The following is a 56894-nucleotide window of genomic DNA, read 5'->3' as shown; positions in this document are numbered from 1 at the left end:
TACCGGTGCGGCAGGGAAGTGCTCGACGGTCTGCGTGACACGTTGGCGAACGAGCCGGTGTCGATGATGCTGACCGACGCCGACGGTCTCGTACTGGATCGGGTGAGCGCCGACCGCGAACTCCTCGCCGCACTCGATCGCGTCCATCTGGCACCCGGGTTCTCGTATGCCGAGGACCAGACGGGGACCAACGGACTCGCGCTGGCGCTCGCGGATCGGGTGCCCGCGGTGGTCAGAGCCGACGAGCACTATTCACTGTCCCTGGCCGGGTACACCTGCGCGGCCGCGCCGGTCCTCGATCCACTGACCGGCCGGGTCGAGGGGTGCGTCAATCTCACGACGTGGTCGCAGTCGTCGTCGGATCTGCTTCTGGCCCTTGCTCAATCGGCGGCCGGGAACACCTCGGCGATGATGCTTGCGCGATCGCAGGGCCAGCAGCCTCGGCCGGCCCCGCGCGGTGAGGTGTTCCGGGTCGAGACTGCGCACAGCGGTGCGGGATCCGGCATCGTCGACGACCTTTCGCCGGCGTGGCGCACCGCGTTCGGCACCGCGAGATCGGCTCTGGCCGATCATGGTTCGGTATTGATGGTCGGCGAGGCAGGATCGGGTCGAGCCACCGTCCTGGCCCGAGCGCTGCGGGCATCGCGGCCCCGTGGCCGGATCCTCAGTGCCGGTGCACCGGCTGCCCGTGACGCCGAATCTTGGCTCGACCTGTGGACGCCCGAATTGCCGAAACCCGATACCGCAGTGGTCATTCGTGACGTCGACAGGCTGCCCGCCCGCGCTGCGGACACGTTGGCCGAGCTTCTGCGCCGGGCGGGAGCAGGCGTGCCGGTGACCGTGACGGCATCCAACTACGACGACGTTCCGCATGCACTCGCGGGATTGCTGCGCACGGTCGTCGAATTGCCCGCACTTCGGCATCGACCCGACGACATCGCGCCGCTCGCGCTGCACCTGGCAGGACGAGTACGTGGCCGGGCCGTCACGCTGACCGGCGCGGCCGAGCGAGCACTGCGTGAATACGCCTGGCCGGGCAACGTGGCGGAAGTAGCGACGGTGATGCACCACGCCGCTGTTCGCGCCGACGTCATCGGCGTCGAACACTTACCGCCGGAGGTGCTCTCACACACCACCCACCGGCTCACCCGCATCGAGACGTTCGAGCGCGACGAGATGATCCGCGTACTCACTCGCCCCGGCATCACGATGAGCGAGGCGGCGGAGGAGCTGGGCATGAGCCGCGCGACCATCTACCGCAAAAGAGACCGTTACGGCATCACGCTGCGTTCTTGATCGCTTACCCTCGACCTCATGGCCAGTAGCTCTCCGTCGATCGAGTTACCGGTCGGTGACCGCGTCGTCCGCATCTCCAATCCCGATCGGGTGTATTTCCCCGAGAGCGGTGCCACCAAGCTGGATTTGGTGAACTACTACCTGAGCGTGGGCGACGGCATCGTTCGCGCGTTGCGGGAGCGCCCGTGCATGATGCACCGTTTCCCCAAGGGCCTCGCCGGCGACAAGGTGCACCAGAAGCGCGTGCCCAACGGAGCGCCGCCGTGGCTCGAGACCGTGCAGGTGACGTTTCCCCGCTACAACCGCACCGCGGACGAGCTGTGCGTGACGGAGTTGGCGCACGTGGCCTGGGCTGTGCAGATGTCCACCGTCGAATTTCATCCGTGGAACAGCCGCCGCGCCGACGTGGAGATGCCCGACGAGTGGCGCATCGACCTCGATCCGATGCCCGACTGTTCCTTCGACCGAGTCCGACGCGTGGCCGGAGTGGTGCAAGAAGTGCTGGGAGATCTCGGCGCCGTCGGCTGGCCCAAGACCTCCGGCGGGCACGGGCTGCACATCTACGTTCGGATCGACCCGGCCTACGGATTCAAGGACTTACGAAGGGCTGCACTGGCTTTCGCGCGTGAAGTGGAGCGTCGAGCACCGGAGGACGTGACGACGACGTGGTGGCGCAAGGATCGTGATCCGTCGAAACTGTTCGTCGACTACAACCAGAATGCCCGTGATCACACCATCGCCAGCGCGTATTCGGTGCGGGGAAATCAACAGGCGACGGTGTCGACGCCGATCTCGTGGGACGAAGTAGCGAGCGTGGATCCGCGCGAATTCACGATCTACACAGTGCCTGCCAGATTCGCCGATCTGGGTGACCTGCACGCGGGCATCGACGACGCGGTATTCGCCATCGACGAGCTTCTCGAGTGGGCGGAGCGCGACGAGCATGAAGGGCTCACCGAGCCCGAAGACTGACCGCCGAACTCGAAGTTGTGGACGGAAATCGGCGGAAATCCGTCCATAACTTCGAGTTCGGCGATCAGCTCTAGTCAGTGCCGGACTCGATGGCGGCGTGGTCCAGAGCCGAGGAGTCCACCGCACTGCCGGGGCTGCTTGCGGCGATGGCGTCGGCTCCGCCTGCGGGCAGTTCGCCGATCAGGTCGCCCCAGGCCGTGAGCTGATTCTGCGCGGCGTACTGCTCGAGTTTGCTGCGGGAATCGGCGATGTCGAGGTTGCGCATCGTCAACTGACCGATGCGGTCGCCGGGGAAGAAGGCCTGGCCCTGGCTACGTTCCATCGACAGCTTCTCGGGGTGGTAGCTGAAGTTGGTGCCCTGGGTGTCGACGATGGTGAAGTCCTGGCCGCGGCGCAGACGTACCGTCACGCTGCCGCTGACGACGTTGCCGACCCAGCGCTGCAGACCTTCGCGCAGCATCAGTGCCTGCGGGTCGAACCAGCGTCCCTCGTACAGCAAGCGTCCGAGTCGTCGGCCCTCGTTGTGGTAAGACGCAACAGTGTCCTCGTTGTGGACGGCGTTGACGAGTCGCTCGTAGGTGATGTGCAGCAGCGCCATGCCCGGGGCCTCGTAGATGCCGCGGCTCTTGGCTTCGATGATGCGGTTCTCGATCTGGTCGCTCATACCGAGGCCATGGCGCCCGCCGATGGCGTTGGCTTCCATGACGAGGTCGACGGCGCTGTCGAAGGTCTTGCCGTTGATGCGGACCGGGCGGCCGCGCTCGAACTCGACGGTGACCTCCTCGGCGGCGATCTCCACCTCGGGGTCCCAGAAGCGGACTCCCATGATGGGGTTGACGATCTCGAGGGACGTGTCGAGGTATTCGAGGCTCTTGGCCTCGTGGGTGGCACCCCAGATGTTGGCGTCGGTGGAGTACGCCTTCTCGGCGGAATCGCGGTAGGGGAGCGTGCGCTGGGTGAGCCACTGCGACATCTCGTGCCTGCCGCCGAGCTCGGCCACGAACGCCTCGTCGAGCCAGGGCTTGTAGATCCGAAGCTGCGGATTGGCGAGCAGGCCGTAGCGGTAGAACCGCTCGATGTCATTGCCCTTGTAGGTCGAGCCGTCGCCCCAGATCGAGACGCCGTCTTCCTGCATCGCTTTGACCAACATCGTGCCGGTCACTGCGCGGCCCAGCGGAGTGGTGTTGAAGTACGTCTGCAGCGACGAGCGGATGTGGAACGCGCCGCAGGTCAGCGCAGCCAGTCCCTCCTCGACGAGTGGCTCACGGCAGTCGACGAGCCGCGCCTGCTCGGCCCCGTAGGCCAGGCCGCGCTCGGGCACATCGGACAGATCCGGCTCGTCGTACTGGCCGATGTCTGCGGTGTAGGCATACGGAATCGCGCCGTGCTCGCGCATCCATGCCACGGCCACCGATGTGTCGAGACCGCCGGAGAATGCAATGCCGATTCGTTCGCCGACCGGGAGGGAGTTCAATACCTTCGTCACGGGGGGCAGCCTATCGGGGGTCGTTCCGCAGGCTCCACTCCCAGCCTAGTAGTACTACTGATCCGGCCGATCGGCGAGCGACTCCACTGCACTGCGGACGGCATCGAGGTGCGCAGTCATGGCATGCGCAGCGTCGTCGTACCGGCCTGATCGGATGCCGTCGACGATGGCATCGTGCTCCACATTGGATTGCTGCTGGCGGTGGGCGACGAGATTGAGGGTCTCCGATTGCCGCGTCAACGCATCCCGGATGTCGACGATGATCGCCTCGAACACGCGGTTCTTGCTCGCCCTTGCGATGGCGGTATGGAACTGTGCGTCCAGCAATACCCAGGCCTCGTGGTCGTCCTCGGAGCGCATCTCGTCGGCCAGCCCGGCGAGCACCGTCAGCTCCTCCTCGGTGCGACGCTCCGCGGCCCAACCGGCCGCGGGGATCTCCACGTGGGGGCGGGCCTCCATCAATTCGCGGGCGGCGTAATTGCCGATGTCGAGGTCGCTGCCGACCCGATCGCGCACGACGAAAGTGCCCAGGCCCGTTTTGGTTTCGGTCAAGCCGAGGGCATGGCACGAGCGCAGAGCCTCACGGATGACGGAACGGCTGACGCTGTGTCGGGTGGCCAGCGCGGCCTCGGACGGCAGCTTTTGCCCGACGGGAAGATCTCCCGACGCGATCGCTGCGCGCAGGTCTGCGAACACCGCCTCGGCTGCGCTCATGCGGGCATTGGTGGGCGCACTGACTGCCCAGCTGTCCGACAGGTTCATAACGTGATCCTAGCCTGGGGTTGACCAACGAGGTGTTCTGCGCCACACTCTACCTGTCAGACAGCCGGACAGCTGGACACCCCCACTTAGGAGCGCACTGTGGCCGATACCCGTATCGAGAAGGATCTTCTCGGGGAACGTGACATCCCGACGAGCGTGTATTGGGGAATCCACACTCTGCGAGCCCTGGAGAACTTCCCCATCACCGGGCGTCCGATCTCGACCAACGCGCACCTCGTTCGCGGACTCGCGGCGGTGAAGTGGGCGGCCGCGTCGGCCAATCAGGATCTCGGGATTCTCGACGCGACCCGCGGGGAAGCGATCCGCACGGCGTGCCAGGAGATCCTCGACGGCCAGTGGCACGAGCAGTTCGTCGTCGACGTCATTCAGGGCGGCGCGGGCACCTCGACCAACATGAACGCCAACGAGGTCATCGCCAATCGCGCCCTGGAGATCCTCGGGCATCCGCACGGCGACTACAGCATGCTGCACCCCAACGAGCACGTGAACGCCTCGCAGTCCACCAACGACGTGTACCCGACGTCGGTCAACATCGCGACCATCTTCGCCGTGCACGAGCTCATCGCCTCGATGAAGGTGTTGCGAGACTCGTTCTCCCGCAAGGCAAGCGAATTCGCCACCGTCGTCAAGATGGGTCGCACCCAGCTGCAGGATGCGGTGCCGATGACCCTCGGGCAGGAGTTCGGTACCTACGCGATCATGATCGACGAGGACTGCTCACGGTTGGAAGAAGCCGCATTGCTGGTACACGAGATCAACCTCGGGGCCACCGCAATCGGCACGGGCCTCAATGCTCCCGCCGGCTACACCGAATCGGCCGTCGCGCATCTGCGCACCATCACCGGCCTGCCGCTCGTCACCGCGACGGACCTCATCGAGGCCACGCAGGACGTCGGACAGTTCGTGCACCTGTCCGGTGTGCTCAAGCGCGTCGCGGTGAAGCTGTCGAAGATCTGCAACGACCTGCGCCTGTTGTCCTCCGGTCCGCGTGCCGGCTTCAACGAGATCAATCTGCCTCCGATGCAGGCGGGTTCGTCGATCATGCCCGGCAAGGTGAACCCCGTCATTCCCGAGGTTCTCAATCAGGTTGCCTACGAGGTGATCGGCCACGACGTCACCATCACGATGGCTGCCGAGGCAGGGCAGCTGCAGCTCAACGCATTCGAGCCGATCATCGTCAAATCCCTGTCCGACGGTATGGAGCACCTGAGTGCGGCGTGCCGCACCGTGGCGCATCGATGTGTCGACGGAATCACCGCCAACGTGGATCTGCTGCGTGAGCGCGTGGAGAACTCCATCGGTCTGGTCACCGCGCTCAGCCCGTACCTCGGGTACGTGGAATCGACTGCCATTGCGCAGGAAGCACTGGTCAGTGGACGCAACGTCGTGGATCTCGTACTCGAAAAGGGTCTGCTGGCGCGCGAGGAGCTGGATCGACTGCTGAGCCCCGAGCATCTCGCGAACCTGCGGGTGGCTCCCACCGAGCATGCTGTTGCTCCCGAGACGTCGACGAGGTGACGCGATGAGCACCGAGAACCCGACAACCAAGCAGGCCTTCAGCGAAGAGGACCTGGGATATCGAAAAGAGCTGGCCCCGCGCCAGATTCAGATGATCGCCATCGGCGGCGCGATCGGCACGGGCCTCTTCATGGGTGCAGGCGGCCGACTGCACGACGCTGGGCCGGCCCTGGTGCTGGTGTACGCGCTCTGCGGCTTCTTCGCGTTCCTGATCCTGCGCGCACTGGGCGAGCTGGTGATGCACCGCCCGTCGTCGGGATCGTTCGTCTCGTACTCCCGCGAGTTCTTCGGGGAGAAGGTCGCGTTCGCGGCCGGATGGCTCTACTGGATGAACTGGGCGATGACGGCCGTCGTGGATGTCACGGCTGTCGCGCTGTACATGAACTTCTTCAAGAAGTACTGGGCTCCGCTCGGTAACGTCGACCAATGGGTGTTCGCGCTCGCCGGCCTGGTGCTCGTTCTCGGGCTGAACCTGGTGTCGGTCAAAGTGTTCGGCGAGCTGGAGTTCTGGTTCGCGCTCATCAAGGTCGTTGCGCTGGTGACCTTCTTGGCAATCGGTACCTACTACGTCATCTTCGGCACGCCCATCGACGGGCAGGAACCGGGTCTGAGTGTCCTCACCGACAACGGTGGACTCATCCCCAACGGCCTGCTGCCTGCGATCGTGGTGATCCAGGGCGTCGTGTTCGCCTACGCCTCGATCGAGCTCGTCGGCACCGCAGCCGGGGAGACGCAGAACCCGGAGAAGGTCATCCCCAAGGCGATCAACACCGTCATCGTTCGCATCGTCGTGTTCTACGTCGGCTCGGTTCTGCTGCTGTCACTGCTGTTGCCGTACACCGCTTATCAGGCCGGTGAGAGTCCGTTCGTGACGTTCTTCGGAGCCATCGACGTCGAAGGTGCCGATGCGATCATGAATCTCGTGGTCCTCACCGCGGCGCTGTCCTCGCTCAACGCCGGTCTGTACTCCACCGGACGCATCCTGCACTCGATGGCCGTCGCCGGCTCGGCACCGAAATTCGCTGCACGGATGAACAAGTCGGGTGTGCCGTACGGAGGCATCGCACTGACCTCGGTGGTGACGTTGCTCGGCGTCGTGCTCAACGCCGTCGTGCCCGCGCAGGCATTCGAGATCGTGCTGAATCTCGCTGCGCTCGGCATCATCAGCGCCTGGGCCGTCATCGTGGCGTGTCAGCTGAAGTTCTGGTCGCTGTCCAAGACCGGTGCGGTCACCCGACCTGCATTCCGACTGTTCGGTGCGCCGTACACCGGATACGCAACGCTAGGCTTCCTGGCGTGTGTACTCGTGCTGATGGCCTTCGACAAACCGGTGGGAACCTGGACGGTGGCGTCCATCCTGCTCATCGCGCCGATGTTGATAGGGGGATGGTACCTGTGCCGCAACAGAATTCGAGAGGTGGCGGCGCGCAGTGAGTGAGCATGTCGCCTTGCTCACCACCGGTGGCACGATTGCCAGCAGTCGAGACGAGCACGGGGTTTCTCGTCCGGTTGCCGGTGCAGGGATCGAACTCGACGGTGTGCGGGTGCGCGAGGTGATGTCGAAGGACAGCTCCGCGCTGGACTTCACGGATCTCGACACCATTCGCACGGCAACGGCAGACGCTCTGGCCGAGCACGGCTGCGTCGGAGTGGTGGTGCTGCACGGCACCGACACGATGGAGGAGTCGGCGCTGTATGTCGATCTGTTCCACGACGACGAGCGTCCGGTGGTGTTCACCGGTGCGCAACGCACCTCGGATCACCCCGATCCGGACGGTCCGAGCAACATCGCCGCGGCGGTGGCGGCAGCGCAGTCCGAGCGGGGTGTCCTGATCGCGTTCGGCGGACGGTTGCTGCCGGCTCGCGGCGTCATCAAGAAGCACACCACCGAGCTCGATGCCTTTCGGTCGGCGGCGCTCCCTCGGCCGAAACCCTTGCAGTGGAAGCCTGTTGCCGGGATTCGGGTAGATATCGTCGCCCTGTATCCGGGTGCCGACGGTGTCCAGATCGACGCCAGCCGTGAGGCCGGGGCGTCGGGCATCGTGCTGGAGGCACTGGGCTCGGGCAACACCAATGCCGGTGTCGTCCACGCAGTGAAGGAGGCGGTGGCGGCCGGGGTGCACGTGGTCGTCACGACGCGGGTGCCGTTCGGTGAGACCTCGCCGACGTACGGCGGCGGCGGGGGTGGGCACGATCTCCTCGATGCAGGTGCGGTGTTCTCACGGGAGCTGCGAGCGGGGCAGGCACGTATTCAGTTGGCGGCGCTCATTGCATCGGGCACTACTGACGTGGCGGTCCACAATTCGTTCTCGTAGACGGAAAACCGTGTGCGGACGCGAATAGTGGGCGATCACGTCGGTAGCCTCGAGTCATGGTCGCCACGATCGAGATCGAGTTCGCTCCGCATTGGGTGAACGCGTCGCTGGTGCGCACGTTGGCGCGCCCGTTCGTGACGATCGACGGCGTCGAGCATCGGCAGTCGTGGACCGAGCCGTCGACCTATTCGCTCGAGCCGGGCAGTCACGAGCTCACCGCCTTCATTCGGTACCGCGGCACGAACGCTGCGCTGGGCACCGGCCGGCGAACGGTGACTGTGCAAGCAGGACAACAGGTTTCGCTGCGCGCTCGCAACGGCTGGGCCAACCACATGCCGTTCGAGCTAGAGCTCCGACTCGCCCCAGGTCTCGACGTGTAGTTCGTCACCGATCGACACGGTGCCGTTCTGCAGCACCGAGAACTTCGCTCCGAAGGCCACGCCCTTCTGCCGCGCGCGGCGGTAGGTGGCCAGGGTGCGCAGGGGTTCGGGGCCGCCCCGCTCACCGGTGGTCTGCTCGACAGTGGTCACGGCACACCGGATGGCCAGTTTGGTGTACGCGAGGCGAGCAGACCCGATTCCGACTTCGCGAACCTCGTCTTCCCGATGTGGTTCTTCCCAGCCGTCGACGACGATGTTGGGACGAAATCGATCCATCGGCAGTGCGACGTCGAGTCGGGAGTTGAGACCGGCGAGCGTGGCGGTCGAGAGGATGTGGACGGCGGCGCTGTCGGCGAATTGTGCTGATCCGGGCGAGATTCCATCGGTGACTCGGCCGTGGTCGCGTGGGGCGGCGACCAGCCTCGACGGTTCTCCGATCACCTCGGTGAGCCAGGCGGCAACCTCGTCGCCCTGGTCGATCCCTCGCATCGGTGCACGAAACATCGTGATGTCGCGCGGCGCGGAGTCCCGATCGACGGGCACGGTCATGGATCCTGTCGATGCGTGTTCGAGAGTCAACGCCCCGTCCGTCACCGCGCACCGAACGACCGCGAGAACGGGGTCGCTGCGTTGACTGCGAAAGGCGCCGTCTTCATCGACGATCATGAATGCGCGATCGTGTTCGAGGCCGGTGGCACTCACCTGGGCCGAATTCAGTGCCGCACCTGCGCATCCTTTGACGGGGTAGGTGACGAGAGACGATATGCGCACGCGTCGAGGATACTGGGCTCCATGACACGTGCTCTGTTGGTAGTGGATGTGCAGAACGATTTCACCGAGGGCGGCGCGCTCGCGGTGACCGGTGGTGCGGAGGTGGCGCGCAAGGTCAGCGCGTACCTGGCGCGCCACGGCGATGAGTACGACCTCGTGGTGTCCTCGCGCGATTGGCACGATGCGGAGGGCGACAACGGCGGACACTTCGCCACCGATACGGCCCCGGACTTCGTCACCACCTGGCCGGTGCACTGCGTCGCGGGCACGGTCGGAGCCGAGTATCACCCGGACTACGCGACCGGTTCGGTCGACGTGCACGTCTACAAGGGCCAGGGGAAGCCGTCGTATTCCGCGTTCGAGGGCGTCACCGAGGACGGGACATCTCTGGCCGAGATCCTGTCCGCCAACGAGGTCACTGCCGTCGACGTCGTCGGACTTGCGACCGACTATTGCGTGCTGGCGTCGGCGAAAGACGCTGTGACCGAGAAGCTCGACGTCCGCGTTCTGACCGACCTCGTTGCGGGAGTTGCGCCCGAGACCTCCGCCGCGGCGCTGGACGAGCTGCGGGCGTCCGGCGCGGTGGTGGTCTAACTGTCGATCGTCGTGGTGATGGAGGTGACCGACGGTGCGGCGGGGGTGCTGCCGAAGCCGAAGGTCACCGGGGGAGTGACCGGGGTGAGTGTCCCGAGGTCCTCGCCCTGCCATGATGCCGAGACCTCGGTGACCCGATGCTGCCCGCGCGCACCGTAGTACTCGCGTCGGCCGCCGCCGGCGCTGCCGCGGGTGCGTACTCCCCGCAGTATCACTCGGGCGATGGGGTCGCTGATCGCGCAGAACCACGGTGCCGTGGACACCGCGTCGGGGACGAGACTCAACGCGCGACCGAGGACGGTGGGCCCGGCGACTCGGATTCTCACCGACAGATCACCGGCCTGCACCGATCGCCAGTTGTCGGGTTCGGCGGCGAATGTCACCGGCACGAGTTCGGTGGAGTCGAAGGTGTATGTGGCGGTGACGAATTCCCGGACGTCCTCGTTGGGCGCGACGAGCAGACGTCTTCCGTCGGCGAATTGGATCATGACATCGGTGAACTCGCCGAGTGGCGACTTCGTCCAATGTCCGACGACGATCCGCACACCCGACGCTGTGCCTACCCCGTAGATCTCCCCGTGAAACCGTGATCTTGTCATCCTGAACCTCACCTCTTCGGCACTGTGCGCTCCCAAACCATGCGGTGCATAGTGGAGGTCATGGCGTCCTCTCAACCCACTGTATTCGTCCTGTTCGGCGCAACCGGAGACCTCGCGAAGCGAATGGTCCTGCCGTCGTTCTATCAACTTCACCTCGAAGGCCTGCTGCCGGAGAAATGGGTCCTGATCGGCAACGGCCGTAAGGACTCGTCCGACGACGAGTTCCGCGAACACGTCCGCAGCGGGCTCGACGAGTTCGTCGAGAACGTGGCCGAGGACGATTGGTCGACATTCTCCGAGCGAATCCGCTTCGCGGGCAACGGCTTCACCGTCGACGATCCCGGTAAGCTGCCCGAGGTCGTCGCCGAGGTGAAGAAGGACATCGGTGACGACGCTCAGTTGGTGCACTACATCGCGTTGCCACCGAGCACCTTCGTCGACTACACGAAAGCCCTCGGTGCACACGACCTCGCCGACGGTGCCCGGGTGGTCTACGAGAAGCCCTTCGGCACTTCGCAGAAGAACTTCGAGGAACTCGACAAGGCCGTCCACGAGGTCGTCGACGAAAAGCAGGTCTATCGAATCGACCACTTCCTCGGTAAGGAAGCGACGCAGAACCTGCACGTGGCGCGGTTCGCCAACGGAATGATCAGTGGCATCTGGAACGCCGAGCACGTGGCGCAGGTACAGATCGATGTGCCCGAGACGCTCGACATCGACGATCGCGCAGAGTTCTACGACGCCACCGGTGCCGTGCTCGACATGCTCGTCACGCACCTGTTCCAGGTCGCGGCCGAGGTGGCGATGGAACCGCCGGCATCGCTGAAGGCCGATGATCTGCAATCGGCTCGCGAGACGGTGATCGGCCGGTTCCGGCCGCTCGACACCGCCGAAGTGGTTCTCGGTCAGTACGACGGTTACCGCGACGTCGAGGGCGTCGACGAGAATTCCAAGGTCGATACCTTCGTCGCAGCCACGTTGTGGGTCGATACCGACCGCTGGCGGGGGGTTCCGTTTCTGCTCCGCACCGGAAAGATGTTGGGTGTCAGCGAACAGCGCGTCTCGTTGGTGTTCCGCAAGCCGGCCGACAGTCCGCTGGGCGAGTTGCCGGAGGACGGCGCGGTGCTCTCGTTCGACCTCTCGGGCGACGGCAGCATCGACATCGCCATGACGGTCAAGGAACCGGGACCGGATTTCGACCTGTCCGTCGGGCACTTGGCGCTCCCGCTCGAGTCGGTGCCCGATGCCGAGCCACTCAGCCCGTATGCGCGCCTGATTCTCGACGTGCTGGGCGGAGACCGTTCGCTCTTCACCCGGCCCGACGGTTTGGCGCACGTATGGGACGTGGCGGCACCGTTGCTCGGTGATCCGCCCGAGGTGAAGCCTTACGCACCCGGTTCCATGGGCCCTGCCGAGGCCGACGAACTCGCGGGACCGTGCGGTTGGTTGATCACCGGAAAGTGACGACGGCCGATGAGAGTCGGCTCCAGCGAGTCGGTTTCGTGTCGCCAAACAGTCCGTAGGTCCTTTTTGTCCGAAACCGTGAACCAGGCTGTGTTCGGAACGTTATGTTTCACCCCGCCTGGTCACACGTCCGTATCGGGCCTCAGTCCTGCCTTCGAAAGGTAACCTCTCATGCTTCTCGATCTCATCACCGGTCTGCTCGGCGGCGGCACCGAAGGCGGCGGCCTCGGCGGAATCATCACCGACGGCATCGCCGCGGGCATCTCCGATGCGATCACCGAACTCTTCACCGGTAGCGCCGAGGGAATCTCCAGCGCCAGCTAGCCGCGAAGCCCCGGCCCGGTTCGTTCGGGTCCGGGGCTTCGTCGTGTTCGGGCTGCGCTGTCATGCACGACGCGGCACCAGCATCAGGGCTGCAAGGTAAATCAGCACGACGGTGCCGCCGGTCAGGACCGCTCCGGTGACGGTGGCCAGTCGGACGACATTGACGTCCCAGCCGAAATATTCTGAAATGCCGCCGCACACGCCTCCGATCATCTTCTGTGAACTGGACAGGGTGAATTCTCTGGGTGAACCGCTCTCGAATGTCATGGTGAAAAGTCTGCGTCATCAACGGCTTTCGACACATCGGGGGTTTCACCCATATCGACCCCGATAAACGGATGGTCCGAAAGCGCAGCGCGAACAAGATTCTGGACTTTTCCCGGTCGAGCCCTGGACCGGAGGCTTCGGCGAGGGCTACGGTCGCACCTGATCGGACGCGCGCGTGCCCGGCCCGTCCCCCTTGCGGGCCGGGGCGACGCGCAGCATGCCGCAGTTGTCAGCTGTTCACCGAGTCGCCATGGATTGGTCACCGAGGAGCACTAACTTTCGGCGCATGACCGCCAACGATCTCCGCAACGGTGAGGCTTCGCGCACCGACCTGAGCGACCTGCTCGACGTCACCACGGCCGTGGATCTTGCCGATACGTCGGGTTTCACTGTCGACGACTCCGATGACGACGACCCCGTCCTGCTGACGGTTCCCGACGGGCACGTCGTCGATACCTGGCGGGAGAACTACCCGTACGACGAGCGCATGACCCGTGCGGAGTACGACCTGGAGAAGCGCCTACTGCAGATCGAACTGCTCAAGCTGCAGATGTGGACCAAAGAGACCGGTCGACGTCACGTCATCATCTTCGAGGGCCGTGATGCTGCCGGTAAGGGTGGCACGATCAAGCGTTTCATGGAGCACCTGAACCCCCGCGGTGCCAGCGTCGTTGCCCTGGAGAAGCCGTCGGCCCGTGAGTCGACGGAATGGTACTTCCAGCGCTACATCGCGCACCTGCCCGCCGCAGGCGAGATCGTCATGTTCGACAGGTCCTGGTACAACCGCGCGGGCGTCGAGCGCGTCATGGGCTTCTGCACCGACGAGCAGCACGCCCAGTTCGTACGCCAGGCTCCACTGTTCGAGCAGATGCTCGTGGACGAGGGCATCAGCTTGACCAAGTTCTGGTTCTCGGTGTCGCAGCACGAGCAGCGCACCCGCTTCGCGATTCGGCAGGTCGACCCGGTGCGGCAATGGAAACTCTCCCCGATGGACCTTGCCTCGCTGGACAAGTGGGACGCGTACACCGCTGCGAAAGAAGAGAACTTTCGCGCTACCGACACCGACATCGCACCGTGGACGGTCGTCAAGAGCAACGACAAGAAGCGCGCCCGCATCAACGCGATGCGTTTTGTGCTCAACAAGTTCGACTACGCCAACAAGGACCCCGAAATCGTCGGGGAAACAGACCCGTTGCTCGTCGGTCGGGCCAAAGACGTGATCGGCGAATAGTTTTCGCCGGTAGCCCCGGTTTGTTACCGGTAAGTCGTTGTGGAGCTACCTCTTCGAGATCTCGAGTTGGTACCGGGTGCTGCACCGGGGGTGAGTGTGCGGTAGGAACGAGGGAGGTCGTATTACCTACGGCTGTACGTACACACGAGCATCAGGAGATCCCATGGGTTCAGCAGCGCAGTTCTTCACCGACATCGCCACCGGCGTCTACGACGGCATCGTCGACGCGATCGTCGATCAGATCGTCGGCGTGCTGACGTCGGGTAGCGCCGCTTAAGCAGTGCGTAACGTGCCGCGGTCGCCGTCGGGGGGCGGCCGCGGTATCGACGACATCGTGACCGTTTTGTGATGGCTCACTAAGATTTTCGACTTTTAGTCCCAATTGCGTGTACAGAACGTTATCTGTTCGGGTAGAAATCTCCTTGCAGAGGTAATCGAGTGACGACCGTCACGTTCGATCTGCATATCCCCCTCTATCAAGGAGCCTGTCGCATGTCCGCTGAACTCGGTGACCTCTTCTCGATCCTCCTCCAGCTCTTCTCGGGTATCAGTTCTTCTTCCGACTGACATTCCTGGCTCCGCGCCGTTGGCCTTCGGCCGTGATGCGCGATCGGAGCCGCTGTTGTTCGGATCCACGTTCTCCCGCGATGCTGTCGAAGCATCGAATCCCGTTTCCTGAAGGAGTTTTCAATGGAATTGCTCGCTATCCTGCTGCAGTTGCTCGCTCTCGGTAGCTCGGAGGGCAGCGGCTCGGGCGTGCTCGAAATCCCAGGCACGCTTCCCAGCTGAACCGCGACCGAAAGCCGGGCCCGACATACTGTCGGGCCCGGCTTTCGTGGTTTCGAAGTGTCATTCGTTCGACCTTGTCGACCCTTGGCTTCCATCCGATCATCCTCTGGTCGACTGCACGGGCGCACGTCATAGGGTGGGCCGATGCAGACGGTTCCGATTCAGATGCCCGACGGTTCGACGGTGCCGGTGTCACTGTTTCCGGGCGAGGGGCGAGACGATGCGCCCGTCATCGTGATTCTCCCGGGTCTCGGGATCCCCGGAGGCTACTACCGGCTGTTTGCCGAAGCGCTCGTGGCACGCGGTTTTCATGCGGCGATCGGCGATCTCCGTGGACAGGGGGACAGTGAGCCGAAGCCGAGCTCGTCGAGCAGATACGGATATCAGGAACTGGTCTCGGTCGACTTTCCCGCGATCTTCGAGGTGGTTCGGGAGCAGTTTCCGGAGGCAACGCCGTACCTTCTCGGTCACAGCATGGGTGGGCAGCTCGGGTCGATGTACGCCGCCCGTATTCGAGGCAGGCTCGGCGGATTGATTCTGGTGGCGTCCGGGTCGCCGTACCACCGTGGCTTCGGTACGACCCGCGGCGTCCCGCTGTACGTGGGCGCTGCCGCGATGGCGATCACCAGCAGCATCGCCGGCTTCTGGCCGGGGGACCGAATCGGTATCGGCGGCTTCGGCCGTCAATCGCGCGTCCTGATCGACGATTGGTCCCGATTTGCACGCACCGGATCGATCGAGCCTGCGGGGGCGGATGTGGACTACGAGGAACGACTGGGCCGTCTGACGCTTCCGGTGCTCGCGGTCACCATCGAAGGTGACGACCTCGCACCGCGCGGCTCGATGGACAACCTCGTCCGCAAGCTCGTTCGTGCCGACGTCACCTCGAAGCACGTCGACGAGCCGCTCGGTCACAACGGCTGGATCCGTAACCCCACCGCGGTGGCCGACCTCGTCGCCGAGTGGATGCACAAGTAGTTCACTTGAATTAACTTTCGGTTTTCTGCTCGCTATTCGTCATTTCTGCATACTTCCGGTCCGTTTTGATGTAGAAAGCTGTTGAACCAACAATTGTTCGGCGACGTTAGTGAGCACGACTATGAACGGCGTGGGGGATTCGATTCGTCGACGCGGGGGTGGGACGAGGTTCGCTCGTTCGTCCGCGGGACGCAGATTGACCGTCCTGTGTGTGGCCGTCTGCACGACGGCAGTGGTGCATCCGCTCGCGAACGCGACGCCTGTCGACTCGCTGCCGATTCCGCCGACGTCGTCCTACGTGGTGCGCACCGAGGCTGCCGGCGACGTGGCCATGACCGCGTTCGTCCACTCGGCAGCGATGGATCGAACGATTCCGCTCAAGATTCTGCGTTCACCGGACCGGACGGCACCGAGCCCCACGCTGTATCTGCTCAACGGTGCGGGCGGCGGACTCGACGGAATGGACTGGTACACCCAAACCGACGTCGTGTCCTTCTTCGCCGACAAGAACGTCAACGTGGTGACTCCGGTGGGTGGGGCGTACTCCTACTACACGGATTGGCAGCACGACGATCCAGCACAGGGCCGCAACAAGTGGGCGACGTTCCTGGCGGACGAACTGCCCCCGCTCATCGACGACCTGCTGAAGACCAACGGGCGCAACGCAATTGCCGGTATCTCCATGGCTGCGACTTCGGTACTGAATCTGGCGATTCAGAATCCGGGGCTCTACCGGGCCGTCGGCTCGTACAGCGGCTGCGCTTCGACAACCGATCCGTTGGGCAAGGCGTACGTCAAGACCGTCGCGTCGTTGGCTCTCGGAACCGACGTGACCAACATGTGGGGCCCCGACGGTGATCCCGACTGGATTCGCAACGACGCAGTCGTCAACGCCGAGAAGTTGCGTGGAACCGCGCTGTACATCTCCAACGGCAGCGGTCTGGCGGGAGCATCGGACACTCTGGACGGGACCAATCCCAACGGACCGGGTTTCGTACTGCTCAATCAGATGATCGTGGGCGGCGCTATCGAGGTGGCAACCGGCGACTGCACTCGGCGTCTGAAGACCGCCCTCGACCGGCTCGACATTCCGGCCCACTTCGAGCTGCGTGACCGGGGGACCCATTCGTGGGGTTACTGGCAGGCCGACCTGCACAACTCGTGGCCGATGTTCGAGGCCGCTCTCGCGGGTTGATCACCGGTCTCGTTCGAGGTGCCGCCAGAGAAACTCGTAGGTCAACGCCGTCTTGAAGGCCAACTGGGCATTGTCCGACGCCCCGCCGTGCCCGCCTTCGATGTTCTCGTAGTAGCTCACGTCGTGGCCGAGCTCGGTCAGTGAAGCGGCCATCTTGCGAGCGTGTCCGGGGTGGACGCGGTCGTCCCGCGTCGACGTCGCGATCAGGATCGGTGGGTATCGGCGCTCCGACGCGGCCACCACGTTCTGGTACGGCGAGTACTGCGAGATGAACTCCCACTCGGCCGGGTCGTCGGGATCGCCGTATTCGGCCACCCAGGACGCGCCCGCGAGCAGCAGGTGGTACCGCTTCATGTCCAGGAGTGGGACCTGGCATACCAACGCGCCGAACAGTTCCGGGTACTTCGTCACCATGATGCCCATCAACAGGCCGCCGTTGCTACCGCCCTGCGCGGCCAACTGCTCGGTTGTGGTGATGCCTCGGGTGACGAGATCGCGTGCGACAGCGGCGAAGTCCTCGTGCACCAGATGGCGTCCGGCGCGCAGTACCTGGGTGTGCCAGGACGGCCCGTACTCACCACCGCCGCGGATGTTGGCCACGACGTAGGTGCCACCACGTTCGAGCCACGCCCGCCCGGTTGCGCCGCTGTAGCCGGGGGTCATCGAGATCTCGAAGCCGCCGTAGCCGTACAGCAGCGTGGGACCGGGACCGGCGTCGACGCGGCGGACGGCGAAGTAGGGGATCTGTGTTCCGTCGTCCGAGCGGGCGAAGAACTGCTCGACCGTCATCCCTTCGGCGTCGAAGAATGCAGGCGCCTGCTTGAGTACTTCCAGTTCGGCGCCCACGGTGCCCACCAACAGCGTCGCCGGGGTCAGGTAGCCGGAGGAAGAGAGGAAGAACTCGTCACCGTTCTCCTCGGCGTCGGTGCCGATGATCTCGGTGGACGTCAGGTCCGACAACCCGTCGATCGTGCCGGCGTCCCACCCCTTCGCACGTGGGTTCAGGACGTGCAACTGCGTTCGTACGTCCTGCAGCGTCACCAACAGCAGGTAGTTCTCGGTCCAGGCGTATTGGTGGAGCGAGGTGTGCTCGTCCGGGGCGAACAGAACGGTGAGAGCGATTGTGCCGGATATGAACTCGTCGAAATCTGCAGCGAGCAGCGCACCGGCCGGGTAGGTGGTGTCGCCGACGGTCCACGGCGTCATGGTCCGGACCAGCAGCCAGTTCTCGTGCACCGAGGTCGACGCGTCGGTCGGCGTCAGGATTCGGGTCAACGCAGATCCGTCGAGTACGTAGGTCTCGGAGTTGTAGAAGTCGGTGGCCCGCTGGACGAAATCCCGCTCGAATCCGGGAGTGCGGTCGTGCCAGGCCGAGATCGAGATGTCCTGTGCTTCACCCTCGAAGACGGTCTCGGCGTCGACGAGGGGAGTGCCGCGCCGCCACCGCTTGGTGATCCGCGGGTAGCCCGACTCGGTCAGTGACCCGTCCCCGAAATCGGTTCCGACGAAGACGGTGTCGGCATCGATCCAGCCGATGTCGGTCTTGGCCTCCGGTAGCGCGAATCCGCCGTCCTCCGGAGCGCGGAAAGCGCGGGAGTCGAGATCGAACTCACGGACCACCGTCGCGTCGGCTCCGCCGCGGGAGAGGGTGACCAGCGCCAGTCTCTGCTCGGGCCGCAGCACCTGGGCACCGCCCCAGACCCAGTTCTCGCCCTCGCTCTCGGCCAGAGCGTCCAGGTCGAGCAGAACGTCCCACACCGGATTCTCGGTTCGGTACTCGTCCATCGTGGTTCGACGCCAGAGACCGCGGACGTGCTCGCCGTCGCGCCAGAAGTTGTACAGAAACTGCCCCCGGCGGCGTGCGTACGGAATGCGAGCGTCGGTGTCGAGAATCTCTCGGATGCTCGCCTCGGTGGCGTCGAAGGCCGTGCCGCTCAGCGCCCCGACCGTCACCTCGTTCCTTTTGCGCACCCACGCGAGCGCAGCGTCGCCGGTGACGTCTTCGAGCCAGAGGTACGGGTCGTCCGAAATTGCCATTCCACAGTTCTAGCAGCAGGCGCGTCCTCGGGTCGGCCGGCCGACGGGAGGCTACCGACGGGTAACGAAGACCAGGTCGAGACAGTGCGGCAGAGCACGACTACGCTGGGGCCTCGTGACCTCACACTATGACGTCGTTGTCCTCGGAGCCGGTCCCGGTGGGTACGTCGCTGCTATCCGCGCGGCACAACTCGGACTCAGCACTGCCATCATCGAGAAGAAGTACTGGGGCGGTGTGTGCCTGAACGTCGGCTGCATCCCCTCCAAGGCCCTTCTCCGTAACGCCGAGCTGGCGCACCTCTTCACCAAAGAGGCGAAGCTGTTCGGTATCTCGGGTGAAGCGTCCTTCGACTTCGGCGCTGCGTTCGACCGCAGCCGCAAGGTTGCCGACGGCCGCGTCAAGGGCATTCACTTCTTGATGAAGAAGAACAAGATCCCCGAGTACGACGGTCAAGGCACGTTCACCGACGCCAACACCATCGAGGTCGAGCTGACCAAGGGTGGCACCGAGACGATCACGTTCGACAACGCGATCATCGCGACCGGAAGCACCACCAAGCTGCTCCCCGGAACCGAGCTGAGCAAGAACGTCGTCACGTACGAAGAGCAGATCATGACCAAGGATCTGCCGGGTTCGATCCTCATCGTCGGTGCCGGTGCCATCGGCATGGAGTTCGGCTACGTGCTCAAGAACTACGGCGTCGACGTCACCATCGTCGAGTTCCTCGACCGCGCGCTCCCGAACGAGGACAAGGACGTCTCGAAGGAAATCGAGAAGCAGTACAAGAAGCTCGGCGTCAAGGTCATCACCGGTGCAGGCGTGCAGAGTATCGACGACGACGGCTCCAAGGTCACCGTCGCGATCAAGCACAACAAGTCCGGTGAGAGCGAGACGTTCACCGTCGACAAGGTGATGCAGTCCGTCGGATTCGCCCCTCGCGTCGAAGGATTCGGCCTCGAGAAGACCGGCGTGGAGCTCACCGATCGCGGTGCCATCGGCATCACGAACACGATGCAGACCAACGTCCCGCACATCTACGCCATCGGCGACGTCACGGCCAAGCTCCAGCTCGCCCACGTGGCCGAGGCACAGGCCGTTGTCGCTGCCGAAACCATCGGCGGCGCGGAGACACTGCCGATCGACGACTACCGCATGATGCCCCGCGCCACGTTCTGCCAGCCGCAGGTCGCCAGCTTCGGTCTCACCGAGGATCAGGCCCGCGAGGAGGCACAGGCTCGCGGATCCGACATCAAGGTGGCGAACTTCCCGTTCGCCGCCAACGGCAAGGCGCACGGACTGGGCGACGCCACCGGCTTCGTCAAGCTCATCGCCGACACCGAGCACGGCGAGCTGCTCGGTGGCCACCTCATCGGACCGGACGTCTCGGAGCTGCTGCCCGAGCTGACCCTGGCCCAGAAGTGGGACCTCACGGTCAACGAGCTGGCCCGCAACGTCCACACGCACCCGACTCTGTCGGAGGCACTGCAGGAAGCGATCCACGGCCTCGCAGGCCACATGATCAACTTCTGATCTCGACCGTAGAACGACTAACGGCGGCGACCACTTCGGTGGTCGCCGCCGTTCGTTGTAACGGCACTCGGTTCTGATGGTCGACTCGAATCATGAAGCAGAGCTATCGATTCTGTGAACAGTCATAGGTCGGTAGGTGAGGAAAACGTCACCTGCCCGTCGACCAGCTGATACTTTCCCTTTCGCGACGTTCCGCGGGGTTCGGTGCGCGCTGCGGAAGCACCCACAGGTGCTTCGCACAATCACCAGGGGGGTGAGTCGAGTTGGCGATCCGATCGAACGTCACCGGAGCTGGGCGCTCGCGCGTGTTCACCGGATTCCGTACGTTCGGCCGCGCACTCGAGCTGGCGCTCGATGCCTTCGTTCACCTCGTTGCCGATATCGTCCGACTACGCCATCCATGGCGTGACTCGGTCGATCAGGCATGGTTCGTCGTCACCGTCACTGCAGTTCCCGCCATCCTCGTCTCCATTCCGTTCGGGGTCATCGTCTCGGTCCAGGTGGGTTCGCTCACCGACCAGATCGGGGCCACGTCGATCGCCGGTGCCGCGGGGGGTCTCGGGGTGATCCGGCAGGGTGCGCCGATCGTCGCCGCGTTGCTTCTCGGTGGGGCCGCCGGTTCGGCCATCGCCGCAGACCTGGGATCGCGCACGATCCGCGACGAGATCGATGCGCTGAAGACCATGGGCATCGACCCGGTCCGACGCCTCGTCGTACCCCGGCTCGCGGCAATTCTGTTCGTGGCACCGCTGTTGTGCATCCTGATCATCTTCATGGGGATCGCCGCCGGGTACATGATCAATGTCGGGTTTCAGGGCGGCACACCGGGAAGCTACATCTCGTCGTTCGCATCCTTCGCGTCGGTCGGCGATCTGGTGGTCGCCCTGATCAAGACGGAGATATTCGGGGTGATCGTGGTCATCGTCGCCTGTCAGCGCGGCTTCTCCGCGGTGGACGGGCCCCGCGGCGTAGCCAATGCCGTCAATGCCGCTGTTGTCGTCGGAGTGATCTCGGCCTTCACCGTCAATGTGGTCATCACTCAGTTGGTGGCCATGTTCATGCCGCAGAAGCTGGGATAGGGAGTCGAAGCGATGGCAACACCATCTCGCTACTCACCGCACGGCACCGTCCATGTCGGTCGGTACGTCCAGCGCCTCGGGCGTGTTCCCGGCTCGATGCTGCAGGCGCTCGGTCATCAACTGACCTTCTGCGTGCAGGTGCTCACCGCCATTCCGCATACCGTGCGTACCTACCGTCGGCAGATGATGCTGATTCTCAGCGACATCACCTGGGGCAGTGGGGCGTTGGTGGTCGGCGGCGGCACCGTCTCGGTACTCGTCGTGCTGGGTGTCGCGGTGGGTGCCTCCATCGGCATCGAGGGCTTCAACACGCTGGGAATGGTGGGTATGGAACCGCTCACCGGGTTCGTCTCCGCCTATGCCAGCACCCGTGAGTTGGCACCGATGGTCGCGGCCATCGGCTTCGCCGCGCAGGCCGGGTGCCGCATGACGGCAGAGATCGGCGCGATGCGAATCTCCGAGGAAATCGATGCCCTCGAGGCGCAGGGTATTCGTTCGATCCCGTTCGTCGTCACCACGCGAGTCATCGCGGGCATCATCACCATCGTTCCGCTCTACCTGCTGACGTTGATTCTCGGTTACGTTGCGTGTCAGGTGGTCGTCAACGTGTTCAACGGCCAATCCTCGGGAACCTACGATCACTACTTCACGGCATTCCTACAGCCGATGGACGTCGTCTGGTCGCTGCTCAAGGCGACGATATTCGTCATCACCATCATCCTGATCCACGGCTACCAGGGCTATTACGCATCCGGTGGACCCGAGGGCGTCGGGCGCGCGTCCGGGCGCGCAATCAGAGCGAGCCTGATCGCCGTCGTCGTTCTGGACATGATTCTGACGATCGTGCTGTGGGGATTCGATTCGGGCATAAGGATTTCGGGCTGATGGCAGTTTTCGAAGACTTGTCCGGGCGGTCTGCCGGGCCGGCTGCGCTCAGAACGCGGGGGCTTGTCGTTGTCGCAATCGTCGCAGTGGTGGCGGTGCTGCTCACCGCCTACGCCAAGGGATACTTCGAATCCAAGTTCCCGTTGACCATCGATGCGGCAACCGTCGGCGATGGTCTTGCCCCCGGTGCCGAGGTCAAGTTCAGGGGTCTCGCGATCGGTACCGTCGACCGGATCGACACGCTCGGATTCGGTCGCCAGCGAATCGAATTGTCCATCGACGGAGCGCAATCGGCAGAACTGACCGATACTCTGCAGGCCCAGTTCACGTCGTCCAACATCTTCGGTTCGACGGCCATCGAGCTGATCTCCGACGGCACAGGTGGAGCGCTTCCGGAGAACTCGACGCTCACCATCGCACCCGACAGCGCCAATGTCACTGTCACCAGCGTCTTTCGGCGGGTAGCGGCGTTGACCGAGGTACTGGATTCGGACCAGGTACAGCACCTGACCGATCTGTTGGCTCGGATCTCCTCCGATGTGTCGGAAAGTCTGAAGCCCTATTTCGACACTGCCCGCATGCTCACCGAGAATCAGATCGATCCGCTGGCACTGAAGTTGCACCGCGGCGGCGAGCTGGGGCAGGGTATCGACGATCTGATACCACCGCTGCTCGATCTGGTGGTGGGAGTGGTGGACAACAGCGCCTACTACGAGCCGATGGACAACCGGACCCGCACTCTCGACGCCATCGACGGACTGAGCAACGAATTGCTCTATCCGCTGGGCAAGATGCTCGAGACCAACAACCCGAACCTGACGAAGTTGCTGTCGACCACTCTGGACCTGCTGGTGCCGATCACCGCCTCACTCGGAACATTGGCGCCGGCGTACGACCGAGTGCCGACGGTCATCGACGGTGTGTCGGATGCCTTCCCGGTCGTCGACGGCGTTCCTCAGCTGCAGCTCGACGTCATCGTGGCCACGATGCCGAACATGGCGAGTGCCGTGAACGCGTACGAGAGCCAGGGGGAGCGGTGATCAAAGTGAGCGGGACCGTCGTCAAATTGGTGGTGTTCACCGTGGTGATCGTGCTGTGCGCCTACGTGATCGTCGCCGCGCTGCGAACTCCTGTGGGTGGCGAGAAGTCCGAATACACAGCAACATTCGATGACGTCTCCGGACTGTACGAGGGTGATGACGTCCGTATGTCCGGAGTGCAGATCGGCAAGGTCGAGTCGATCGATCTCGACGGTTCACTGGCTACGGTCAGGGTGGAGGTCGAGGCCTCCCGGTCGGTGTACGACACGACGCATGCCGCCGTTCGCTACCAGAACTTGCTCGGCCAGCGGTACGTGGAGCTGGTACAGACCGGATCGGCCTCCGATCGGGTGCTGCCGGCCGGATCGACCATTGCGCTCGAGAACACGGTGCCCTCGTTCGACATCACCGAGCTGTTCGACGGATTCAAGCCGATCTTCGACACCTTGGACACCGCGCAGCTGAACCTGTTCGCGGAGAACATCCTTCGTATGGTGCAGGGTGACGGCAGCGGAATAGCGCCGGTGCTGAAGGATATCGACACGATCACCACCTTCGCCACTCGACGCGAGGCGATCATCGCCCTGTTGATCGACAACCTGGGCCAGATCTCGTCGACCATCAGCGGAAAGTCGGCGTCGGTGGCCAGTCTCGTCGAACAGTTGACCTCGCTGGTATCGCGACTGAGTACCGAGATGGATCACGTCTTGTCCTCCCTCGATCAGGCGAACTACGGACTCGGCCCACTCGTCGGTCTGGGCGAGCAGCTCCGAAACGCATACGACGGCGGTTACGCCCCGGTGGACGGCATGCTCCGCCGTCTGATTCCGCAGACCGACCAGGTCACCGAGATCCTGGCGCTCACCCCGTCGTTGTTGACCGGACTGAATCAGCGCATCCCCGAACCGGGTCAGACCTACACGTGTAGTCAAGGGCAGCAGGACATTCCGGGAATCGGACGGATCGTTCTCGGTAATCAGAATTTGGTGGTGTGCCGATGAACAGAACGGTCCGCAAGGGCGTTCGCGACGAGCAGTCCGAGAACCGTAGACACCTTGCCTGGGGTGTCCTCGGCGCGCTCGTGGCCGCGGCACTGTTGCTGGGAGCAGGCGCGGTGTACGCCGTGCCGTTCGGCGAGAAGACATACGTCGCGCATTTCGGCTCGTCCGGTGGCCTCGCGGCCGGGGACGAGATCAGAATCGCCGGCATCGCAGTCGGTAGCGTGCGCACGGTGGCTCTCGCGGGCGATCACGTCGATGTCACATTCGGAGTGGACCGCGACGTGTTCGTCGGCGATACCTCCAGTCTCTCGGTGCAATTGCTCACGCCGATCGGTGGCCACTACGTCAAGCTCGAATCCACCGGTGACGATCCTCTCGGCGACGATCCTGTTCCGACAGAGCGGACCAAGACCCCGTTCGACCTCTCCGACACATTGGAGCAGGTGACGCCGCTGGTCCGCGACATCGACGGCGCGACATTGCGTGCGACGGTCGCCGAGGTGGACAAGGCAATGACCGTCCAGCCGGAGTCGACTCGCCGGGTGGTCGACGGTCTCACCCAGCTCACCGATCTGATCGCGCAACGCTCCGATCAACTCGAGCGAGGTTTGGCGGTATCCGACGAGTACACCGCGGCTCTGTCGTCCGATGACCTCATGCTCGACGAGTTGGTGCGGCAGTTGGGGACTCTGACGAAGGGCTTCGGTGACAAGCGCACCGATGTCGTCAACGCATTCGATCTCTTGAAGCGTCTGTTCGAGCTCTTCCATCGCCCCTTGATGGCATACGAGGAAGGAATCGAGCCGTCCGTGGTGCAACTCGAGGAGATAGTGCAGAAGGTCTTCGCACAATTCGGTAATTTCGATGCGGCGCTCACTCAGGTCGAGACCGCATCCGATCAGATCGGCGCGTTGGTGGCACACAGCGATGGAAGCGGACCTGTCGTCGATCAATCGCAGAGCGTCGTCACCGGTGCGGGCGTGTGCATTCCACTTCCGGGGAAGGCGTGCTGATGACTCGTCAGTGGAAACGTCCGGTGATAGTCGGGGCGTCGCTCGTCGCCGTGGTCGCATTGACCACCACGGTGGCGTCGGCCAGCGGAGTGATCGATGTGGCGAGCCGAACATCCAGTGTCTGTGCGCAGTTCACCGATACGGTCGGGCTGTACGAGGGAAACTCGGTCACGATGCTCGGCGTCGAGGTAGGAACCGTGACGTCGATCGCCACCGACGACAGCGTTCCCGACGGAGTCCTGGTGACCATGGAAGTGGACGAGAACCTGGCACTCCCGGCCGATGTCGGCGCGGTGACGTTGTCCAGTTCGATCGTCACCGACCGGCATGTGGAGTTCACCGAGCCGTACACCGATGGGCCCGAATTGGATCGGGCCGAATGCATTCCGCTGGCGCGCACTCGGACCCCTCTCGGCGCGAGTGAGACATTCGACGCCGTCTCCACGTTGGCGACGGATCTGCTGGGCCCGGCGAATGCCGACGGCACTCGCCCCGAAATACTCGGCAACGCGCTTCGTTCGGTTGACGGTGCTCTCGATGGCTCCGGGCCGCAGCTGAATTCGGCCATCGCGCAGCTCTCCACGCTGGTGGGTGAACCGAGCGATCGGGATGCCACTGTGCGGCGACTGATCGACAACATCGACAAGCTCGTCGACGTGTTCGCCGTCAGCTGGCCCGACGTCGCCAAACTGCTGGACAACTTGAAGGCCGGCATGATCACCCTCACGGAGTTCACCACGTCGTTCAGTGGTGGAGTGGCGTTGGCGGTGGACTTGATTCCCGTTCTGGCGCGCCAACTCGACAAGTACGGCGACAAGGTCTACGGATTCCTCGACCAGTTGATACCCATCGTGGACGTGGGGCTCGGCCGAATCGGCGACATCAAAGACATTCTCGAGCAGGTGCCCACCGTCAGCGACTCGCTGGTGACGCTGTACGACGAGGATCTGCGAGCAGGCCGATTGACCTACCACCCACCACAATTCGAGATCGACACCAATTCTCCCAACGAAATCTGCGCCGTGATCAACAAGTACCGTCCCACCTGTTCGGCCGATCAGCAGCGCGGCGATGTCATCGACGTCGGACTGGTGCAGTTGATTCTCGGATCGGCAGGATGGCGATGAGGCCGATACGTCATCGGGCTGCAACGATTCTGGTGATCGGTACGGTGATCGCCGGCTGCAGCGCGAATCCGGCCGATCTGCCCATCCCCGGTAGTTATGTCGAGGGTGACAAGTACACCGTGGACATCGAGTTCACCAGCGTGCTGAACCTGCCGGCCAAGGCGAAGGTCATCGTCGACGGTGTGGACGCGGGAGTCCTGGACCACGTCACTCTCGTCGACGACAAGGCCGTGGCTACCGTCGATCTGTCGGCCGATGTTCGCCTGCCGAAGATGACGATAGCCGAGCTGAGGCAGAGCACGATTCTCGGTGAGATCTACATTTCGCTTCAGCCACCCGAGAACAACACGAGTACTGAGGACTTGGCGGACGGCGACCTCATTCCGCTCGAACGGACCGTGCCTGCGGACAACGTCGAGGATGTGCTGCGCGGACTGTCGAACGTGGTGACCGGCGGGCACGTGGTGGAACTGCAGGAGGCGGTGAACAACGTCAACGCCGCCGTGCCACAGGATCCACAGATGTTCGACCGAGTGAACACTGCCGCTCGTGCTGCCATTGCCGATCTGGGAGCCAATACCGGCGACATCGACCGGATTCTTTCGGCAGCAGAGGGTGTTTCGAGCACTCTGGTGCAGCAGGAGGCGGGCCTGACGCGAGTCCTCGATCTGGGACCATCGCGGGCGGAGGGGTTGTCCGAGGTTCTCTTCAGCGTGGTGAATCTGATCTTCGCCCTCGGCTACATGTCGCAGAACATCGGCGATGTACTCGGTCCGCCGTATCAGGAGTTGAGCGGTGCACTCGGAATCATCCTGCCCGCCATCATGACCATTTCCTCGGCCGATACCACCGTGCCGATGAATGTCGAGAAGGTGAACACCCTGCTGCGTGAACGCCTCGTGCCGTTCTTCTCGACGACGCCGAACATCGCGATCGATTCCGTTCGGTCGGAGGGTGTTCCGGACCCGGGAGTCAGGGCCGACGAGATGATCGGTGTCCTGCGATCGATCGGAATAGTGCGATGAAGTTCTCCACGGTGTTCTCACTCGTCGCGCTGTTGGTACTCACAGTGGCCGGCATCGGCTACATGAGTATCGGTGTTCTCGACATGGACCCGCGCCGCGACCACAACACGGTCATCGTGGAACTGGCGAGCTCGGGCGGTCTGATGACCACCTCACAGGTCACCTCACGCGGAATGAAGATCGGCGAGGTCGACGACATCGCTGTCACCGCCGACGGACTGAGTGTGACGCTCGGTCTGGATGCGAGCCATCGTATTCCGGTCGATTCCGATGTCGTCGTGGCCAACCTGTCGGTGGCGGGGGAGCAGTACCTCGACATCAGACCGCGCCGCGCGGGCGCGCCGTTCCTGCACGACGGGTCGGTGATCCCGATGGATCGGACGCTCGTCTCGGCCACCGTCAGCGACACCCTCGGGAAAGTCGATGCGCTCGTCGCGCAGATCGACACCGGTGCGCTGTCGGGACTGGCGGAGACCGCGAACACCGCGGTGGTGGGCCGCGACCCGGAGATCGACAACCTCGTCGACACTTTCGGACTGCTCGCTCTGACGTTGCGGGACAAGAGCGAAGAAATTCGACACCTGTACGACAATGCTCAGCAACTCGGACGAAAGGCGTACGGATACGGGCCGGTGCTCAGCGACGCCGGTCCGTGGGTAGGGTCCACCGGCCAGGGAGTGTCGAGCCTTCTGCAAGCGTTCGAGCAGTACTCCTATGTGGCCTCGGACGTGTGGGACGACCCGATCGGGCCACTGATCACCAAGATCGACAGCTATCTCACCCCCACGTCTCCGGACCTGGCGTTGATCGCCACGTTGCTGAAGCCGTACACGGCACCGATCAAACCGTTGCGGGTGGACGCCGGAAAGATCATCGACATGCTGGGTGGAATCTTCCCGGAGGGAGGGCCCGCGCGTGTAGCCGTGACCATCCCGAACTGACCGATTTCTCTATCCCACACTGGAGTGACCCTCATGACCGATACCGCGCCCCCTCAGGAACACGACACCCCGGCCGAGAGCTCGTCGACGGCCTCGGATTCCACTGCGCCCCAAGCGTCGACGACCTCCACTCCCCGCGGGTCCGGTCGCTCCACCTTCACGGTTGTCGCAGCGGCACTGGCGGTGGTTGCCGTCGTGGTGGCAGTGGTGTTCGGCTACCTGTGGCACACCGCGGCAGGCGATCTCGCCGCTGCGCGGCAGCAGGAGACCGATCGGCAGATCGCATTGAACACAGCCCGGGACTACACGACCAGATCGCTGACGTACGACTACAACGACCTGGATGCATTCTTCGCCAGTGTCAAGGACGGTGCCGCGCAACCGTTGCAGGACCGGTACGACGGCGTCAAGGATGCACTGACGGCGATCATGACCGAGTCGCAGGTGGTCGCCTCGGGCGAAGCACTCTCGGCAGCAGTCGATTCCGAGAGCGACGGTGTGTACAAGATTTCGGTGTACGCGCAGCAGCAGACCCGTAACGTGCAGTCGCCCGACGGCGGTACGGTGGCCAACATTCTCGCCGTGACCGTCTCCGATCACGACGGGCGATGGATCGTGGACGATTACGGACCCAAGAACTAGAAGCCAGTCCCAACCGTCTATTGCTTGGTGGCGCTGACGAATTGGGCCAGTCCGCGAATCTCCTGCTGGATATCGGTCATACCGGCCCGCTCGAAAATATCGGTGAACTGATTCTTCGGGAACATCCTGACGCCCGCCAGGCCGGTTCCGAAGCCCACTACCGAACCGAGCGGTGCCGGGCGTGGTTCGCAGCTGGTCATGATGGCGACGCGTCCACCCGGCCGTAGGACGCGAATCAGTTCGTCCACCACGACCATCGGCTTCGGTATGAGATAGAGAGCGGCATAACAACAAACGGCGTCGAACGCGCCTTCCGCATAGGGCAGGTGCGCTGCATCCCCGCGCACATATGCCGCACGTGGGGCTCGGTTGTCGCGCACTGCCCGGGCAATCATCGCCTCGGAGATGTCGAACCCCACTGCGAGCCCGTCACCGGTGAGAGCCTCGGACAGGAACCTCGTGAAATTCCCTGGGCCACAAGCAACGTCGAGTACACGCTGGGGGCCGCTCAATCGAAGGTCGGCGACGGCTTTGGCGCGCTCGGCCGACATCGACATCCCGGCAATCCCCATCAGGGACACTCCGAACGGACGCCACAGCTTTTCGTAGATCGCTGCCACCACACGATTGTTCATCGCGATACTTGCCGGCGACGGGTTCGGTGCCGGCACGTCCGGCAGCAGTTCGACGTAACCGCCGTCGGTGCGTGCCAGTCCGCGCAGCATCTCCGGCTCGATCATCTCGAGGGCGCGGCGCAGTGCCGTCTCGGGTGACTCGCTCATCGTCGTGGCGGCTTGTCGCCGTAGTCGCGTTCGACGCGCAAGGTACCGAGAGTGGTTGCCAGACCGTCGTATTGGGTGACCAACAGCATGAACTCGAGGAGTCGACGCTCGTCGAACTGCGTTGCCAGCTCCGCCCAGGTGGCGTCGGTGAGAGTCTTGGTGGCAACGAGTTCGTCGACGGCGGTCAGAATCGCGCGGTAGCGCAAAGGCAGGCCCGGTGCGTCTGGCCCGGTCTTGATCGACTCCAGCAGGTCGCGGTCGATGCCTGCGCGCCTGCCGAGTCGAACGTGGTGGTCCATCTCGTACGCAGATTCTCGGAGGTGAGCCACGCGCAGGATCACCATCTCGGATTCCTTGCGCGAGATCTTGCCGCCGGGCATGAGGTGCCCGCTGTAGAACAGCCACGCTCGGAACAGGCCGCCGGTGCGACCGAGGGTGGTGAACAGATGGGGATTCGGCACGCCGGCACCCTTGGCGATCACCTTGCAGATGACCCAATTGATGGGCCCGAGAGTTGTGGCGGTACCGGACGGAATGCGTGGAGTGGTCACAGTCACACGGTACCGACTGGCTGGCCGAACGTCACCGGATCGCAACAGGATAGGCTACCCTATTTGTGATTCCGAACAATGTTCCCACGGAGGACCCTTGACGAAGTTCCATGCCCGCATCACGGCGCTCGCCCTCACCGTCGTCGCCTTCGGTGTGACTGCGACGGCCTGCTCGTCCACCGACGCCACCTCCGACGGGGCAGGCAGTGCAACGCGATCGATCGAGACCGTTCGTGGAACGGTCGACGTTCCGGAAACCCCGCTGCGTGTGGTGACACTCGAGCCGGTCGAGCTCGACACTTCCGTCGCACTCGGCGTTGTGCCCGTCGGCACCGCCGTGCTCAGTGAGGTGAGCGGCGTTCCGTCGTATCTCGGCACCGAAGCGGCGGGCATCGCGACCGTCGGCACAGTGGCCGAACCGACCATCGAGGACATCGCGGCCCTGCAGCCCGACCTCATTCTCGGCACCGAGACTCGGCACGCCGAGTACTACGACCAACTCTCCGCCCTTGCGCCGACGGTCTTCATCGCCTCCCAGTCCGATCCGTGGCGCGACAGCGTCCGGTTCGTCGGGCGCATTCTCGGCAGGGAGGCGAAGGCGGAGGAATTGCTCACCGCATACGACGACCGGTGCGAAGAGATCGCCGAGAAGTTCGGAACCGAAGGGAAAACAGCACAACTCATCAGACCCCGCAGCGGTGAGCTGACTTTGTACGGGCCGTCATCGTTCGCCGGCAGCACCCTCGAGTGCGCAGGGTTCACCACTCCGCCGCGGCCGGAGTGGGCCGACGAGATCTCTGTGGATCTCTCGCCCGAGCTGGCCGCTCAGGCGGCAGCGGACCTGATCGTCGTCACCGCAGACGACCCGTCGGACCCCGCGGCGATCCCGGCGTCGATCACCGCCAATGCTGCGGCACTGCCGAACCCACATGCGGTGGACCTGTCGTACTGGATCACGGGCGTCGGACCCAAGGGTGGGCAGACTGTGCTCGACGACATCGATCGGATCCTGTCGGAGTGAAATCGGCTCACAGTCGGACTGCGCCTGCCAGCGCCGCGGCCTGTCGAGCTCGCTCGACCACCCGGTCTCGGGACGAATCGATATGTGCAACAAGAAGCTCCAATGCAGAATCGAGCGTGCCCGCCAGAACGTGTTCGACTATCTCGATGTGCTGATCGATCGCGCAGACGACTGCCGCGGCATCGAGTCCGCCGAGTATCCGTACCGGACGTACCTTGGCATTGACGGTGCACAGGGCATCGGTGAGTGCCGAATTGCCCGACGCGGCAAGCAATGTGACGTGGAAGTTCTCGTCCAGCGCCACCAGGTCGTCGGTCGTGTCGGGCGGGTCGGCGCGCAGTGCGACCCAGGTGGCCGACAGAGTCGACAGTGATGCCCGATCGAAGGACTTCGACGTCGAACGTGTGATGCCGCGGGCCTCGAGGGTCGCCCGGAGCTCGTAGAGATCGGGCAGGTCGGTCAGCCGAGGGCGATAGGCGTGCAGGCCGGCCTCGTCGCGGGTGACGAGGCCGTCGGCCTGCAACCGTGCCAGGGCCTCCCGCACGGGAGTGCGTGAGACCCCGTACAACTCAGCGAGGCGCTCCTCGCCGAGCCGCTCGGTGGAGCTGATGGCACCGGAGATCAGATCCCGGCGCAGTGACGAATAGACCTTCTCGCGAAGGTCACTGCGCGGCACGATTCGTCCGGTCAGATCGCCATGGCTGCGCGCACGTCGGCCTCGGACTCGGCACCGCCGACGCCGGTCGAGGTGATGCGGCCGGCTTCGAGGATGTAGTAGTTCTGCGCCGATTCGAGGGCGAAGCCGATGTGCTGCTCCACCAGAAGCACGCCGAGACCACCTCGGCGGGTGAGCTCGAGAACGGTGCGTTCGATCTCGGCGACCACCGACGGCTGGATGCCCTCGGTCGGCTCGTCGAGGATCAGCATCCGAGGTTCGGTGATCAGTGCTCGCGCGATGGCGAGTTGCTGGCGCTGCCCGCCCGAGAGCAATCCTGCTCTGCGGCCGAGCAATTCCTTCAACGCCGGGAACAGATCGAGTGCCTCGTCGACGAGCGCCTTGCCGCGCTTCCGGCCGTCGGCCACCACCTGCAAGTTTTCGGCCGTCGTCAACTGGCCGAACGACTGCTGACCCTGCGGCACGTAGGCGAGGCCCCGGGCGACGCGAGCGCTGGGTCGCAACGCACTGACGTCCTCACCGTCGAACATGACCTTGCCGGAGTTCACCTTCAGCAATCCGACCGCTGCACGCAACAGCGTCGTCTTGCCCGCACCGTTGTGGCCCATCACTGCGGCCACACCGTCGGCCGGAACCGTCAGCGAAGCACCGTGAATCACTTCGCTGCGGCCGTAACCGGTACGCAAATCGACCAGTTCAAGCATGACCGGCTCCTTCTTCTGCTTTTCTGTCGAGTTCCTCGCCCGCCGCTGCGGTGCCGAGGTAGACCTCCTGGACCTTCGGATCGGCCTGTACCTCGGCCACCGTGCCCTCGGCCAGGACGCGTCCGGCAGCCAACACTGTCACCGAGGTGGCGAACATACGCATGAAGTCCATGTCGTGCTCCACCACCACCACGGTCCGCTCCCCGCCGATGCGCTGCAGCAGCTGTCCCGTCTCCTCGCGCTCCTCGTGGCTCATGCCGGCGACCGGCTCGTCGAGCAGGAGGACATCGGCGTTCTGTACCAACAACATTCCGATCTCGAGCCACTGCTTCTGGCCGTGCGCGAGGATCCCTGCGGCCTTGTCTCGTTCGGCCGTCAGACCGATGGTCTCGAGCGCCTCTTCGATCTGCGGAAGCACCGACCCCCGACGACGCAACATCGTCAGCACGGAACGTCCGGACCCGGCGGCGATGTCCAGGTTCTGCAGCACCGTCAGATTCTCGAAGATGCTGGCGGTCTGGAAGGTTCTACCGATGCCGAGGCGAGCGATCTGATGAACCTTCTTGCCCAGCAGTTCCACCCCGGATTTGGTGACCGATCCGGTTGCCGGAACGAGACCGGTGATGGCGTCGATCAGCGTGGTCTTGCCGGCACCGTTGGGCCCGATGAGGAAGCGCAGATCGCCCTGCATGAGCGTCAGATCGACGCTGGTGTTGGCCTTGAAACCGTCGAAACTGACCGTCAGATCGCGGACTTCGAGGTACTGACTCGACATGCCGGCGTTGCCACCGAACGTGGGCTGAGGGCCTTCGACATGAATCATCGTGCGAGTTCCTTCTCTGGTTCTGCGGTCGACTCGGAGACCGGTTCGGTTTCCTGCTTTCGCTTGCGCAGTGCGAAGAGTCCGGCGATGCCGGCGGGGAAGAATCCGACGACCACCACGAACAGCAGACCCTGCGCATACGTCCAGCCGGACGGGAACTGCTCGGACAGCGTGGTCTGAGCCCACGCGACGCCCAGTGCGCCGAGAACCGGACCGAGCAGCGTGGTGCGGCCGCCGATGGCGACACCGATGAGGAATGCGATGGACGGGACGATGCCGACGTCGTTGGGGGAGATGATGCCGACGATCGGAACGAACAGTGCCCCGGCCAGACCGGCGAAGAATGCGGCTGCGACGTACGCGACGATCTTGACGTTGGCGGGGTCGTAACCGAGGAAGCGGACGCGCTCCTCCTGATCACGCACCGCCACCAGCAGCTCGCCGTAGCGCGAGTACATCAGTTGGCGGGTGATGGCGACAACGACGAGCAGTACCCCTGCTGCGATGAAGAAGAGCATCTGCTTGTTCGCGGGGTCGTTGAGGTTGAACCCGAAGAACGTCCGAAACCTGTTGAGCCCGTTGGACCCGCCGGTGGTCTGCTGTCCGATGAGCAGGATCGCGAAGGCGGCGGCCAATGCCTGGCTCAGGATCGCGAAGTACGCGCCCTTGACTCGACGCTTGAACACGCCGAGGCCGAGCACCAAGGCCACCAGGGCCGGCACGAACAGGATGCCCAGGATCGTGGTGATGGGCGAGGTGAACGGTAGCCAGTACGAGGGCAATTCACGGATACCGGCGATCGACATGAAGTCCGGTACCGCGTCGCCGCGCAGATCGGCGTCGGAGATCTTCAGGTGCATGGCCATGATGTAGGCACCGATACCGAAGAACACCCCCTGGCCGAGGGTGAGCATTCCGCCTCTACCCCAGGCCAATCCGATTCCGACGGCCACGATCGCGTAGCAGATGAACTTGCCCAGCAGATTCAACCGGAAGTCGCTGAGGACGGCCGGAGCAACGGCGAACAGCAGGATCGCGGCGAGTGCGAATCCCAGTAGAGCGCCGCGCTTGGCGATGAACTCGCTCATACCAGGCTCCTTGTCTTGACGGCGAACAAGCCCTGCGGGCGGGCCTGCAGGAAGATCACGATGAGGACGAACACGATGACCTTGGCGATCGAGGCCGTGGTGCTGTATTCGATGAACGAGTTCAGGATTCCGAGAGCGAAGGCGGCGATCACCGCTCCCTTGATCTGGCCGAGTCCGCCGACGACGACCACGAGGAAGGCGTCGATCAGATAGCTCTGTCCCACAGTGGAACTAGTGGATCCGATCAAGGTCAGCGCCACGCCTGCGACGCCCGCCAAACCGGAGCCGAGGAAGAACGTCGAGATGTCGGTCCTGCGGCTCGAGATGCCCGAGGTCTCCGCGAGATCGCGGTTCTGCACCACCGCGCGGATGCGTCGACCCATTGCGGTCTTCTTCAGTGCGATCGACAGTGCGACGACGGCGACGACCGCGAGCACGAGAATGAAGATTCTGGTCTTGGGCACCACGGCACCGAGAATGTCGACGCCGCCGCTCAGCCAGTCCGGGGAGACGACGTTGACCGCCGGAGCGCCGAAGATGTCGCGGGCGAGCTGCTGCAGGATGAGCCCGACGCCGAACGTGACGAGCAGGGTGTCCAGTGGACGGTGGTACATACGCTGGATCAGCGTCACCTCGAGCAGCACACCCATCGCGCCGCCGACGAGGAAGCCGACGATCAGCGAGATGAACAGTGATGCGCCGCCGGTCGAGACGATCTGCTGCACAACGTAGGCCGTGTAGGAACCGGCCATGATGAACTCGCCGTGTGCCATGTTGATGACGCCCATCTGACCGAACGTCAGTGAGAGCCCGAGGGCGGCGAGCAAGAGAATGGATCCGATCGACAGGCCGGTGAACAACTGTCCGATCACGACGTCCATGGGGGAGCTCCTTCGGTGGTGCGTGCCGCAGTGGTGCGGTCAGGTGCCCCATAGGGCGCTCAACCGCACCACTGCCGCAGGCACTCTGGGTCAGTTGAGGTCGGAGGCCCAGTCGTAGGTCTCGAGGAACGGGTCGGGTGCAATCGCTTCGGGGGACTCCCACACCGTGTAGATCAGCCCGTCGGGGCGGATCTCTCCGATACGGGCGGTCTTGGAGATGTGGTGGTTGTCGCCGTCGATGACGACCTCACCCTCGGGAGCGGCGAAGCTGACGCCGTCGGCCGCGGCCTGAATGTCCGCCACCGCAAAGGAATCGGCCTTCTCGACCGTGTTCTTCCACAGGTAGACCGAGGTGTAGGCGGCTTCCATGGGATCCGAGGTGGGCTTGTCGGCCCCGTACTTCGCCTTGTAGTCGGCGACGAACTTGGTGTTCTCCGGGCTGTCGACGGTCTGGTAGTAGTTCCAGGCGGTCAGCTGGCCCTCGATGTTCGCAGCTCCGATACCCGCCACTTCCTCCTCGGCGATGGACACCGAGATGACCGGCATGTCAGCAGCTTTGAGGCCGGCGTTGGTGTACTCACGGAAGAATGCGACGTTGGAGTCGCCGTTGAGGGTGTTGAACACGGCGTCGGCGTCGGCGGAGCGCACCTTGTTGACGATGGTGGAGAAGTCGGTCGAGCCCAGCGGGGTGTAGTCCTCGCCCTTGATCTCGATTCCGTTGGCCGCGGCGTAGGCCTTGATCTCGCGGTTGGCCGTCTGCGGGAAGACGTAGTCGCTACCGACCAGGTAGAGGGACTTGACGCCCTTCTCTTTCAGGTAGTCCAGGGCCGGAATGATCTGCTGGTTGGTGGTGGCTCCGGTGTAGAAGATGTTCTTCGACGCCTCGAGGCCTTCGTACTGCACGGGGTAGTAGAGGAGTGCGTCGTTGTCCTCGAACACCGGCAGCATCGCCTTGCGCGACGATGACGTCCAGCCACCGAAAACTGCTGCGACACAATCGCTGCTGATCAGCTTCTCGGCCTTCTCGGCGAACACAGTGGGCTCGGACGCGCCGTCCTCGGCGACGACCTCGATCTGCTTGCCGTTGACGCCGCCCGCTGCGTTGATCTGCTCGACGGCCAGCGCGATCGAATCACGCACCGTCACTTCGCTGATCGCCATGGTGCCGGACAGGGAGTTGAGCGAGCCCACCTTGATGGTGTCACCCGAGGTGTCCACGCACGAGGTGGCGGTACTGCCGCCGCCGTCCGCGGAGGTGGTGTCGCTCGCCTTGCTGCCGCAGGCGGTGGCGACCAGGCTCAATGCAGCCAGAGCTGCGGGAACGACCATGACGCGCTTGACGGACATGCGCTTCGAGACAGCAGGCATCTACGGCCCTTTCGGAGTTTGTATACAGAGGTGTATTCGCGATTGCGAACAGTAAAGGGAAGTTATTGCGCCGGTATGTTCCGCGGTGACGAGTCTGTTTCAAGCGTTACATCGACGTAAAGGCATATTAATGACAATCATCCTTGACATATTTTGACAAGCGGAGTTGACTTTCGGCATGCCCACGGACGAAGGAGAGGATCGATCATGAGCGCATTCGTCAGAGCCGCCCGGCTTGTCGGAGACCTCGACGACGAGTTCTATTCCGACGAGCTGCAACGCGACATCTGGAACGAGGCGTCGGCCGTCGGATTTCAGTCTCTACTGTGGATCGGACTGATCAGTGGAGCGGTCCTGCCCTACGCGGCGGGTGTCACCGGAGCGTGGATGGCGCTCGGCCTGTTCTTCGTGCTCATCGCCGTGTCCTTCGTGGTGTTGGGATACGCCAGGCAGCGAGGGATCGACATGTACGCCTCGCAGGAACTTCGACGCTCCCGGATAGCGGTCGCCGGACTGCTCTTCTTTCTCGCCGGTGCAGGAGCGGCGCTTCGCCTCCTGGCTCATTACGGCGGCGGCAACCTCCAGTCCATGTGGATCGGGGCGGCCCTCGCTGCGCCGGTGGGACTCGCGGCGGGAGTGGTGGGTATCAAGAATCGGCGGCGTCGGGTGTACGAGGCCGAGCGCGCCGCCGAGGAGACCGAACTGCTCGGGTTCGACCCGAACAAGTGACGTGCATTTGGTGAATCGTCCCTAGACCTGGGGTTACAGGACATAAGGATACGTAAAGGTATCGGTTTCGATCAGTCCGTTCGCAGATCTGCCGTCCGGGAGGTATGTTCTGTCCGATGACATCACGATTGTCCGGTGTCAGCGGCTGTTGCAGGGCTGGTCGGGCGCGGGTTCGTAACGCGGCCGAGCGTGCGCCCGATGATAAGAGAGGCTCGGTTCGAGGCCGATGACGATGTGCACTACCAATCCGCCCGTCGTCGTGCCACGAAGTACCAACGAGACCACGTCGGACGTTCACCTCACGGTGGAGCACGCTACAAGGGAAGTCGAGGCCGTGCGCAGAGACAAGAGCTACCTCAGACTCGTTGGATCGAGCACGCCGCAGCCCACCATCGAGGTTCACGGCGGACCCAAGACCATCACCGTTCACGTCGACAACGTTCTGCCGGGTCAGATGTGCGAGATTCTGCACAACGGCATGCTGTCACTGAGCCACCGCGTCGTCGTCGACGACAACGTGTCCAGCATCGACATCACCACGTTCGCTCTCAAGCCGGGTGAATACAACGTGTCACTCCGTCTCGACGGACGCCTGGACTGCGTCACCGAGGCACAGACCGTCGTCGTCGGTGAGCACCTCGAAGTTCGACGCAGCTCGTAGGACCTTCGACTGCCGACCGTCAGCCGAGTACGAGCGCCGACGGTTGGTGCTGGGTGATGCAGTGGATGCCACCGCCTCTCTCGAACAGAGGCCGCGCGTCCACGCTCACCACCGTTCTTCCCGGATACGCCTCACGTAGGACCGCCGCTGCTTCGTTGTCGGCCGGATCGTCGTAGCTGCAGGCAATCACGCCGCCGTTGACGACGAGATGATTGATGTAGCTGTAGTCGACGAATCCGTCCGCATCCCGCAACGTCTGCGGAGCCGGCACCTCGACGATGTTCCAGTCTTCACCCGAACCGTTGTGCGTAGCGCGCAAGGTGTCGATGATCAGAGCGCTGACCTCGTGATCGGGGTGAGACCGGTCTCGTTGACTGTGCACCAGGACGGTGCCGGGAGACGGGACAGCAGCGACGATGTCGACGTGGCCACGGGTGCCGAACCGCATGGAATCTCGCGTCAATCCGCGTGGCAGCCAGATGACGTGCTGCGCACCGATGGTTCGCGCCAGCTCTGCCTCGACGTCGGCTTTCGTGAGGCTCGGATTGCGACCGGGATCGAGTTGCACGGTTTCGGTGACCAGTACCGTGCCTGCGCCGTCGACGGCAATGCCGCCGCCCTCGTTGACCATGGGTGAGGTGATCCTGTGCACCGCGGCCTGATCGGCGACGAACTCGCCGATGCGGCAATCCTTGTCCCACTGCGCCCAGTCCTGTGCGCCCCATCCGTTGAAGATCCAGTCGACGGCAGCGACCGAACCGTCATCCGAATGAACGAATGTCGGGCCGATGTCGCGCATCCATGCGTCGTTCAGCGGTGCCTCGACGATGTCGATATCGCGAGAGAGGTACGTCGCGGCCACCGCATGCTCGGCCGGATCGACGACGACGGTCACCGGCTCGAACTCCGCTACCGCATGCGCGACGGCCGCCCAGGTGGAGCGGGCCTCGTGCTTGGCTTCCGGATCGTCGCCGAGGGAGTAGCCCTCGCAGGGAAACGCCATCCACACCTTGTCCTGCGGTGCCGTCTCGGACGGCATCGTGTATTGCGTTGCGGCCGTATTCACTTGATCACCGGCGTCGCAGCATGTCCGTCGCCGTAGGGGGCGTCCGAGCGCACCGGCTCGGTCAGGCGGGAGTAGGTGTCCGGTCTGCGGGTGAGCAGAAAAGGGAAGAGCTCCAGCCATTCTCGGCGCTGATCGAGGTCGAGATCTGCAACGAGCACGGCTGGTTCGTCGCGCGGTGCCTGAACGAGGATGCGGCCGTAGGGATCGGAGATGAACGACGACCCGTAGAACGTGATCGCGCCTTCGTTGCCACACCGGTTGGGCACCACCATGAACAGCCCGTTGGAAATTCCATGTCCGACGATGACGTGCTGCCACAGCGGCTGGGTGTCGAATGCCGGGAACGACGGCTCGGATCCGATGGCCGTCGGATACGCGAGTATCTCTGCGCCACCGAGTGCATAGCTGCGCGCGACCTCGGGAAACCACTCGTCCCAGCAGGTGGGTAGACCCACCCGGGCACCGCCGAGTTGCTCCGGTGAGTAGACGGGGTACGGGTCGTCGGCCGGGCCGGGGCGGAAGTAGGTGTCCTCGTAGTATCCGGCCGAGATGGGGATGTGCAGCTTGCGGGTTCTGGCCAGAAGTTCGCCGGAAGGGGAGACCATGATGGAGGTATTGAAGCCCAATCCGTCTGCTGCCTCGGACTTCTCGTACAGCGAGGCATGGACCACGATGCCGTTGGCGGCGGCGGCCTCGGCGGCCAGGCCGAATGTGGGCCCGGTCGTCAGATCCTCGGCCACGCTGCCGGGGTTCGCACCGGCAGGGGTGTCTGCCGGGTAGCGCAGCAGGGTGATCTCGGGCAGGAATACGACCTGCGCCCCGAGGCCGGCTGCTGTCGAAATAGCCTCGAGCAGTTCGCGTTTCGATGCGGCTGCATCGGGATTCCAGCGATGCTGCACCAGACCGACCCGTAGTGGCGGCCGATCGGTTGGGGTGGTCCGGGTCAGCGCCTCGGGAGGCGTGAGATTGGTGAGGGTCAGCATGCCGATCTCCTGTTAAAACGAATGTGATTCGTTAAGTATCGTTGATGTCTGCCTCGAACGCAACGGATACGGGAGAATTGCTGTGGGAAGACCGTCGGCACCCCTTCTCGACGTCGATCGCATCACGACGGCGGCCCTGACTCTCGTCGAAGAGTCGGGTGGATTCACCATGCCCCAGCTGGCCAAGAAGCTGAAGGTCAGTCCGTCCTCGCTCTACAACCACGTGTCCGGACGTGACGAGATCATCGAGTTGCTGCGGAACCGGGCGATGTCCGAGGTGGAGATGCCGGAGGCCGGTACGCCGTGGCGTGAGGCGCTCGCCTGGATCGCACGCGGGTACCGAAACAGCTACGGGCGCTACCCGCGGCTGATTCCACTGCTGACGGCTCAGGCCGTGAACAGCAGCGCTGCGTTCGGGATGTACAACACGTTGGCGCGGGTGCTGACAGACGCCGGCTTCGGGCCGGCCAACGTGCTGCGCATCATCACCGTGCTCGACAGTTACGTGTTGGGTTCGGCCCTGGATCTGGCAGCTCCCGAGGCACCGTGGCGCAGTAGCCGCGACGTGGAACCGGAACTGAAGGCTGCGTTGGACGCTGCGGGGGAGCTGCGCGAGCGGTCCGAGGACGCCTTCGAGTTCGGGCTGCAGGCGCTCCTGAAGGGACTCGATCCGCGGTAGCGCACGCCAGGGCGTCGAAGTCGACGCGACTCGATGTCGGACGATCGCCAATGACAAGAAGGCTTGACATATTCTGACAAGTCGGCTTGACTTTCAGCATGAACAACGCGCTGAAGACCAACGCGGTGCGTGAACATCGGAAGGCTGCGCGGCTGACCCAGGCCGAGCTCGGTAAGGCCTGCGGGGTCTCCCGGCAGAGCATCGTCTCCGTCGAAGGCGGCGATTACGCACCGAGTGTCTACCTGGCACTGAAGCTGGCCGGAGCATTGGACACCACTGTCGAAACATTGTTCGGAAACGAGGAGTGACATGAGCACATTCACCAAGACCATGCGAATCGTCGGCGATCTGGACGACGAATTCTACGACGACGAACGCCAGCGTGATGTGTGGAACGAAGCCTCCGCCATCGGTTTTCAACTGTTCCTCTGGGCCGGCCTCATCGGCGGTGCAATTTTGCCATGGGCGGCGAACACGACCGGAGCGTGGATTGCGCTCGGGATTCTCGTCGTCTCCACGCTGATCAGCTTCGCCACGATCGGCTATTCGGCGGTCCGCGGTGTGAACATCTACACCGCAGCAAAGGCCGGACGGCTCCGAGGGATCATTGTCGGTGTGATCGCGGCAGCCGGCTACGTCGGAGTCCTCGTCAGGCTGCAGCCGGACGTCTACTCGCAGGTGAGCTCGTGGGCAGGCGCAGCCGTGGGTGCGGTGGTCGGGGGCGGCGTCGTCGCACTGATCATCTGGCAGATGCGTAAGCGCAACGCGCGTTTCGAGGCAGAGGAGATCTGAAGGGCACCGGAAATCTGAGTACTGATCCTCGTCAGTCCTCGACGATCAGTGACGGAGTATCGCGGCGGAGAATGTCGCCCTTGAAGAACTCCGGCTTGCGCAGTGCCACCACCAGCATGATGACGATGCCGAGAACGATGATCCCCACGCCGATGAGGAAGACCATCCCGATGCCGAACAGTGATGAGCCGCTACCGAACTCGGGATCCCACGCATCGACCGAGGTCTGCACGAACACGACGGCCATCCCGACCCCGCCGAGCAGCGGCGCGAGAAACTTGAAGAACACGTTGCGCGTGCTGGTGAACAATTCCTCGCGGAAGTACCAGACGCAGGCGAATGCCGTGATGCCGTAATAGAAGCAGATCATCAGGCCCAGTGCAGCAATGGTGTCGGTGAGTACGTTGTCGCTCACCACTCGCATCACGGCGTAGAAGCCGGCCGACGCGCCGCCCGCCACCAGCGTTGCGAAGCCTGGAGTGCTGAATCGCGGTGTGATGGAAGCGAACCGCTTCGGTAGGGCTTGGTAGTGACCCATAGCGAGCAACGTGCGGGCCGGCGAGATGAACGTGGCCTGCAGTGAACTGGCCGAGCTGCTCAGCACGGCGAGCGAGAGCAGAATCGCGAACGGTCCCATCACCGGTCCGGCGAGAGCCGCGAACACGTTGTCGGTGGTGTCGGGATTCTGCAGTCCGTTTCCGGTGTCCCCGGTACCGGCGAACAGCAGGGTGGCGACCGCGGTGAGCAAGTACAGCACGATGATGAAGAACACCGTCACCAGAGCGGCGCGGCCGGGAATCTTTGCGCTACCGGACGTTTCCTCGTTGACCGTCAGACAGACGTCCCAGCCCCAGTACATGAAGATCGACAGCGACAGGCCGGCCGTGAATGCCGAGAAGCTCGGAATGCCGAACGGATCGAACCAGTCCAGGCTGAACGCGATGTCGTCGGCACCGTCGCCCGCACCGATTTTGACGAACGCGGCAACGATGAACCACGCCATCACCAGCAACTGGAAGCCGAGCATCGTGTACTGGACGCGCTTGGTCTCCTGCATGCCTCGATAGCAGAGCCACGCCGACAGAGCCATGAACACCAGGCACGTGACGATGTTGACGAGCTTGTTGCCGGTGAGGTCGGCCACCGAATCGTTGCTGGTGACCTGCGCGAGAAAGAGGTAGAAGAAGTCGACGGCCACCCCGGCGAGGTTGGAGAGCACGATGATGGTGGCCGCGATCAGACCCCATCCACCCATCCATCCGATGTAGGGGCCGAAAGCTTTCGACGCCCACGTGAAGGACGTGCCGCTGTCGGGTTCGGCCGCGTTGAGCTCTCGATAGCCCAACGCCACCAACAACATCGGGATGAAACCAACGATGAAGATCGCCGGCAGGTGCACCCCGACCTCGGTGACCGTCGGCCCGAGCGACGCCGTCAGCGCGTACGCGGGAGCGATGGTCGAAATGCCCAGCACGACACTCGCGAGCAGCCCGAGCTGGCCGGCCGACAGGCCCTTGGACTCGACGTCCACTACCTTGTGCTCATTCATCGCCGGCCTCTCTCGGAACAACGATCATCGGAACAGGAACGACCCGAAGCATCTTGGCGGCAACCGATCCCAGGAACAGTCGGTGAGGCTGCGCGAGTCGAGACGAACCCACCATCAACACGTCACCGTCGTGCCAGTCCAGCGAGGAGGCGGCCTTCTCGATGCCGGAACCCTCGGCCACTGTCAACTGCACTTCCGATCCTGCGGGCAGTCCCGCTTGCACGGTGCGCAGCACGTCCTCGGCCTTGGCGAGACCGCCTGCCCCCGATGCTGATCGCTCATCTGCGGACACGAGGGAGAGCAAGCGCAGTGGCAACTCGGCGGTGGCAGACAGGTCGGTGGCCGCCGAGGTGAGTTCTGCTGCCCCCGGACGATTTCCGATGGCGCAGGTGATCTCGCGAATGCGTTGCGGGGGAGAGTGCCGATACCCGCGCGGTGCCAACGCGAGGGGCACGTGCGCGACGTGCAACAGATCGCTGGTGACGGTACCGATCGAGTGCCGACCGAGCAGGCCGTCACCGGCCGCACCGACGACGATCATGTAGGCGTCACACTCGTCCACGTGTTCATGGGTCGTTCCGCAGGCTCCACTCCTGGTTGCGTCGAGCAGGCCCTGTGCGAACGACTCGTCGAAGAGCAGGTGAGTACGAGCCTCGACGTCCTCGGGCACCAATTTCAGTGCTTCGTCCAGCCAGTTCGTGGCCTGGTCGATCAAGATGCCGTCGTAGGCCGCCTCGACCGGTGCCTTGGACGGCACCGGACGCTCCTGCGGCAGCACCAGGCAGATGTCCAGCGATGCCTGCAGCGAACGCGCGAGCGTTGCCCCCAGGGCGATTCCGTCCGCGCCACTCGGTGTTGCCTGGTACCCCACGATCAGACGCATGGGCGGACCTTCCGTGAGGTTGGGCGAGCTAATGACAGGTGCTACCGGGATCGGTGTGGCACGACTTCGGCGCCGACGCTTCGACGTCCAGAGAGGGGTTGCGGTCGAAGAACCCGAAGGGCTTGAGCCAGAACGAGACGGTGTCCGCGGGCATCACCGGCCAGTCCTCCGGCCGGGTGATGTGATGGATACCGAAGGTGTACCAGACGACGACATCGGTGTTCTCGATGCTTCGATCTTTCTCGGTCCACTCCGGAAGTCCGTGGTCGATACCGCTCTGGTTCACGAACTCGCCGCTCGGCCAACGCTCGTCGGGTGAGTTCGGAGTGACCCAGACGGTGTGACCGATCACCTGGGCGCGCTGGAAGATCGGCGACGCGGGATCGAACATCGACGGGATCGCCGCTCCCGGAACCAACTTGTACGCGGGCCGGGTGCCGAGACCGTTGGTGACGTTGTCGTTGACGACCTTCCACGCCTTCTGGGTGTTCCAGTCGTAATCCTGCTTGCCCTCGGACTCGGTGGTCAGGGGAGTGTTGACCTGAGTCAGCGCGAGACCGTACGGATTGTCGGGGCCCATCGGAACCCGTTGCGTCTCACTGGCATACACGGTGTTCTCGGTGCCGTCGATGTCCAGATCGAGCCGGGCGACGAGAAAGTGCTGGTGATACGGCGCGTAGGTACGATTGTCGACCAGCGTTCCCGACGGATGCGTGCCACCTTCGTCGAAGTGAGTGACGACCATGATGCCCGTCGCGCGCACCTCGCACTCGATGTTGCCGTCCTGGTAGAACCGCCAGTAGACGAGGTACTCGTAGTTGGCGACGGTTGCGTGGAAGCTGACCGTGAGCCGTCGCATTCGCCGTACCTCGGCTCCGGCGTCGTGATCGACGTGCTTCCACAGCACGGCATTGTCTTCCTCGTGAATGCATATCGCATCGGTGATCGTGTACGGCTCACCCTTGCTGTTGTGCAGCACCGCGTCGAGGTAGCGGATCTCGCCCAGGCAGTCGCATCCGAGCTCGAGCGAGGTGGTCATGAAACCGAGACCCCACTCGCCGATGTCGAACGCGGTGCGCCGATAGTGGTCCTCGGTGTGATCGCGATAGGGAACGACCATCTCCGCGAACGACATTCGATTCGCAACGGACCGCACAGTTCCGTTGTCGTTGTAGCTGACGGCATGCAGTGTCATGCCCTCGCGGTAGTTGAACCCCACGCGCAGCGACCAGTTCTGCCACGTCAACTTGTTGCCGTCGAGCTCGAACGACGGCCCGTCGGATTGAGTGATCTCGAGTGGCTTCAGCGGCGGACGCGTGCTGGCGTTCCTGATTCGCTCCGGGATATGGCGAGGAACATACTCGCCCATGATCTCCGGCCGCTCGACGCGATAGGTGTCCTCGATCTCGAGCAATTCCATCGAGTTCACGTCGATGACGCAATGGAATCCACCCACCGGCCCGGCGTAGGGATTGGCACCCGCAGCCGCTTTGACCCAGGTGTCGGACCAGCCGAGGCGTCGACCCTTGTACTTCTCGGGCGTCACCGCCTCGCCGTAGGTCCAGGTGTCCATGAACACCAGATCGAGATCGGTGATGCCTCTATCGGCAAGGGCAGCAATCACATCGGGGTGGGCGCGTAGGGCCGCGTCGGCCTCTTCCCACTCGTCGACGGTGAAGTTGGGCTGTACGTCCGGGATGTGCGTCCATGATTCGGTGGTGCGATCGTCCAGCGACACCACGGCCTTGAAGGTCGTGTTCTCGCTGCGGTTCAGTACCACTGACACTGCCCGACGCGCAGGCACGGTACCGTCCGCGTCGAACGCGGCGATCTCGGACTTGGCGGGTTCGATCATCTCGATGGAGGCGTAACGCCAACCGTCGCCGACGCCGTGATCGCGGCCGAGAATCTCGGCCACGGTGGCGAATTCGTCGCTGGACAGGGGATCGAGGGGATGAGAGGTCATGCGATGGTCTCCGTCGAGCTCATGACGTGCTTGATGCGGGTGTAGTCCTCGACACCGTAGGCCGAGAGATCCTTGCCGTAGCCGGAGTACTTGAAACCGCCGTGGGGCATTTCCGCGACCAACGGGATGTGGCAGTTGACCCAGACGGCGCCGAAGTCCAAAGCTGCCGAGATGCGAAGTGTGCGTGCATGATCAGAGGTCCACACACTTGATGCGAGACCGAACTCCACATCGTTGGCAAGAGCGATCGCCTCGGCCTCGTCGGAGAACTTCTGGACCGTGAGCACCGGGCCGAACGTCTCCTCCTGCACGATGGGATCGGACTGCTGCACGCCCGTGATGATCGTGGGTTCGAGGAAGAAACCCTTGTCGCCGATGCGCTTGCCGCCGGTGACGATAGTGGCATGGGTACCGATTCCGTCGACCTTGGCGCTCACCTGACCGAAATGGTTGACGTTGTTCAGTGGTCCGAGGAAGGTGTCGGGGTCGTCGGGGAGGCCGACTTTCAGTGTCTTCGCCTTGGCCACAAGGGCATCGACGAGGGCGTCGTGCACCGACTCGTGCACCAGAACGCGGGTGACGGCGGTGCAATCCTGACCGGCGTTGAAGAACGCGGCCTCGGCGATGCCGTCGGCTGCCTTGGTGATATCGACGTCGTCGAACACGATTGCCGGAGCCTTGCCGCCGAGTTCGAGGTGCGCCCGCTTGAGCTGCTTGGCGGCCGCCACGGCCACCGCGATGCCGGCGCGCACGGATCCGGTGATCGATACCAGGCCGGGAGTCTTGTGCTCGACGATCGCCGCACCGGTGCCGCCGTTGCCGAGAACGACGTTGAGCACGCCGTCCGGAACGATGCCCTTGGACAATTTCGCGAGCACCAACGTGCTTTCGGGAGTGGTGTCACTGGGCTTGAGCACGATCGTGTTTCCGGCGGCCAACGCGGGCCCGATCTTCCAGATCGCCATCATGAACGGGTAGTTCCACGGGGTCACCTGGCCGACGACGCCGATCGGTTCGCGGCGCACGTACGAGGTGAAGCCGTCCATGTATTCGCCAGCGGACTTGCCCTCGAGCATCCGGGCGGCACCGGCGAAGAATCGGATCTGATCCGCCCCGACCGTCACCTCTTCGGCGGCGATGGTGGCCTTGGGCTGGCCGGTGTTGCGGCTCTGCGCCTCGACGATCTCGTCGCTGTGCGCCTCGATGGCGTCGGCGAGCTTCAGCAGCACCTTCTGCCGCTCACTCGGCGTCGTCTTGCCCCAGGTCTCGAATGCGCTGGCGGCGGCCGACATTGCGGCCTCGACGTCGGCCGCGTCGGAGATGGGGGAGTGGGCGACGACCGTCTCGTCCACCGGGCTGATCACGTCCAGCATCTCGGTGCCCGAGGGCGTGACGAACGCCCCGTCGATGTAGTTCTGCAGGACAGGCACCGTCATCTCACAACCCCTAGCGTCGTCACTCCACCAATATTTCGGTTCTGCAAAGCCTGCACCTACGGACGACACTTCGCCACCCGACAATATGTCCAATCCCCGCCGAAGGATCAGGACGGAACGTCACGGTCGCCGACGAGCGCCCTGACGCCGGCGATATACGTCTCGAGGCCGAGCTTCTCGAATGCCGGACGAGAGGTGGGATCACCGAGATGTTCGGCCGAAGCCAGGATGTGCGGGAACTCCTCGGGATCGAGAGATTCCATCGTCGACGCCACTTCCCGCTCGACGTGTGCCCGACGCTCCGGCTCGACCTCGACACCGGTGAACAAGGGCTCGGTGATGAGCGAGATGGCGACCCGGACGCCGTGGCGGGCGAGTTGGGTGGCGTCGGGAAGGGAGAAGCCGGCCTCGCCGAGAGCCTTCAGTGCCAGCTCCATCGCCTCCCTACTGTTGGGGGAAAACAACATTCGAGGAACAACGATGTCGGCTGCGCCCGGGTGGGCGCGCAAGGCGCGCATGAAGTCCTCGAGCACGCTGCGAAGCTGCTGCCACCACGGTGCGGCGGGGTCGACGGTGAGCTCGAGGTCCTTGCATACGCGGTCGCCCATGGCGTCGAGCAGCTCGTCCTTGTTCTTCACATGCCAGTAGATCGCCATGGGCGAAACGCCGAGTTCGGTTGCGATCTTGCGGATGGTGAGCGAGTCCAAGCCGTGGCGGTATGCGACGTCGAGAGCGGCGTCGACGACGGCAGTCCTGCTCAGGCGCGGCATCGAGCTAACTATACAGGTGTACGAGTCGGTGCTAGCGTGACTTGTACTTAGTACGAGAAAGGGGCCCGACGGTGGACGACGTCATTCTTGTCGGCGGCGGAATCATGAGCGCAACGCTCGGGACGCTGCTGCAGAAACTGGAACCGACCTGGTCGATTCGGGTGCTCGAGCGCCTTCCGCGAGTGGCTGCGGAAGCATCCGACGGGTGGAACAACGCCGGAACCGGACATGCCGGTCTGTGCGAAACCAACTACACGACACTACGATCCGACGGTTCTGTCGACATCGACCGTGCCGTGCGGATCGCGGAGCAGTTCGCCACGACCAAGCGCTTCTGGTCGACGTTGCCCCACGCCGACTTCGTGCGCCCCGTGCCGCACATGACTCTCGTTCAGGGCACCGACAACGTCGAGTTTCTTCGTGCCCGGCATCGTGCGCTGAGTGCGCACCCGTTGTTCGAGGCGATGGAGTACACCGAAGATGCTGCGGTGCTGCAGCAGTGGTCGCCGCTGGTTGCCGAAGGCCGCACCGGTAGCTGGGCCGCGACCCGAGACGTGACGGGTACCGACGTCGACTTCGGCGCAGCGACGCGGCAGCTGTTCGAGGCCATGGCAATGGCAGGGGCAAGCGTGGAGACCGGACGGGAAGTACGCGGGCTTTCGCAGGATCAGGATGGATCCTGGCGACTCGACGTCCGAGGTGGTCGACCGGTGGAGCGCGCTCGATTCGTGTTCGTCGGTGCCGGTGGCTGGGCCCTGAAGTTGCTGCGCCGAGCCGGGATTCCCGACGCACGGGGCTACGGCTTGTTGCCGATCAGTGGACAATTTCTGCGCTGCGACCGGTACGAGGTGGTCGACCGACACGACGCCAAGGTATATGGGACGCCGCCCATCGGTGCGCCGCCGATGTCGGTGCCGCACCTGGACACTCGCATCGTCGACGGGCAACGCTCCATCCTGTTCGGTCCGTACGCCGGTGCGAACCCCAAGTTTCTGAAACACGGATCGCTGCTGGACCTTCCACGATCGGTCACCCGGGACAACATCGGCTCGTTGCTGTCGATGGCCCGGGCCAACACGCCGTTGATCGGGCTACTGCTCTCCGAGTTGACCGCCACCCGAGGGAAGAAGATCGCTGCACTACGCGAGTTCGTACCGAGTGCCGATTCGGCCGACTGGTCCATCGCCAGCGCCGGCCAACGCGCCCAGATCGTCAAGAACGGGGAACTGCGGTTCGGCACCGAAGTGGTTGCCTCGCAGGACGGCACCATCGCATCCGTACTCGGTGCATCCCCTGGGGCATCGACGGCCGTACCCATCATGATCGAGGTACTGAACAGATGCTTCCCCGAACGAAAGTGGGACTCCCGCCTACGCGAGTGGCTCACCGGCTAGCCTGAGGCGGTGACGGACGAAGTGGTGGGATACCGGCAGATCGCCGACGGCACGTGGGCTTTCATGCGACCACCCGGCAGCTGGGGGCAGACCAACACCGGACTGATCGTGGCACCCGGCTCTGCGTCGATGCTGATCGATACCGTCTGGGACACGAACTGGGCAGCACGCGTCGCCGCCGATACAGCAGACCTGGTCGCAGACGCGCCTGTCACCGAAGTGCTCAACACCCATTCCGACGGCGATCACTGGTGGGGAAACGACACCGTTCCCGCCTCCGCCCGCATCACCACCAGCGCCGCGTCACTGCACGCGATGAAGGAAGAGACACCACCCAAAGGGGTGGACGCGTTCGCGTCCTTCGGCGGCAAGATCGGGTGGGTGCCGGGACCGCTCGGAGCAATGGGCTCGTACATGAATCGAGTCCGAGGTGGTGCCACCTTCCCCAGCACACTGCCGCGGCTGCCCGACCACACCTTCGAAACCACCGAAACCATCGATGTCGCAGGGCGATCCGTTCTCCTGCGCTACCTGGGACCGGCGCACACCGAGGGCGACCTCATCGCTCACCTACCCGACGTCGGAGTCGTGTTTGCCGGTGACCTGCTGTTCATCGACGCCACCCCGGTGCTCTGGCACGGACCGCTGCAGAACTGGATCGATGCCCTCGACCACCTTCTCGAGCTGGATGCGGCCGTCTACGTTCCCGGTCACGGCCCGCTGTGCGGTGCCGAGGAGATCCGCGCCGTCCGAAATTACTGGAGCTGGGTGGCAGAGGCTGGGCGCAGCTGCTTCGACGCTGGACTCGATTCCACCGAAGCCGCCCTGAACCTGCTGAAATCACCCGAATTCGGACACTATGCACACTGGGATTCCCCCGAGCGACTCATCCTCAGCATGAGTACCCTCTACCGCCTGTGGCGAGGCGAGCCGCCCGCGCCACCCACACTGACGCGTCGAGCACGGGCGTTCGCGGATGCGGGGCGGTTCTTGCGAGAGCAGTAGCTTTCGAATCATGCCGAGCGCAACTGTGGCGCGTCGACAACGAGAGATGCACTCTGGATTCCGTGACCTCCTCTTCGGCCTCGTGGGTTCAGCAGCGCTATCGCGATCCTGCTCTGACAGCGTTGGCGTACACGAACGAGACGATCGACGTTCTGCTGTCGCATCACTCGGTGCGGACGTTCACCGGGGATCCGATCGACACCGAGACGATCGAGACGATCGTCGCTGCAGCCCAATCCGCGCCGACGTCGTCGAATCTGCAGGCCTGGAGCGTGATCGCAGTACAGGACCCGGCGCGTAAGACGCGACTTGCGGCGCTGGCCGCGAATCAGGCGTTCATCGCCGATGCCGCGGTGTTCCTGGTGTTCGTGGCCGATCTCGGGCGGGCTCGACGCCTCGCCGCCGGGCACGACGCCGAACTCGGTGGTGCCGACTACTTCGACAGTACGATTCTCGGTGCCATCGATGCTGCCCTCGCCGCGCAGAACGCCGTCGTCGCCGCGGAGTCGCTCGGATGGGGCACCGTATACGTCGGAGCGGTACGCAACGCACCCGACGAGATTGCCGCTGAGTTGGGGCTGGCCGAACAGTCGATCCCCTTGGTGGGCTTGGCCATCGGCCGGGCGGGAGACGAGACCGCTGGGGTGAAGCCGCGGTTGCCGATCTCCTCGGTGCTCCACCACGAACTGTACGACGCCCAGGCTGCCGACGCGGCTGTACCCGTCTACGAGCAACGACTTGCGGAATACTATGCAACACAGGGGCGTACGGCGTCCTGGACCTCGTCCGTGTTGTCCCGCTTACGTAGCAGCGAGTCGATCGGCCCGCGTGTGACGCTCGGAAAGTCGTTCGAATCCCTCGGTTGGAAGTCTCGGTAGCACTATGCGCTTTCAGGTCCTCGACATCGTGTTCAACCCTCCGCATCCGATCACCGGTGCCGTGGTGCCCCCGGCCGACCGATTCGACCGGTTGATCGAACTTGCCGTTCTCGCAGAAGAACTGGGCATCGATTCGTTTTCCGTGGGAGAACGGCACGCGGGAGACGTGCTCTCGTCCTCCCCGACGGTGATCCTCGGCGCGCTCGCCCAGGCCACGCACCGCATCCTGTTGTCCACCGGCGTCACCGTACTGTCTGTGTTGGATCCGATCCGCGTCGCCGAAGATCTCGGTACCATCGACCAACTGAGTCGAGGTCGCCTCGAAGTCGTCATCGGCAAAGGCAACGAAGTGCTGCAATATCCGCTGTTCGGACTCGACATCGCGCGCCAGTACGAATACCTCACCGAGAACTACGAACTGCTCCGCAGACTGATCCGCGAGGAACACGTGGATTGGACCGGACAGCACCGCCATCCGTTGTCCGACGCCACGACGCTGCCCAGGCCTTTCGACGGCCCCTTCCGGATCTGGCACGGCTCGGCCACCTCGGTGGAGGCGGTCGATCTGGCCGCCGAGTGGGGGGATCCCATCTTCACGGCAAATGCATTGCAGCCCAGGGAGAACTACAAGGTTCTGATCGACCGCTACCGCGAGCAGTACCTTCATCACGGGCACGACCCGGACAAGGCCTACGTGGGTTCGGGCTCGGGAGGTCTGTTCCTCGGTGCGACGACCGAGGCTGCGGTTGCCGAATATCGCCCGATTTACGAGGGCATCGTCGCGCAGCAGGACAAACGCGCCCACGACCCGGCGGCCAAGGGCAAGGTCACGAGCTTTCGGACCATCGACGACGCCGTCGCACGGGGGCCGGCCCTGGTCGGGTCCTCGGAACGGGTCGCAGCAAAGATCCTCGACTATCACGATGCGTACGGCCATGACGTGCAGTCGGTGTCGATCAACCACGTCCTGGACTTCGAGCGTCAGAAGGACACGTTACGACAGTTCGCCGAGGAAGTGATTCCGTTGGTGCGGGCCGAGGTGACGACCACGCTGTGGACGACCGAGGACAAGGACCGCGCCCGCGGATTCACTGCGAGCTGAAGTGCGCCGTCGAGGACGCGGCGTGCGCGAACAACCTTGTCGGAGCTGCTTCGTCCGCAGAGGGTTCGAGCACGACGGTGGTCGCACCGGCATCGATCCAGCGTTGGATGTCGCTCGGGGCCGCAGCCGGATCGGATCCGACCGACACATAGACGACCACATCGTGGTCGGGACCACCGTCGATGTGCTCGATGGCCGCGCGAAGCTGTTCCGGTGATGTCTCGCTCGTCAGAATCGTTCCTGCACTGCAGCGGCCGCTCAGAGCGAGCGTCTTGGGTCCGGTCGCACCGACGAGAAGGGGCGGTGGTTGCACCGGCGGCCAGTTCAACTTCACCTCGTCGAGCGAGACGTAACGGCCCTGCACGGTGACCGTCTCGCCTGCAAGCAGACTCGTCAGCGCAGCCATCTGCTCGCTCAGCAACGTCAGAGGAGACTGCACTCGCGCGCCGATCTGAGCCATCCACGACTGGACGCCGTGACCGAGTCCCACGCGGAGCCGACCCGGATGGACTCGGGCAACAGTGGCGATCTCCATGGCCGTCGACGCCACGTTCCGCATCGGAGTGGGCAAGACCCCGATGCCGACGTTCACGCGATCTGTGCTCGCGAGAATCAGTGCAGCAGTGGACAGTCCACCGGAGAAGAAGCAGTCTTCCCACAACCACACCTCGTCGACGCCCGCGGCGTCGGCCGCGCGTGCCGCATCGACCAGTGCCTCCGGGGCAATTTCAGGCCTGAGCACAACGCCGATTCGAGTCATTGCGATTCTCCTTTTCATCAGCGAACGAGATACGGGGACACCGAACTCCGGTGCTCGTCTATGTCGAGGTCCTTGCCCAGCGGAGGGAAGGCGCGTTGTGGGCAGTTCGAGCGTTCGCAGACCCGGCAACCGGCTCCGATCGGGGTGGCAACCGCCGAGCCCTGCACATCCAGTCCGTCGGCGTACACCAGCCTGCCGGCGTGGCGGAGTTCGCAACCGAGGCCGATGGCGAAGGTCTTGCCCGGCTGGCCGTAACGCGCGGCTCGACGCTCCACGGTGCGCGCGATCCACAAGTAGCTGCGGCCGTCGGGCATCTCGGCGATCTGCGTCATGATCTTGCCGGGATAGGCGAATGTCTCGTACACATTCCACAGTGGGCACGTGCCGCCGCTCGACGAGAAGTGAAATCCGGTGGCGGACTGCCGTTTCGACATGTTGCCCGCCCGATCTACCCGGACGAACGAGAACGGTACACCCCGCAACTCAGGTCTCTGCAGGGTGGAGAGTCGATGGCAGATGGTCTCGTAACTGACCGAGAAGAAGGCCGAGAGCCGCTCGATGTCGTACCGGAAATCCTCGGCGACATCGTGGAAGTGGTTGTACGGCAACACCGTCGCGGCAGCGAAGTAGTTCGCGAAGCCGAGTACCGCCAGCTTCTTCGACGATTCGCTGGAGAAATTGCCTTCCTCGGCCATCTTGTTCAGCAGATCTCCGCATTCGAGGTAGGCCAGTTCGGCGGCGTATCTGAACACCTTCTGCCCACCGGACAGGTGTGGTGAAATCTCCAACACTCGCGTCTGCGGGTCGAAACGGTGCAGCACGTTCTCGCCGAGGTCGATACGATTGACGATCTGTACGTCGTGCACCGTTCGGAGCCGTTTGGCGATCTCGCCGCCCACGTCGGCGCGATGGAATCGAATCCTCGAAGTCAGTGCCTCCGCCGCAGTGTCCAGATCGTGCAGATAATTCTGTCGCTGATAGAAGTAGTCCCGCACTTCTTCGTGCGGCTTGCTGATCGAACCACTGCCACTGCCGTCGGAGAAGCGTTCCTCGGTCGCAGCCAGCAGCTGAGCCGTCGTATTGCGGTATCGGCGATGCATGTTGACCATTGCCCGCGCCAACTGTGGGTGTGAGCTGACCATCTGCGCGATCTCGTGAGCGTCTGCGTCTATACCCATGTCCTGGTCGAGCGCCACTTCACGGAGTTCGGCAACCAACCTGGTGTCGTCCTCGGAAGAGAAGAACGATGTGTCGACGCCGAAGACCTCGGAGATCCGGAGTAGCACCGGCACCGTCAGCGGGCGCACGTCGTGCTCGATCTGGTTGAGGTAGCTGGCCGAGATCCCCAGCTTCTGCGCCAGCGACACCTGGCTCATGCTGCGTTCGCTGCGGAGCTGCCGTAGCCGCACGCCGACGAAGGTCTTGGACACATCGCCAGGCTACGCCTGCGAAGAACTGCCTTAACACCGTTCGCAACTAGCTGCTGGATCACAATTCGGTGATCATCGGGAACATTAGCCGAAGTAAAGGCGTATACCGGTATACGAGCTATTCACCACGCACCTCGAGGAGCGGTCATGTCCAACCGTCAACGCACATCGGAAATCGTCAGGGACGTCGTCGTCTTCGTCACCGGAGCTGTTCTCGTCGCAGCCACCGTCTGGCTCCCGGTTCAGGGAGACCAGGAAGTCACCGGTGCAATCCTCGTACTCGGCATACTCGCCGCATCGTCCGCTCTGTGGGCCATCGGATCTTCGTCGAGGCAGAGCCACTGGACTCACGTCGGCGTCGGTCTGCTGCTCGCGGTGTCTCCCGCATTGATGGTGTTCCCGTCGGGACTGTTGGCCGCGGACCTGTTCGCCATCGTCGGCGGACTCGTGATCGCTGCCATGGGCGCGCTCGGAGTGGTTGCGTCGCGCCGGGCTCCGATCACCTCGCGGGTGGTGGCGTCCAGCGACGAGCACACTGGCGTTCGTATCTGACCCTTCCTGCAACTGATGCTCCACTCCCCGGGGCGGGCGCGATCGACTTCGTGCTCGCCCTGGGGAGTGGAGCATTTTTGCTTTCATGGCGGCCCGCCTGGTGCAACTGGAGCTCCACTTCTCGCGGTGGATCCGGTAGATCCCGCGTGCGGCCCGGCGAGTGGAGCACTGTGTGCTCTCATCGCCGCGATTCCCGACGCCGCCTGACAACCGACGCGATTTCGGCAGCCACGACGTCCGGCGCGGCGAGCACATCGAACGCCGAGTAGCGCAGCACCAACCAGCCATCGAGCACCAGGGCGTTCTGTCTACGTCGGTCCTTGCTGAACACCTCTGCTGCACTGTGGAATTCGCGCCCGTCCACCTCGATGATCGTTCGGCTGCGACGGTCGACGAGGTCGCAGACGAACGAGCCGACTGTCGCGTTCATCTCCAGGCGAAGTCCTATTCGATGCAGCGCTCGTCCCAGTGCCCGCTCCGGCTCCGAAGCGAACCTGGCTACTGCCAGTCGAACCTGGCGAGCCAACTCTGCGTTGCCGCGCCGACCAGGGAATCGCTCGAGTAGGCAGATGAGCGATGCAGGGTCGAGTCCGAACTTCAGGCGTTCGTCGATCAGCAACTCGGCCTCTGGGCGGGGGAGTATCGCCAGGCAGTCGAGGATCGTCTGCGCAGGAGTGGTGCAGGGCAGAGACTCGACCTCGTCGACGAGTCGGGAATCGAGTGCGCGACGGTGCAGCCGGAGCCACGGCGGCGGTCGCAACCGGGCAGTGCGAGGGACGGTTGCATCGAGAGTGGACGGCTCGGTAGTCCAACCGCGCAGGTACGCGGCCGATCGGTGACTGAGCACGGCGTCGGGTCGCCAGAGCGAGATGGCCTGACAACGATCCATCGTCGACGGTTCCCCGCGCATGTGGACCGTCGGCAGAACACGGGTGAACCGACGCGAGACGGTGCTGGGATGGAGTCCGGAGGAGACGAGCTCTCGGAGGGTGGTGGGAGTGGAGCCTGTGGAATGACCCTGGGGTGCGGGAGTGGAGCCTGTGGAATGACCCTGGGGTGCGGGAGTGGAGCCTGTGGAATGA

At 63.9% G+C, this 56894-nt stretch carries 57 protein-coding genes (1 of these 57 cut by a window edge); 33 read left to right on the top strand and 24 right to left on the bottom strand.

Features of this window, described 5'->3' with window-relative positions; translation table 11 throughout:
* Both O4220_RS23050 and ligD read left to right on the top strand, forming a co-directional pair.
* Positions 1-1296: the 3' portion of a helix-turn-helix domain-containing protein gene (locus tag O4220_RS23050; protein ID WP_269607850.1), read on the top strand. 165 nt of this gene lie to the left of the window's left edge; 1296 of the gene's 1461 nt are visible here — the last part of the coding sequence; the start codon falls outside the window, past its left edge; the stop codon is at positions 1294-1296.
* Positions 1297-1314: 18 nt separating this feature from the next.
* Positions 1315-2268, top strand: a complete 954-nt coding sequence (gene ligD, locus O4220_RS23045) for a non-homologous end-joining DNA ligase (protein ID WP_269607849.1) — start codon at positions 1315-1317, stop codon at positions 2266-2268.
* Between the two features lie 70 nt (positions 2269-2338).
* On the opposite strand, the gene argG is transcribed toward ligD, so the two are convergent.
* Complete coding sequence (argG, locus tag O4220_RS23040) at positions 2339-3754, bottom strand: argininosuccinate synthase (protein WP_269607848.1); 1416 nt, start codon at positions 3752-3754, stop codon at positions 2339-2341.
* A gap of 54 nt (positions 3755-3808) precedes the next feature.
* On the bottom strand, positions 3809-4516 hold the full coding sequence (locus O4220_RS23035; RefSeq protein ID WP_269607845.1) for a FadR/GntR family transcriptional regulator: 708 nt from the start codon (positions 4514-4516) through the stop codon (positions 3809-3811).
* A 99-nt stretch (positions 4517-4615) separates the two neighbouring features.
* Between O4220_RS23035 and aspA the strand changes: the two genes are divergently transcribed.
* The 4 genes from aspA to O4220_RS23015 are packed head-to-tail and all read left to right on the top strand — an operon-like array spanning position 4616 to position 8750.
* Positions 4616-6055 (top strand): aspartate ammonia-lyase, encoded by a 1440-nt coding sequence (aspA, locus tag O4220_RS23030; protein WP_269607844.1) that lies wholly within the window; start codon positions 4616-4618, stop codon positions 6053-6055.
* Positions 6056-6059: 4 nt separating this feature from the next.
* Positions 6060-7493: an amino acid permease gene (locus tag O4220_RS23025; protein ID WP_037171967.1), complete on the top strand. Its 1434-nt coding sequence runs from the start codon at positions 6060-6062 to the stop codon at positions 7491-7493.
* Positions 7486-8370 carry an asparaginase gene (locus tag O4220_RS23020; protein ID WP_269607843.1) on the top strand — a complete coding sequence of 295 codons (885 nt, stop codon included), beginning with the start codon at positions 7486-7488 and terminating at the stop codon, positions 8368-8370. Before O4220_RS23025 ends, O4220_RS23020 begins: the two co-directional genes overlap by 8 nt.
* A gap of 56 nt (positions 8371-8426) precedes the next feature.
* Positions 8427-8750, top strand: coding sequence for a hypothetical protein (locus O4220_RS23015; protein WP_269607842.1), 324 nt, complete (start codon positions 8427-8429; stop codon positions 8748-8750).
* On the opposite strand, the gene O4220_RS23010 is transcribed toward O4220_RS23015, so the two are convergent.
* Positions 8715-9521 (bottom strand): MOSC domain-containing protein, encoded by an 807-nt coding sequence (locus O4220_RS23010; RefSeq protein ID WP_269607841.1) that lies wholly within the window; start codon positions 9519-9521, stop codon positions 8715-8717. The two genes, O4220_RS23015 and O4220_RS23010, sit on opposite strands and share 36 nt — an antisense overlap.
* A gap of 21 nt (positions 9522-9542) precedes the next feature.
* Here O4220_RS23010 and O4220_RS23005 point away from each other — a divergent pair, with 21 nt between their 5' ends.
* On the top strand, positions 9543-10115 hold the full coding sequence (locus O4220_RS23005) for an isochorismatase family protein (RefSeq protein WP_269607839.1): 573 nt from the start codon (positions 9543-9545) through the stop codon (positions 10113-10115).
* Here the strand turns inward: O4220_RS23005 and O4220_RS23000 are convergent.
* Complete coding sequence (locus O4220_RS23000) at positions 10112-10714, bottom strand: hypothetical protein (RefSeq protein WP_269607838.1); 603 nt, start codon at positions 10712-10714, stop codon at positions 10112-10114. The two genes, O4220_RS23005 and O4220_RS23000, sit on opposite strands and share 4 nt — an antisense overlap.
* Before the next feature lie 60 nt (positions 10715-10774).
* Here O4220_RS23000 and O4220_RS22995 point away from each other — a divergent pair, with 60 nt between their 5' ends.
* On the top strand, positions 10775-12178 hold the full coding sequence (locus O4220_RS22995; protein ID WP_269607837.1) for a glucose-6-phosphate dehydrogenase: 1404 nt from the start codon (positions 10775-10777) through the stop codon (positions 12176-12178).
* A 171-nt stretch (positions 12179-12349) separates the two neighbouring features.
* Positions 12350-12502 carry a hypothetical protein gene (locus O4220_RS22990; RefSeq protein WP_269607836.1) on the top strand — a complete coding sequence of 51 codons (153 nt, stop codon included), beginning with the start codon at positions 12350-12352 and terminating at the stop codon, positions 12500-12502.
* Between the two features lie 60 nt (positions 12503-12562).
* Here the strand turns inward: O4220_RS22990 and O4220_RS22985 are convergent, their stop codons facing one another.
* Complete coding sequence (locus O4220_RS22985; RefSeq protein ID WP_269607835.1) at positions 12563-12769, bottom strand: PspC domain-containing protein; 207 nt, start codon at positions 12767-12769, stop codon at positions 12563-12565.
* Positions 12770-13055: 286 nt separating this feature from the next.
* Here O4220_RS22985 and ppk2 point away from each other — a divergent pair, with 286 nt between their 5' ends.
* From ppk2 to O4220_RS22970, 3 genes are all read left to right on the top strand, one after another.
* Positions 13056-14000: a polyphosphate kinase 2 gene (ppk2, locus tag O4220_RS22980; protein WP_269607833.1), complete on the top strand. Its 945-nt coding sequence runs from the start codon at positions 13056-13058 to the stop codon at positions 13998-14000.
* Between the two features lie 933 nt (positions 14001-14933).
* Entirely contained in the window at positions 14934-15767 is an 834-nt protein-coding gene (locus O4220_RS22975) for an alpha/beta fold hydrolase (RefSeq protein ID WP_269607832.1), read from the top strand.
* A gap of 121 nt (positions 15768-15888) precedes the next feature.
* The gene (locus O4220_RS22970; protein WP_420030450.1) at positions 15889-16962 is read left to right on the top strand and encodes an alpha/beta hydrolase; all 1074 of its coding nucleotides are present in this window, start codon (positions 15889-15891) and stop codon (positions 16960-16962) included.
* On the opposite strand, the gene O4220_RS22965 is transcribed toward O4220_RS22970, so the two are convergent.
* The gene (locus O4220_RS22965) at positions 16963-18999 is read right to left on the bottom strand and encodes a prolyl oligopeptidase family serine peptidase (RefSeq protein ID WP_269607830.1); all 2037 of its coding nucleotides are present in this window, start codon (positions 18997-18999) and stop codon (positions 16963-16965) included. It lies immediately after the preceding gene.
* A 115-nt stretch (positions 19000-19114) separates the two neighbouring features.
* Here O4220_RS22965 and lpdA point away from each other — a divergent pair, with 115 nt between their 5' ends.
* From lpdA to O4220_RS22915, 10 genes are all read left to right on the top strand, one after another.
* The gene (gene lpdA, locus O4220_RS22960; RefSeq protein ID WP_269607829.1) at positions 19115-20530 is read left to right on the top strand and encodes a dihydrolipoyl dehydrogenase; all 1416 of its coding nucleotides are present in this window, start codon (positions 19115-19117) and stop codon (positions 20528-20530) included.
* Positions 20531-20793: 263 nt separating this feature from the next.
* Positions 20794-21609, top strand: a complete 816-nt coding sequence (locus tag O4220_RS22955; protein WP_269607828.1) for an MlaE family ABC transporter permease — start codon at positions 20794-20796, stop codon at positions 21607-21609.
* 12 nt (positions 21610-21621) lie between these two features.
* Positions 21622-22494 carry an MlaE family ABC transporter permease gene (locus O4220_RS22950; RefSeq protein ID WP_269607827.1) on the top strand — a complete coding sequence of 291 codons (873 nt, stop codon included), beginning with the start codon at positions 21622-21624 and terminating at the stop codon, positions 22492-22494.
* The gene (locus O4220_RS22945; protein WP_269607825.1) at positions 22494-23534 is read left to right on the top strand and encodes an MlaD family protein; all 1041 of its coding nucleotides are present in this window, start codon (positions 22494-22496) and stop codon (positions 23532-23534) included. The genes O4220_RS22950 and O4220_RS22945 overlap by 1 nt, the downstream gene beginning before the upstream one ends.
* Entirely contained in the window at positions 23531-24535 is a 1005-nt protein-coding gene (locus tag O4220_RS22940) for an MCE family protein (protein WP_269607824.1), read from the top strand. Before O4220_RS22945 ends, O4220_RS22940 begins: the two co-directional genes overlap by 4 nt.
* Positions 24532-25548, top strand: coding sequence for an MlaD family protein (locus O4220_RS22935; protein WP_269607823.1), 1017 nt, complete (start codon positions 24532-24534; stop codon positions 25546-25548). Before O4220_RS22940 ends, O4220_RS22935 begins: the two co-directional genes overlap by 4 nt.
* Positions 25548-26675 carry an MCE family protein gene (locus tag O4220_RS22930; protein WP_269607822.1) on the top strand — a complete coding sequence of 376 codons (1128 nt, stop codon included), beginning with the start codon at positions 25548-25550 and terminating at the stop codon, positions 26673-26675. Before O4220_RS22935 ends, O4220_RS22930 begins: the two co-directional genes overlap by 1 nt.
* Entirely contained in the window at positions 26672-27700 is a 1029-nt protein-coding gene (locus tag O4220_RS22925; RefSeq protein ID WP_269607821.1) for an MlaD family protein, read from the top strand. The genes O4220_RS22930 and O4220_RS22925 overlap by 4 nt, the downstream gene beginning before the upstream one ends.
* Complete coding sequence (locus O4220_RS22920) at positions 27697-28641, top strand: MlaD family protein (protein WP_269607819.1); 945 nt, start codon at positions 27697-27699, stop codon at positions 28639-28641. Before O4220_RS22925 ends, O4220_RS22920 begins: the two co-directional genes overlap by 4 nt.
* Before the next feature lie 33 nt (positions 28642-28674).
* Positions 28675-29283: a hypothetical protein gene (locus tag O4220_RS22915; protein ID WP_269607817.1), complete on the top strand. Its 609-nt coding sequence runs from the start codon at positions 28675-28677 to the stop codon at positions 29281-29283.
* A 17-nt stretch (positions 29284-29300) separates the two neighbouring features.
* Here the strand turns inward: O4220_RS22915 and O4220_RS22910 are convergent, their stop codons facing one another.
* On the bottom strand, positions 29301-30065 hold the full coding sequence (locus tag O4220_RS22910) for a class I SAM-dependent methyltransferase (protein WP_269607816.1): 765 nt from the start codon (positions 30063-30065) through the stop codon (positions 29301-29303).
* Positions 30062-30622, bottom strand: a complete 561-nt coding sequence (locus O4220_RS22905) for a carboxymuconolactone decarboxylase family protein (RefSeq protein ID WP_269607815.1) — start codon at positions 30620-30622, stop codon at positions 30062-30064. The genes O4220_RS22910 and O4220_RS22905 overlap by 4 nt, the downstream gene beginning before the upstream one ends.
* 91 nt (positions 30623-30713) lie before the next feature.
* Here O4220_RS22905 and O4220_RS22900 point away from each other — a divergent pair, with 91 nt between their 5' ends.
* Positions 30714-31637 carry an iron-siderophore ABC transporter substrate-binding protein gene (locus O4220_RS22900; RefSeq protein ID WP_269607814.1) on the top strand — a complete coding sequence of 308 codons (924 nt, stop codon included), beginning with the start codon at positions 30714-30716 and terminating at the stop codon, positions 31635-31637.
* Positions 31638-31644: 7 nt separating this feature from the next.
* Here the strand turns inward: O4220_RS22900 and O4220_RS22895 are convergent, their stop codons facing one another.
* From O4220_RS22895 to urtA, 6 genes are all read right to left on the bottom strand, one after another.
* Complete coding sequence (locus O4220_RS22895; protein WP_269607812.1) at positions 31645-32313, bottom strand: GntR family transcriptional regulator; 669 nt, start codon at positions 32311-32313, stop codon at positions 31645-31647.
* 11 nt (positions 32314-32324) lie between these two features.
* Positions 32325-33017: an urea ABC transporter ATP-binding subunit UrtE gene (urtE, locus tag O4220_RS22890; protein ID WP_269607811.1), complete on the bottom strand. Its 693-nt coding sequence runs from the start codon at positions 33015-33017 to the stop codon at positions 32325-32327.
* On the bottom strand, positions 33010-33840 hold the full coding sequence (urtD, locus tag O4220_RS22885) for an urea ABC transporter ATP-binding protein UrtD (RefSeq protein WP_269607809.1): 831 nt from the start codon (positions 33838-33840) through the stop codon (positions 33010-33012). The genes urtE and urtD overlap by 8 nt, the downstream gene beginning before the upstream one ends.
* Positions 33837-34928 (bottom strand): urea ABC transporter permease subunit UrtC, encoded by a 1092-nt coding sequence (gene urtC, locus O4220_RS22880; protein ID WP_269607808.1) that lies wholly within the window; start codon positions 34926-34928, stop codon positions 33837-33839. The genes urtD and urtC overlap by 4 nt, the downstream gene beginning before the upstream one ends.
* On the bottom strand, positions 34925-35809 hold the full coding sequence (gene urtB, locus O4220_RS22875) for an urea ABC transporter permease subunit UrtB (protein WP_269607807.1): 885 nt from the start codon (positions 35807-35809) through the stop codon (positions 34925-34927). Before urtB ends, urtC begins: the two co-directional genes overlap by 4 nt.
* 90 nt (positions 35810-35899) lie before the next feature.
* Complete coding sequence (urtA, locus tag O4220_RS22870) at positions 35900-37177, bottom strand: urea ABC transporter substrate-binding protein (RefSeq protein ID WP_032401813.1); 1278 nt, start codon at positions 37175-37177, stop codon at positions 35900-35902.
* Positions 37178-37384: 207 nt separating this feature from the next.
* On the opposite strand from urtA, the gene O4220_RS22865 reads away from it, so the two are divergent.
* The gene (locus tag O4220_RS22865) at positions 37385-37906 is read left to right on the top strand and encodes a hypothetical protein (RefSeq protein ID WP_269607806.1); all 522 of its coding nucleotides are present in this window, start codon (positions 37385-37387) and stop codon (positions 37904-37906) included.
* A 226-nt stretch (positions 37907-38132) separates the two neighbouring features.
* Positions 38133-38567: a hypothetical protein gene (locus O4220_RS22860; protein WP_269607804.1), complete on the top strand. Its 435-nt coding sequence runs from the start codon at positions 38133-38135 to the stop codon at positions 38565-38567.
* Between the two features lie 19 nt (positions 38568-38586).
* On the opposite strand, the gene O4220_RS22855 is transcribed toward O4220_RS22860, so the two are convergent.
* Positions 38587-39606 (bottom strand): agmatine deiminase family protein, encoded by a 1020-nt coding sequence (locus tag O4220_RS22855; RefSeq protein WP_269607904.1) that lies wholly within the window; start codon positions 39604-39606, stop codon positions 38587-38589.
* Between the two features lie 23 nt (positions 39607-39629).
* On the bottom strand, positions 39630-40616 hold the full coding sequence (locus O4220_RS22850; RefSeq protein WP_269607802.1) for a nitrilase-related carbon-nitrogen hydrolase: 987 nt from the start codon (positions 40614-40616) through the stop codon (positions 39630-39632).
* Between the two features lie 82 nt (positions 40617-40698).
* On the opposite strand from O4220_RS22850, the gene O4220_RS22845 reads away from it, so the two are divergent.
* From O4220_RS22845 to O4220_RS22835, 3 genes are all read left to right on the top strand, one after another.
* Positions 40699-41295 carry a TetR/AcrR family transcriptional regulator gene (locus O4220_RS22845; RefSeq protein ID WP_269607800.1) on the top strand — a complete coding sequence of 199 codons (597 nt, stop codon included), beginning with the start codon at positions 40699-40701 and terminating at the stop codon, positions 41293-41295.
* Between the two features lie 98 nt (positions 41296-41393).
* Complete coding sequence (locus O4220_RS22840) at positions 41394-41603, top strand: helix-turn-helix transcriptional regulator (protein WP_094703960.1); 210 nt, start codon at positions 41394-41396, stop codon at positions 41601-41603.
* A 1-nt stretch (position 41604) separates the two neighbouring features.
* Positions 41605-42087 carry a hypothetical protein gene (locus tag O4220_RS22835; protein WP_032380322.1) on the top strand — a complete coding sequence of 161 codons (483 nt, stop codon included), beginning with the start codon at positions 41605-41607 and terminating at the stop codon, positions 42085-42087.
* Positions 42088-42118: 31 nt separating this feature from the next.
* Here O4220_RS22835 and O4220_RS22830 read toward each other — a convergent pair whose 3' ends face one another.
* The 5 genes from O4220_RS22830 to O4220_RS22810 form a co-directional block, all read right to left on the bottom strand.
* On the bottom strand, positions 42119-43636 hold the full coding sequence (locus O4220_RS22830; protein WP_269607798.1) for an APC family permease: 1518 nt from the start codon (positions 43634-43636) through the stop codon (positions 42119-42121).
* A complete protein-coding gene (locus O4220_RS22825; RefSeq protein WP_269607796.1) occupies positions 43629-44519 on the bottom strand; it encodes a universal stress protein in 891 nt (296 codons plus the stop codon). The genes O4220_RS22830 and O4220_RS22825 overlap by 8 nt, the downstream gene beginning before the upstream one ends.
* A 28-nt stretch (positions 44520-44547) precedes the next feature.
* Positions 44548-46485, bottom strand: a complete 1938-nt coding sequence (locus O4220_RS22820) for a primary-amine oxidase (protein ID WP_269607795.1) — start codon at positions 46483-46485, stop codon at positions 44548-44550.
* Positions 46482-47921, bottom strand: coding sequence for a gamma-aminobutyraldehyde dehydrogenase (locus O4220_RS22815; RefSeq protein WP_269607794.1), 1440 nt, complete (start codon positions 47919-47921; stop codon positions 46482-46484). Before O4220_RS22815 ends, O4220_RS22820 begins: the two co-directional genes overlap by 4 nt.
* 107 nt (positions 47922-48028) lie before the next feature.
* Positions 48029-48691 (bottom strand): TetR family transcriptional regulator, encoded by a 663-nt coding sequence (locus O4220_RS22810; protein ID WP_269607793.1) that lies wholly within the window; start codon positions 48689-48691, stop codon positions 48029-48031.
* Positions 48692-48762: 71 nt separating this feature from the next.
* On the opposite strand from O4220_RS22810, the gene mqo reads away from it, so the two are divergent.
* The 4 genes from mqo (at position 48763) to O4220_RS22790 (ending at position 53070) form a co-directional block, all read left to right on the top strand.
* A complete protein-coding gene (gene mqo, locus O4220_RS22805; RefSeq protein ID WP_269607791.1) occupies positions 48763-50085 on the top strand; it encodes a malate dehydrogenase (quinone) in 1323 nt (440 codons plus the stop codon).
* A gap of 9 nt (positions 50086-50094) precedes the next feature.
* On the top strand, positions 50095-51090 hold the full coding sequence (locus O4220_RS22800; protein WP_269607790.1) for an MBL fold metallo-hydrolase: 996 nt from the start codon (positions 50095-50097) through the stop codon (positions 51088-51090).
* 62 nt (positions 51091-51152) lie between these two features.
* On the top strand, positions 51153-51968 hold the full coding sequence (locus O4220_RS22795) for an NADPH-dependent oxidoreductase (protein WP_269607789.1): 816 nt from the start codon (positions 51153-51155) through the stop codon (positions 51966-51968).
* A gap of 4 nt (positions 51969-51972) precedes the next feature.
* The gene (locus tag O4220_RS22790; protein ID WP_269607788.1) at positions 51973-53070 is read left to right on the top strand and encodes an LLM class flavin-dependent oxidoreductase; all 1098 of its coding nucleotides are present in this window, start codon (positions 51973-51975) and stop codon (positions 53068-53070) included.
* Here O4220_RS22790 and O4220_RS22785 read toward each other — a convergent pair.
* Both O4220_RS22785 and ramB read right to left on the bottom strand, forming a co-directional pair.
* On the bottom strand, positions 53057-53830 hold the full coding sequence (locus O4220_RS22785; protein WP_269607787.1) for an LLM class flavin-dependent oxidoreductase: 774 nt from the start codon (positions 53828-53830) through the stop codon (positions 53057-53059). The two genes, O4220_RS22790 and O4220_RS22785, sit on opposite strands and share 14 nt — an antisense overlap.
* Positions 53831-53847: 17 nt before the next feature.
* Positions 53848-55260, bottom strand: a complete 1413-nt coding sequence (gene ramB / locus O4220_RS22780) for an acetate metabolism transcriptional regulator RamB (RefSeq protein WP_269607786.1) — start codon at positions 55258-55260, stop codon at positions 53848-53850.
* A 147-nt stretch (positions 55261-55407) separates the two neighbouring features.
* Here ramB and O4220_RS22775 point away from each other — a divergent pair, with 147 nt between their 5' ends.
* Positions 55408-55812 carry an SPW repeat domain-containing protein gene (locus O4220_RS22775; protein ID WP_269607785.1) on the top strand — a complete coding sequence of 135 codons (405 nt, stop codon included), beginning with the start codon at positions 55408-55410 and terminating at the stop codon, positions 55810-55812.
* Positions 55813-55990: 178 nt separating this feature from the next.
* Here O4220_RS22775 and O4220_RS22770 read toward each other — a convergent pair.
* A partial coding sequence (locus O4220_RS22770) for a DUF559 domain-containing protein (RefSeq protein WP_269607784.1) occupies positions 55991-56894 on the bottom strand: 904 nt, incomplete at its 5' end.

This window comes from Rhodococcus ruber, assembly GCF_027270735.1.
Taxonomy (GTDB): Bacteria; Actinomycetota; Actinomycetes; order Mycobacteriales; family Mycobacteriaceae; genus Rhodococcoides; species Rhodococcoides rubrum_A.
The sequence above is the reverse complement of the archived record's forward strand: the minus strand, read 5'-3'. Positions and strand labels throughout refer to the sequence as shown.

Excerpts from the sequence above, each read along its gene's own strand:
- ligD (WP_269607849.1), top strand. The coding sequence starts at position 1,315 with ATGGCCAGTAGCTCTCCGTCGATCGAGTTACCGGTCGGTGACCGCGTC.
- O4220_RS23035 (WP_269607845.1), bottom strand. The coding sequence starts at position 4,516 with ATGAACCTGTCGGACAGCTGGGCAGTCAGTGCGCCCACCAATGCCCGC.
- O4220_RS23025 (WP_037171967.1), top strand. The coding sequence starts at position 6,060 with ATGAGCACCGAGAACCCGACAACCAAGCAGGCCTTCAGCGAAGAGGAC.
- O4220_RS23015 (WP_269607842.1), top strand. The coding sequence starts at position 8,427 with ATGGTCGCCACGATCGAGATCGAGTTCGCTCCGCATTGGGTGAACGCG.
- O4220_RS23005 (WP_269607839.1), top strand. The coding sequence starts at position 9,543 with ATGACACGTGCTCTGTTGGTAGTGGATGTGCAGAACGATTTCACCGAG.
- O4220_RS23000 (WP_269607838.1), bottom strand. The coding sequence starts at position 10,714 with ATGACAAGATCACGGTTTCACGGGGAGATCTACGGGGTAGGCACAGCG.
- O4220_RS22995 (WP_269607837.1), top strand. The coding sequence starts at position 10,775 with ATGGCGTCCTCTCAACCCACTGTATTCGTCCTGTTCGGCGCAACCGGA.
- O4220_RS22990 (WP_269607836.1), top strand. The coding sequence starts at position 12,350 with ATGCTTCTCGATCTCATCACCGGTCTGCTCGGCGGCGGCACCGAAGGC.
- O4220_RS22985 (WP_269607835.1), bottom strand. The coding sequence starts at position 12,769 with ATGACATTCGAGAGCGGTTCACCCAGAGAATTCACCCTGTCCAGTTCA.
- ppk2 (WP_269607833.1), top strand. The coding sequence starts at position 13,056 with ATGACCGCCAACGATCTCCGCAACGGTGAGGCTTCGCGCACCGACCTG.
- O4220_RS22975 (WP_269607832.1), top strand. The coding sequence starts at position 14,934 with ATGCAGACGGTTCCGATTCAGATGCCCGACGGTTCGACGGTGCCGGTG.
- O4220_RS22970 (WP_420030450.1), top strand. The coding sequence starts at position 15,889 with ATGAACGGCGTGGGGGATTCGATTCGTCGACGCGGGGGTGGGACGAGG.
- O4220_RS22965 (WP_269607830.1), bottom strand. The coding sequence starts at position 18,999 with ATGGCAATTTCGGACGACCCGTACCTCTGGCTCGAAGACGTCACCGGC.
- O4220_RS22950 (WP_269607827.1), top strand. The coding sequence starts at position 21,622 with ATGGCAACACCATCTCGCTACTCACCGCACGGCACCGTCCATGTCGGT.
- O4220_RS22945 (WP_269607825.1), top strand. The coding sequence starts at position 22,494 with ATGGCAGTTTTCGAAGACTTGTCCGGGCGGTCTGCCGGGCCGGCTGCG.
- O4220_RS22935 (WP_269607823.1), top strand. The coding sequence starts at position 24,532 with ATGAACAGAACGGTCCGCAAGGGCGTTCGCGACGAGCAGTCCGAGAAC.
- O4220_RS22930 (WP_269607822.1), top strand. The coding sequence starts at position 25,548 with ATGACTCGTCAGTGGAAACGTCCGGTGATAGTCGGGGCGTCGCTCGTC.
- O4220_RS22925 (WP_269607821.1), top strand. The coding sequence starts at position 26,672 with ATGAGGCCGATACGTCATCGGGCTGCAACGATTCTGGTGATCGGTACG.
- O4220_RS22920 (WP_269607819.1), top strand. The coding sequence starts at position 27,697 with ATGAAGTTCTCCACGGTGTTCTCACTCGTCGCGCTGTTGGTACTCACA.
- O4220_RS22915 (WP_269607817.1), top strand. The coding sequence starts at position 28,675 with ATGACCGATACCGCGCCCCCTCAGGAACACGACACCCCGGCCGAGAGC.
- O4220_RS22910 (WP_269607816.1), bottom strand. The coding sequence starts at position 30,065 with ATGAGCGAGTCACCCGAGACGGCACTGCGCCGCGCCCTCGAGATGATC.
- urtE (WP_269607811.1), bottom strand. The coding sequence starts at position 33,017 with ATGCTTGAACTGGTCGATTTGCGTACCGGTTACGGCCGCAGCGAAGTG.
- urtD (WP_269607809.1), bottom strand. The coding sequence starts at position 33,840 with ATGATTCATGTCGAAGGCCCTCAGCCCACGTTCGGTGGCAACGCCGGC.
- urtC (WP_269607808.1), bottom strand. The coding sequence starts at position 34,928 with ATGAGCGAGTTCATCGCCAAGCGCGGCGCTCTACTGGGATTCGCACTC.
- urtB (WP_269607807.1), bottom strand. The coding sequence starts at position 35,809 with ATGGACGTCGTGATCGGACAGTTGTTCACCGGCCTGTCGATCGGATCC.
- urtA (WP_032401813.1), bottom strand. The coding sequence starts at position 37,177 with ATGCCTGCTGTCTCGAAGCGCATGTCCGTCAAGCGCGTCATGGTCGTT.
- O4220_RS22865 (WP_269607806.1), top strand. The coding sequence starts at position 37,385 with ATGAGCGCATTCGTCAGAGCCGCCCGGCTTGTCGGAGACCTCGACGAC.
- O4220_RS22860 (WP_269607804.1), top strand. The coding sequence starts at position 38,133 with ATGACGATGTGCACTACCAATCCGCCCGTCGTCGTGCCACGAAGTACC.
- O4220_RS22855 (WP_269607904.1), bottom strand. The coding sequence starts at position 39,606 with ATGCCGTCCGAGACGGCACCGCAGGACAAGGTGTGGATGGCGTTTCCC.
- O4220_RS22850 (WP_269607802.1), bottom strand. The coding sequence starts at position 40,616 with ATGCTGACCCTCACCAATCTCACGCCTCCCGAGGCGCTGACCCGGACC.
- O4220_RS22840 (WP_094703960.1), top strand. The coding sequence starts at position 41,394 with ATGAACAACGCGCTGAAGACCAACGCGGTGCGTGAACATCGGAAGGCT.
- O4220_RS22835 (WP_032380322.1), top strand. The coding sequence starts at position 41,605 with ATGAGCACATTCACCAAGACCATGCGAATCGTCGGCGATCTGGACGAC.
- O4220_RS22830 (WP_269607798.1), bottom strand. The coding sequence starts at position 43,636 with ATGAATGAGCACAAGGTAGTGGACGTCGAGTCCAAGGGCCTGTCGGCC.
- O4220_RS22825 (WP_269607796.1), bottom strand. The coding sequence starts at position 44,519 with ATGCGTCTGATCGTGGGGTACCAGGCAACACCGAGTGGCGCGGACGGA.
- O4220_RS22820 (WP_269607795.1), bottom strand. The coding sequence starts at position 46,485 with ATGACCTCTCATCCCCTCGATCCCCTGTCCAGCGACGAATTCGCCACC.
- O4220_RS22815 (WP_269607794.1), bottom strand. The coding sequence starts at position 47,921 with ATGACGGTGCCTGTCCTGCAGAACTACATCGACGGGGCGTTCGTCACG.
- O4220_RS22810 (WP_269607793.1), bottom strand. The coding sequence starts at position 48,691 with ATGCCGCGCCTGAGCAGGACTGCCGTCGTCGACGCCGCTCTCGACGTC.
- O4220_RS22790 (WP_269607788.1), top strand. The coding sequence starts at position 51,973 with ATGCGCTTTCAGGTCCTCGACATCGTGTTCAACCCTCCGCATCCGATC.
- O4220_RS22785 (WP_269607787.1), bottom strand. The coding sequence starts at position 53,830 with ATGACTCGAATCGGCGTTGTGCTCAGGCCTGAAATTGCCCCGGAGGCA.
- O4220_RS22775 (WP_269607785.1), top strand. The coding sequence starts at position 55,408 with ATGTCCAACCGTCAACGCACATCGGAAATCGTCAGGGACGTCGTCGTC.